Below are 57,671 nucleotides of genomic sequence, written 5' to 3'. Positions count from 1 at the left end.
TAGATTCTTAGTAACAAAAATACAAAAGAATTTTAACAATATAAATGTTATAGGTACTATATCTGCAATAAATATTAATGAAGAATATCTAAAAAAACAGAAAGTAGATTTAATAATATCAACAGTTAACCTAAATACAAATTTAGATTATATATGTGTTACTCCTTTTATGGGAGAGGAAGATAAAACATTAATACAGCAGACTATAAGGGCCATAGCCAAAAATAAGATGCGTAATATGGCAATAGAAAATGAAGAGCAAAATATTGATGTAACAAGCAATGAAGAAGATATTTTAGAAATAATGAATATGGGAAAAGACATATTAAGATTTATTGAAGAAATTAAGTTTATTAAGGATGATGAATGTAATCAATTAGAAGATTTAATAAATATATGCAGTAAACAGTTTTCTAATAATGAAGAAGGAGCTTTAGATATAGAAGAATCTTTAAAAAGAAGAATTAATATATCATCACCATATATAGAAGATATTGATATGCACTTGCTTCATTGTAGCTGTGAATCAATAAATGAAATAAAGTTAGCAGTAATAAGATTAAAAAATAAAGTAGTCATAGATTCTGAGGAAACATCAGAATACGGTGTATTAATGTTAATTCCATCAGAAGCGAGAAATTACCTTAGACAGATACTTAGTGAAATAAGCAGTAACTTAATAGAAGATGAAGAATTGGTAGAGATTATTAAAAGTTCATCTGAAGAAGACACTAAAAAGAAATTAGAAACTATAGTCTTAAACTTTTATACAAAAAAATTATTACAGGTAAGTAAAAAAATAGATCAATAACAAAGAAAAGGGAGAATAATTATGAGTTCATTAAATAAAGCAGTATTATGTGAGGAAAATGTATTTTTAGGATTAGGTAGCGTAAGTAAAGAAGAAGCTATAGTAATGGCAGGACAAAAGTTAGTTGAAAATGGATATGTTAAAGAAAGTTATATAGATGCAATGTTAGAAAGAGAAAAAATAATGACTACATTTATGGGTATGGGTGTTGCAATACCACATGGAGTAAATGAAGCTAAAAAAGAAATATTATCATCAGGTATAGTAATATTACAATTCCCAGAAGGTGTAGATTTTGATGGGGAAAAGGCTTATTTAATAATAGGTATAGCTGGAGTAGGAAATGAGCATTTAGAAATATTATCAAATATAGCAGTAGTTCTAGATGATGAGTTAACTGAAAGATTAAAGGATTCAAATTCTAAAGCAGAAATAATGGAAGCATTTGCTTGCTAAGGGGGACTAAACATGAAAAAAGCGATTCAGTTTGGAGCAGGAAACATAGGTAGAGGATTTATAGGAGCACTACTTGCAAATTCAGGGTATCATGTTGTATTTGCAGATGTAAATGAAGAAATACTATCAAGTATAAATAAAGACAAGCAATATACTATTTTTGTAAGAGATGTTGAATGTAGTGATATAGTAGTAAAAAATATAAGTGCAATTTCTTCTATGGATGAAAAACTGATAGATGAAATTGTTGAAGCTGAGATGATTACAACAGCTGTAGGACCTTTAATTTTAACTAGAATAGCACCAACAATAGCAAAAGGAATTAAATCTAGAAAAGAAAAAGGCATAGAAGCATACTTAAATATAATTGCATGTGAAAATGCGGTTTACGCAAGTAAGTTTTTAAAAGATGAGGTAGTAAAGTATTTAGAAGCTGATGAAGTAGAGTACTTAAATACTTATGTAGGATTCCCTAACTGTTCAGTAGACAGAATCGTACCACCTGTAAAAAATGACAATATATTAGATGTTACTGTAGAAAAGTTTTATGAGTGGAATGTTGAAAAAGAAGGATTTAAAGGCGAAATACCTGAAATAGAAGGTATGAACTTAGCAGATAACCTTATGGCTTATATAGAGCGTAAATTATTTACTTTAAATACAGGACATGCGATAACAGCATATTTAGGACACTTAAAAGGTCTTAATACTATAGAAGAAAGTATAAAAGATGATGAGATACGTGTTATAGTTAAGAAGGCTATGATAGAAAGTGGAGATGGACTAATAAATAAGTATGACTTTAATGCAGATAAGCATTATAAATATATAGACAAAATACTAAAGAGATTTGAAAATCCATACTTAAATGACGACGTAATAAGAGTTGGTAGAGAGCCATTAAGAAAGTTAAGTCCACAGGATAGATTAATAAAGCCTTTATTAAATTCTAAATCATTTGGATTACCAGTTGATAACTTAATAATAGGTGTAAGTGCAGCTCTTAGATATGAAAATGATGAAGATAAGCAAAGTATAGAGCTACAAGATATGATAAAAGATCAAGGTATAAAGAAGACTCTTGTTAATGTAGCTAACTTAGATGAAAAAGATAGTATATTAGAAGATATAGAAAATAAATATAATGAAATAGCTTATTTAGTAGAAGCTTAGTATATAATTAAAAAACCAATAAAGTATATCCTCCTTAAAATTGTCAATAATTTAAGTATAAACTGATAATTTCAAGGGGGATTTTTTATGAAAGCTATTAAGTGGGTTACAAGCTTTATAATATTGATATTAATAGGAGTAGTTATCTCCTACGCTGATATAAAATCAAATAATAATCAAGATAAATTCATAGAAACATTTAATAATACAGAGGCAGATTTTAAGTTCTACAGTATAAAAGCAAATGCGACAATAAACTACGATATATCAAAAGAAGAGACGATAGATATATTCATGGAAATAATTAACAACATGGGCTTAGAAGAGAGTGATATAAAGTGGGAAGAAAAATGGAACGATGATGAAAAGCAGGTATTTGCTCAAATAAAAACGGAAGAGAAAAGCATTTCCATAGCTGGAAATAAAAAAAATAATAATGAGTCTTACATAATGGTTGACATATTAGACAATAAAGTATATAAAAATATAGTGGATATTTATAATATAATTGAAAATACACTAAAAAAACACACTTCACAGCTAGAAATGTATACATGTATAGCTGGCGAATACACAAAAAAGTTACAAATAAATAAATATAATGATATTTTAGAAAAAATATTATATAATATGAGTGCTGAAGAAATAGACAGAGTACAAGAAGACAACTTTGTATCAGTAACAGCATATAGCAAATTATTAAACGGAAATTACTTAGAATACTTAGGAAATAAGATAAATTTAAATATAGGATTAAGGTATAGCGAAGATGAGGAGAAAACACTCATATATATGGCTACACCTATAATAAAGCTAGATTATTAATAATGAGGAGAGGCAAGCAATATGTCAAAAATAATTGTTAAAAAGAGTAACCCACTTAAAGGTAGTGTTAAAATAGATGGAGCAAAAAATGCAGTTTTACCAATAATAGCAGCAACATTATTAGGAAACGGAACATCAGTGATAAAAGGAGTTCCAAACTTAAGAGACGTACATGTAATATCAGACTTATTAAGACACTTAGGAGCAAAAGTTGAATATAACGACTGTACATTAACAGTTGATGCAAGTAATATAACAACATGTGAGGCTCCATATGAGCTTGTAAGAAAGATGAGAGCATCTTTCTTAGTAATGGGACCATTACTTGCTAGATTTAATAATACGAAGATATCTATGCCAGGAGGATGTGCTATAGGAACTAGACCTATAGATTTACATCTTAAAGGATTTAAATGTTTAGGTGCAAAAGTAGAAATGGATCATGGATTTGTTGAAGCTACAACTGAAAAGTTAGTTGGAGGAAAGTTATACTTAGATTTCCCATCTGTTGGAGCTACAGAAAACATAATGATGGCAGCTGCTCTTGCAGAAGGGACAACAATAATAGAAAATGCAGCAGAAGAACCAGAAATAGTAGACTTAGCAAACTTCTTAAATGAAATGGGAGCTAATGTTAAGGGAGCTGGAACTAACACTATAAAAATAAAAGGTGTTAAAGAATTAAAAGGTGCAGAGCATACTGTAATACCTGATAGAATAGAAGCAGCAACATACATGGTAGCAGCAGCTATGACTAAAGGTGATATAGTAGTAGAAAATGTAATGCTAGAGCATTTAAAGCCAGTAGTGGCTAAATTAAAAGAAGCTGGTTGTGAAATAATAGAGATGGACAATGCTGTAAGAGTAATTGGGCCAGAAGTTGTAAAGCCTATAGATATAAAGACTTTACCACACCCAGGATTCCCTACAGATGTTCAAGCTCAATTTATGGCTATGTTAACAATAGCAAATGGTACAGGTGTAGTAATAGAAACTGTATTTGAAAATAGATTTATGCATGTGGCTGAATTCAATAGAATGGGAGCTAACATAAAGATAGAAGGAAGAAGTGCTGTAGTAAATGGTGTAGAACAATTACACGGAGCGAAAGTAAATGCTACAGATTTAAGAGCAGGGGCTGCATTAATATTATGTGGTCTAATAGCTGAGGGAGAAACTCAAATAGGCGAAATATATCACATTCAAAGAGGATATGTTGATATAGATAAGAAAATAACTGCTTTAGGCGGTAATATAGAAATAATAGAAGACTAATATTAATGTAATAATATAACAGGGTTGTTCATATACTTTAAGGACAAGGTTGATACCAAGGAGGAAAATGTATATGAAGAACCCTTTAGTTGTTTTGGGAACCGTAGTATTATCCTGTATTGCTATACCTATATTAATAAGTGTAGTATCATACAGAAGTATTGAAGCAATAGATAAAGAAAAGACTACTTCTAATATAATAAAAAAGCCTACCAAAGAGGTTATAAACTACGATACTGTAGATAAAGAACCTCCAGTAATAAACATCTACAATGCTCAAACCAAGAAAGATATGGCTATGGATATAGAGACCTATTTATATGGTGTATTATCAGGGGAAATGCCATCTGAGTTTGATATAGAAGCATTAAAAGCACAAGCTGTTGCAGCTAGAACCTATGTAATGTATAAGCAAGCAAGTGGAAATCCAGCTAAACATAGTAATTCGGTTGTATGTACTGATTACACTCATTGTCAAGAATATAAAAGCTATGAGACTTTAGCAAAGTCTAAAGGTGAAGAGTGGATGAAAACTTCCTACGCTAAAATTAAGCAAGCAGTAGATGAAACAAAGGGTCAAATCACAACATATGAAGATAAGCCAATACTTCCTCTATACTTTTCAACATCATCAGGTAAAACAGAAAATAGTGAAGAGGTATTTTCTGATAAATATACATATTTACAATCTGTAGATAGTCCATATGATAAATACTCACCAAAGTATGTTTCAACACTTAAAATAAGCAATAAGGATTTTGTTAGTGCTCTTAAGAAAAGTTATGCAGGCATTACTATAGATGAAAATAATTTAAGTAGTCAAATTAGTATAACTGAAAATAGTACAGGTGGAGCAGTTGAAAAGATAAAGGTAGGCAATAAAGAGCTTACAGGAAGAGATATAAGAAGTCTTTTTAATTTGAATTCTGCGAATTTTGAAATAAGCTTTGAAAAGGATTACATAGATTTTGTTGTTAAAGGATATGGTCATGGTGTAGGGATGAGTCAATGGGGAGCAGAAGGTATGGCTCAAGATGGATATTTATATTATGAAATCTTAGGTCATTATTATACAGGAACTACAATTAAAGACTTATACTAGAACTTTATATAAAGAGCCTTTAGAGAATTTTAAAGGCTCTTTTTCTTGTATAAAAAAGAAGAGAATATCATTATTGAAGCAAATCAGATTTTTTATTAAAAATAACCAAATTATACATACAAAAATATACATAAAATGTATAAAAATAGAAATACGAGACAACAATACAAATACATAAATATATTTCGGAGGTGCTGTATGAAGAAAAAACTATTAGAAAAAGATGGTTTTTATTTGGCTTTATTTGTATGTGTTTGTTTAGTCGCTATAGGTGGAGTTTGGTTTACAAGCAAAAGAGTAGATAATTTAGCTTCAAACGATCTTACAAACAAAGATAAGGAAGATGAATTACATTTAATACAAGATGATAAAGATGGTGCAATTCCAACTGCAACAGAAACAGAAGAAAATTTAGAAAAAGCTAAGGAAAAATCAGCAAGTACAAATGATAAATCAAAATTAAGTTTTATAGGTAATAAGGTAACAAGAGAATACTCTGATAAAGAACCAAGTTATTCAAAAACTTTAGACGTATGGGAAGTACATAAAGGTTTAGATGTAAGTGCAGACAATGGACAAGAAATCAAATCATTATTTGATGGTACAGTTGTAGATGTATTTAATGATGATAAATATGGTATGTCAGTAAAAGTATCATATGATAATGATGTAGTTGTAATCTATTCAAACCTAGATAAAAATGTTTTAGTTAAGAAAGAGGATAAAGTAAAACAAGGACAAAGTTTAGGTAAAGTAGGTAACTCTTCCGCTGTAGAAAGTGAAGAAGAAGTACATGTTCATGTGCAAGCGTTTAAAGGCGCGGAGTCAATAGACCCAATGAGTTTAATTAAATAAAAAAAATATAACAGACTTAATCAATTTGATTAAGTCTGTTATATTTTTTTGCCAAATCACATATATATCATTAAGGCTAGTATGTGAGGGGGGGAAGTTTTGAGATCGCATATAGAAGAGAGAGCCATAGTTGTAGCAAAATATATTTTAGAAAAAAATACTACAGTAAGACAAACGGCTAAAACCTTTGGAGTTAGCAAAAGTACAATCCATAAAGATGTTACAGAACGATTAGAGGAAATAAATCCATCTCTTGCGAAAGAAGTTAAGATGGTTTTAGAAAAAAATAAATCCGAAAGACATATAAGGGGTGGCATGGCTACTAAGCTAAAATATGAAAAAGGAACTGAGGAAAATGTAGGTTAATACCTACATTTTTTTCTTGACTAAAATACTGTTTTTGTATATGTTGTATAATAGGAGTAATTAACTATATGTAATCGTTTAGATAAATTTTAATGCAAAAAGGAGTTGGAAAAATGGCTAGAGCTGACATAGGTATAGATTTAGGAACGGCTAATGTACTTGTATATGTTAACGGAAAAGGAATTGTATTAGAGGAACCATCTGTTGTAGCGATAGAGAAAAATACAAATTCTGTTCTGGCAGTAGGATCAGAAGCTAGAAAAATGATAGGAAGGACACCAGGAAACATAGTGGCAATAAGACCACTAAAAGATGGTGTGATTTCGGATTACGATGTAACAGAGAAGATGTTAAAGTACTTTATTGATAAAGTAGTAGATAAAAGAGGATTTGGAAGATTCTTCATGCCAAGAATAATGGTATGTGTACCTACAGGAGTTACTGAGGTAGAAAAAAGAGCAGTAGAAGAAGCTACAAGACAAGCTGGAGCTAGAGAAGTATATATTATTGAAGAACCTATAGCAGCGGCAATAGGGGCAGGAGTAGATATTTCTCAACCTAATGGTAGCATGGTAATAGATATAGGTGGAGGAACTGCCGATATAGCTGTAATATCTTTAGGAGGAGCTGTGGTAAGCGAATCAATAAAGATCGGTGGAGATAAATTTGACGAAGCTATAGTTAGATATATGAGAAAGCAACATAATCTACTTATAGGTGAAAGAAGTGCGGAAAAGATTAAGATAGAAATTGGAACGGCATTCAAAAGAGAAGAAGAAAAATATATGAAGGTAAGTGGTAGAAATTTAGTTACTGGATTACCTGAATCAATGACAGTAGGGTCATCGGAAATATTAGAAGCTTTAGAAGAATGTGTTCATCAAATAGTTTTATCAGCTCACACAGTGCTTGAAAAGACACCACCAGAATTAGCAGCAGATATTAGTGACACTGGTATAATAATGACAGGTGGAGGTTCTTTATTATACGGGTTAGATAAGAGAATAGAAGAAAGTACAGGAATCAAGGTTTTATTAGCTAATGAACCTTTATCTTGTGTTGCAAAAGGAACTGGAAGTGCATTAGGTTCTCTAGATCTACTTGAAACGGGTGGAACATTTAAAAGAAGAAGAAAATAATATAAAAAAAGTCCTATTTTTATAGGACTTTTTTTATATAATGAAGGAGAGTAAGTTAATAAATAGTCTGACATTGTATTTTGATTTAGAATCTTAAGTAGCAAGCAGTAAAGATAAGGCTATAGTTTCTGCTAATTCTAGAATGAAACTAAGTCTTACATTATTAAATGAAAATTTATTATTTTCATCAATCTTATCTACTATGCCTACAATTGAATAGTTACCTATTTGAGGGAGTTTCTTGCCCACACCTTTTCCAGGCAGAATAGGGCCTTTTCTTATTTGTATATTGCCTATATTATTTTTTGATCCTAAACAGGCATCTATAGCCAAGAAGTTACCATTAGTATGAGTGTCTTTAATATAGTCTATAGATTCATATATATTTAAAGCATGAATAGGGTTATCTAGTGTACCGTAAACAGGATATTTAAAATCACTATTTTTTAACATGGTCCCAACTAAAGGTCCTAGAGCATCACCTATAGCTCGATCTGTTCCTATACAAACAACTACAGTATTTTCATCGATTATATCTTTAAGTGTCAAGCTTAACGCTTGAACCACATTTTCTTTTTTATAATTTATCTTGGCTAAATACATAGGAACACCCCCTTCAAGAAAATATATGAAATCACAGTATAAAAAAGAACCATATTTAATATGCGTTAAAATAATACCTGTACTTAGATTTTAATTTTTATGATAATTAATATTTATGCTTAGTAAAAATGACTATTAAATTTAAATATATACATAAAAAATCAATAAAGCCTTACTGTAAAACTGAGAATTATATTTATATTTATGTAGGGTATACTCTTTATAGAACTTAAAGTATTGAATGATTTGAGGTATATATGTAATAAGAAATAAGAAAAATAAATAGGTATTGACATGTAAATAAAAAAATAGTAACATAGATTTTAGTGATAAACAAAATAGAATATAAATCTTGATTACCTTATCAAGAGTGGCGGAGGGACAGGCCCTGTGAAGCCCAGCAACCACCCATATTTGGGAAAAGGTGCTAAATCCTACAAGATGAAAATCTTGAGAGATGAGGTTAGTTAATTAATATAAATATACTATGCTAATTAACCTCTTCTTAAAGTAGAAGAGGTTTTTTTATTTGTATAAGAAAATTAAGTACTCTTAACATAAGGTAAAATATAGATTATTAAATTATTTATATATTTAGGAGGAAAATATTATGGCAAGACATTTATTTACGTCAGAATCAGTTACAGAAGGTCATCCAGATAAAATATGTGACCAAATATCAGATGCAATATTAGATGCATTATTAACAAACGATCCATCAGCAAGAGTTGCTTGCGAGACTACAGTTACTACAGGATTAGTACTTGTAGCAGGTGAAATAAGTACTAATACTTATGTAGATATACCAAAGTTAGTTAGAGAAACTGTAAGAGAGATAGGATATGATAGAGCGAAGTATGGATTTGACTGTGACACATGTGCAGTAATAACTTCTATAGATGAGCAATCTGGAGATATAGCAATGGGAGTTGACGAAGCTTTAGAAAATAGAAGCGGTGAACAAACAGAAGATGAAATAGAAAAAGTAGGAGCTGGAGACCAAGGTATAATGTTCGGATTCGCATGTAATGAAACTCCGGAATTAATGCCTCTTCCAATATCTTTAGCTCATAAATTAGCAAGAAGATTAACAGAAGTTAGAAAGAATGGAACGCTAGAATACTTAAGACCAGATGGAAAGACTCAAGTTACAGTTGAATACGATGGAAACAAAGTAGTTAGAGTTCATACAATACTTATATCAACTCAACACGGAGAAGAAGTTGATAATGAAACAATAAGAAGAGACTTAATAGAGCATGTAATAAAAGCTGTTATACCTTGCGAATTACTTGATGAAGAAACTATAATATACATCAACCCAACAGGAAGATTCGTTGTAGGTGGACCACAAGGAGATACAGGTCTTACTGGAAGAAAAATAATAATAGATACTTACGGAGGATACTCTAGACATGGTGGAGGAGCATTCTCAGGAAAAGATCCAACAAAGGTTGATAGATCAGCAGCTTACGCTGCAAGATATGTAGCGAAAAACATAGTTGCTGCAGGACTTGCAGATAAGTGTGAAATAGAATTAGCTTACGCAATAGGTGTAGCTAAGCCATTATCTATATTTATAGATACTTTTGGAACAGGAAAGGTTTCAGAAGAATTATTAGTAGAATTAGTAAATAAAAACTTTGATTTAAGACCAGGTGCAATAATAAGAGACTTAGACTTAAGAAAGCCTATGTACAAAAATGTTGCTGCTTACGGACACTTTGGAAGAACTGATATAGACTTACCATGGGAAAGAACTGATAAAGCAGAAACATTAAAAAAAGAAGCACTAGGACAATAATTTTTTAAGAGGCTGAATTTTTTCAGCCTCTTTATTTTATTGCTTATAAAATGTATAATAATTACAAATTAAGAGTAATAATATAGAAGCATTATTTGTTTGTAGGAGAATATATATGGAAAGAATTGAAGGAATGATAAGTGATATAGTATTTAAAAATGAAGATAACGGATATACTATAGCTCATTTAGCAAATTCTAAGGATGAAGTTGTCATTGTAGGATGTATGCCAACATTATCAGTAGGAGAAAGTATAGAGGTAGAAGGTAAATGGATAAACCATAAAGTTTATGGGACGCAGTTTGAAGTTAATAAATTCATGCCAGTAACGCCAACTTCATTAGAAGGAATTTATGTTTATTTATCATCTGGAATGATACATGGAATAGGCGAGAAAATGGCAAAGAGGATAGTAGATAAGTTTGGAGTAAATACCCTAGACATAATACAAAATCAGCCAGAAAGACTAGAAGAAGTTGAAGGTATAGGAAATAAGAAAGTAAAGCAAATTGTTAAGAGCTATGAAGAAAATAGGGAACTTAGGAATATAATTATTGAGCTATCACCATATGGTATAACTCCTAATTATTGTTTGAAAATATATAAAAAATATAAAAATAAAGCTATAGATGTAATAAGTAAAAACCCATATAAACTAGCAGAAGATATAAGGGGAATTGGTTTTAAAATAGCTGACAATATAGCAAATAAAATTGGAATAGATAAATATTCTAAAGACAGAATCTCGCAAGGTATTTTATTTACTTTAAGCCAATCTTTAAGCAATGGACACACATATTTACCTAAAAACATACTGATCCAAGACGCATCAAAATTATTAGAAGTAGAAGCTCCTATAATAGAAGAATGTATTATGGGATTAGCCTATGATCAAAAAATTCATATAGAAAAAAAAGGCAATGAAATACTAACATATTTATTACCGTATTATATGTCTGAGAATGGAGTTTGCAAACAAATAATTAAGTTGTCACAATGTGAAATAGATGATTTGAATATAGATATAGACGAAGAAATTAGAAGAGTTGAAAAAGAAGAAGATATTAAACTAGCACAAAATCAAGCTTTAGCTGTAAAGGAAGCTATAAATAGTGGTGTAGTAGTTATAACCGGTGGTCCTGGTACAGGTAAGACAACTACAATAAATACAATTATTAAGATTTTTGAAAATAATGATAAAGAGGTACTTTTAGCAGCTCCAACAGGAAGGGCGGCTAAAAGGATGAGTGAAACATCTCAAAAAGAAGCAAAAACTATACACAGACTTCTTGAGATGGGATATGCAACAGATAGTGAAGAATTGTCTTTTTTAAAGGATGAAGAAGATCCTATTAAAGCAGATGTAGTAATTGTAGATGAAGTATCTATGGTAGATATATTACTTATGTATAGTTTGCTGAGAGCTATAAAGCCTGGGACTAGGGTAATATTAGTTGGAGATAGTGATCAGCTTCCATCAGTAGGCGCAGGAAATGTACTTAAGGATATTATTGATTCAAATATAATAAAAGTAGTTAGGTTAAATGAGATATTCAGACAAGCTCAAGAGAGTATGATAGTTGTCAATGCACATAGAATTAATAGCGGTCAACCTCTTCATTTAAATACAAAGGGAAAAGATTTCTTCTTTATAAGAAAATCTACCAATGAAGAAATCATGGAGGAGATAATAGGATTAGTAAATGAAAGGCTACCTAAATTTTATAAAGTAGATAAGCTTAAAGATATTCAAATACTAGCTTCCATGAGAAAAGGAGATTTAGGTGTCACTAACTTAAATAATGAATTACAAAAGCATCTTAACCAACCTGGAAAATTTAAGGTAGAGGAAACTTTCGCAAAAAGAATATTTAGGGTTGGCGATAAGGTTATGCAAATAAAAAATAACTACACTAAAAAATGGGAAAATGAAGACAAGTCAGAAAGTGGAGAAGGTATATACAATGGTGATATTGGATATATCTATCATATAGACAAAGACAAGAGAACAGTGTATGTGCTATTTGATGGAACTAAAATAGTATCTTATGGGTATGATGAACTAGACGAATTAGATCATAGTTTTTGTACCACAATACACAAGAGCCAAGGTAGTGAGTTTCCTGTAGTTGTTATACCAATAACTTGGGCTCCACCAATGCTGTTAAGCCGTAATTTATTATATACAGCTGTAACAAGAGCAAAAAAACTAGTTGTACTAGTAGGAGATGTAAAGTACTTAGAGTATATGATTAAAAATAATAGAACAAATGACAGATATTCCAATTTAGCATATAAACTTAATAAATTTAAAGAGGAAGGATTGTTATTAAAATAAAAAAAGTCATTAGTGAACTTATAGATTTTATCTATCCCGAAAATATAAGCTGTATAATTTGTGATAAACCGATTAAAAAGATAAATACTTATTCTATGTGCAAAAGCTGTTTTGAGGAGTTACATTTTATTAAGGATGGTTGTGTTAAGTGCGGAAAGCCAATAATTAATAATATTTTAGAAGAACAGCATATAGAAGGATGTAATTATTGCTTAAAGAAAAACTTTTATTTTGATAAAGCTATATCTTGTATCGAATACAACGATATAAGTAAAAGGATAATATTAGGTTTAAAATATAATAATAAAACCTATATGAGTAGGTATATTGCATCTATAATATATGAAAAATTAAGCATAGAGTATATTAAATTTGATTATATATTATTTGTACCACTACATAAGAAAAGACTTAGAAAAAGAGGCTTTAATCAAGCACAAAAAATAGCTAGGTATTTGAGTGAATTAACAGATATAGAAGTTATTGATTGTATTAGTAGAAAAAAATATACTAGGATGCTTTATAGTTTAAATAAAGAACAAAGAACACAAGAATTGAAAAATGTATTCGAGGCAAATAAGAATATATATAACCTAGAAAATAAAAATGTATTATTAATAGATGATATATTTACTACAGGTTCAACGGTAAATGAAATATCAAAACTGTTAAAATTAAATGGTATAAACCAAGTATTTGTAATGACATTTTTGACTAAAAATAGTGATGCTACTTAATGCAATAAATTACTATTGACATATTTGCATTAAAATATTAGAATAGATAAGTAATATTTAGGTCTGTGGTTGAAAGTCCAAGCCAGTCGCAGGCAAAGGGATCCACGTAAGTTAACGCTAAAAATTGAGTTAATGATCATGGTGCGGCTTAGAAGTAAGACCTACCGATACAAAATCGAGAGAGTTAGTAGTGCGGCGAACCCAAGCGAACCCTCCAGTAGGCGAGTGTGGGGTCAAAAACCAGGTCAGCTAGATATTATAAAAGTACCTAATAGGTGCTTTTTTTTTACAAAAAAATATTAAATTATGACATAAATACACAAATTAATAACAATGTATGGTGATATTTGTGGATAGTGTAAAGTTTATAAATGGCTAAAAATACAGTGTATATATACTTATTAACAATTTTATCCACATTATCCACAGGCTATTGTGTTAATATTAATCCACATATTATGAATAAATAGTAAGAAATAAAGAAAAAATAAACTTCTTTTAGTTGAATATAATGATTTATAAAAGTAAACAATAAAATTAAAGGATTTGATGATAGAACGAAGAATATATTTATAAAGTATAAACTTCTTTATACTGGTATAACTGAAGGGAGATGTTCTTATGAAAATAATAATATCTGGAAAGCAATTAGATTTAACAGATGGAATAAAAAATGCTATAGAAGAAAAGATAGGTAGATTAGATTATTACATTCATCCAGAAACAGAAGTAAAAGTTACAGTGAGTGCAAAAAAATCTAGACAAAAAGTAGAAGTCACAATAATACCTATAAGTGGACCTATAGTAAGAGCAGAAGATAGTGAAGAAAATCTATATGCTGCTATAGATGTTGTATATGATAAATTAAATAAGCAATTAAGAAAATATAAAAATAGATTACAAGATAGACATCAAGGTAATGAAAGCATTAGATTTAATGATGCTGAATCATTAGATCATAATGTGGAAGATTACGATGATAACGATCAAGAAATAGTAATAGAAAGACGTAAGAAGTTTGATATGAAACCTATGAGTCCAGAAGAAGCAGTGCTACAAATGGAACTTATAGAACATGACTTCTATATGTTTAGAAATATAGATACTGATGAAATATCTATAGTTTATAAAAGAGAAAATGGTGGCTATGGAATAATAGAACACGAATAGAAATTTGAATATTAAAATAACAAAGCTATTGATATTTAAATATATCAGTAGCTTTTTAAGTTGGAAGCAATAATACATATAATTATACTTTAGTATAAAATATAGTAATAATGATGTAGTCTTTTTAAATAATTAATCATACTTGTGAGTAATAGGTATGAAAATAGTAAAATAATACCATTATATTAACCATAATAAAGTTTATTTGAGGTGGATATAATGGAAAACTTACAAAAAAGATGCAGTATATATAATGGATTTTTAATACTTATATTTTTAAACATATTTGATGGTATCGCAACATACATAGGGTTAAAAAATGGATTTTATATAGAAGAAAATATTATATTAGATTATATATATCAATATAGTAGTATTATGTTTATTGTGATTAAAATTGTATTACCTACTATAATTTTATCAATTTTGATGGTTATTGTAGGAGAGAAAGTTAGTAACCTAATTAAGGGTATGCTTTATTTTAGCAACACCATATATTTGTTTCTGTTTATTTACCATATAGCTTTATTTAATATAGCTATCAACCTAGCGAAGGCTTAATATTGCCTAGGGATTGCTATATTCTTTTATTGTATTAAATGTAGCATATTTATGGTAAAATGTATAATAGTATAATAATTGCGCGAGGAGAGATGTTGAACATGGGTTTTCTAGATAATTTATTTAACATGGCAGATAAAAAAGAATTAAAAAAGTTCAATAAAATCGTTGATAGTATAGATTCATTAGAACCTAAATTTGAGGCGATGAATGATGCTGAACTTAAAAATATGACTAACATTTTTAAAGAAAGATTAAACAACGGTGAGACTTTAGATGATATATTACCAGAGGCTTTTGCAGTAGTTAGAGAAGCATCTAGAAGAACATTAGGTATGAGACAGTATAGAGTTCAGCTAATAGGGGGGATTGTTCTTCATCAAGGTAGAATAGCAGAGATGAAGACTGGTGAAGGTAAAACATTAGTTGCAACAGCACCGGTATATTTAAATGCTCTTACAGGTAAAGGGGTACATGTAGTTACAGTAAATGATTACTTAGCAAAGCGTGATAAAGAGCAAATGGCTAAACTTTATGAATTCTTAGGAATGACTATAGGGGTAATTGTTCATGGACAAAATCCTAAAGTAAGACGTGAGCAATATGCATGTGACATAACTTATGGTACAAATAATGAATATGGGTTTGATTACCTAAAAGATAACATGGTTATACATAAAGAACAAATGGTTCAAAGAGAACTAAATTATGCAATAGTGGATGAGGTCGATTCTATATTAGTAGATGAAGCTAGAACTCCTCTTATAATATCAGGACCTGGAGATAAATCAACTCATCTATATGCAGATGCTAATACATTTGCATTAACTTTAAAGCCAGATAACTTTGAGATAGATGAAAAACAAAAGTCGGTTTCATTAACTGAATCAGGTATACAAAAAGCAGAAGTTTATTTCAATGTTGAAAATATAACAGATGTAGTACATATGGAGCTATACCACCATATAAATCAAGCATTAAAAGCTCATAAGATAATGAAGAGAGATGTTGATTACGTTGATAAAGATGGAGAAATAGTAATAGTAGATGAATTTACAGGAAGACTTATGTTTGGTAGAAGATACTCAGAAGGTCTACATCAAGCAATAGAAGCTAAAGAAGGATTAAGAATACAAAGAGAATCTAAGACCCTAGCAACAGTAACATTCCAAAATTACTTCAGAATGTACAATAAACTTTCGGGTATGACAGGTACTGCTAAAACAGAAGAAGAAGAATTTAAAGCAATATATAGAATGGATGTTGTACAAATTCCTACTAACAAACCAATTTTAAGAGAAGACTTGGCTGATGCAGTTTATAAAAATGAAATGGGTAAATTCAACGCTGTTGTTGAAGATATCGTAGAGAGAAGTAAGGTTAAGCAACCAGTACTAGTAGGTACAGTATCAATAGAAAAATCTGAATTATTATCAGCTTTATTAAAAAGAAAAGGAATAAAGCATGAAGTATTAAATGCAAAGCATCATGATAAAGAAGCAGATATAATAGCACAAGCTGGTAGATTAGGAGCAGTTACAATAGCGACTAACATGGCAGGTCGTGGTACAGATATCGTTCTAGGAGGAAATCCTACTTTCTTAACTAAGAAAGAAATGAAGAGATTAGGTTATGATGAAGCTGTAATAAATAGAGTAGATTCACCATTAGAAGGTCTAGAACAAGAAGGAAATGAAGAGATATTTGCAGCTAGAGCTGAATACGAAAAATTATATAGCAAATTCAAAGCACAAACAGAAGAAGAACAAGAGCAAGTAAGAAATGCAGGTGGTTTAGCTATTATAGGTACAGAAAGACATGAGTCTCGTAGAATAGATAACCAGTTAAGAGGACGTGCTGGTCGTCAAGGAGACCCAGGTAGCTCAAGATTCTACATAGGATTAGATGATGATCTTATGAGATTATTCGGTAGTGAAAGAATTTCTGGAGTAGTAGAAAAAATAGGTTTAGAAGATGATATGCCAATAGAGCATAAGATATTAAGTAAATCTATAGAAGGTGCACAAAAGAAAGTAGAAGGTAAAAACTTCGGTATAAGAAAGCATGTACTTCAATACGATGATGTAATGAATAAGCAAAGAGAAATAATATATGCTGAGAGAAGACGTGTTCTAGAAGGTGAAAACCTACAAGAGCAAGTAGAAAATATGATTCATGCATTAATAGAAGGTGCAGCTAGTGTTTATACTGATGAAAACTCTGTAGTAGACATAGATGGATTCAAAGGATATCTATATGGATTATTCTTACCAAAAGGAAGCATAGAAATCCCTGATATGGAAAAACTTAGTACATCAGAAATAATTGAAAAAACTTATGAAGTAGCAATGAAGATATACAAGGCTAAAGAAGAAGGTATAGGATCTGATAGAATGAGAGAAGTAGAAAGAGTTATACTTCTTCAATCTGTTGATAGCCATTGGATAGATCATATAGATGCGATGGATCAATTACGTCAAGGTATTGGTCTTAGAGCGATAGGTCAACAAGACCCAGTTGTAGCATACAAAATGGAAGGTTTTGATATGTTCGACGAAATGACAAAACATATTCAAGAAGATACAGTAAGATATCTATTTAACATAACAATAGAACAACCTGTAGAAAGAAAACAGGTTATAGATGTAGAACATCTATCTTCTAACTCAGAAAATGAGCCTGCTAACAAGACTGTTAAGAAGGATGATCAAATAGGAAGAAATGATGATTGTCCATGTGGAAGTGGGAAGAAGTATAAGAAGTGTTGTGGTAAATAGTTTGGAGGTTTAAATGTTAAACATACAAGAGTATAGAAACAGCATGGAGACAATGTCTTCAAATATAGAAGAATTGAGGGTTTCTCTTTGACATAGCTTCATTATTACAAAAAATAGATGAATATGAAGAGAAAATGAGTAAACAAGATTTCTGGAATGATAATGAAGCTGCACAAAAAGTGCTTCAAGAAAATAAATCATTAAAAGAAATAGTAGAAGAATATGAAAAGTTAAAAGAAGCCTTAGAAGAAATCGAGATTCTAATAGAAATTGGATTAGAAGAAAATGACGATTCTATGGAGAAAGAAATAGAAAATTCTATAAGCAAGCTTGAAAAAGATATTGATAACATGAGAATTAAAACTCTTTTAAGCGGAGAGTATGATAAAAATAATGCTATATTATCAATAAATGCAGGAACCGGTGGTTTAGATGCTCAGGATTGGGCTCAAATGCTTCTTAGAATGTATATAAGATGGGGCGAAGGTAAAGGATATAAAGTTAAACTTTTAGATATTATATCGGACCCTGAAGCTGGAATAAAAAGTGCGACTATTCTTATCGAAGGATTAAATGCTTATGGATACCTAAAAAGTGAAAAAGGAGTACACCGTATGGTTAGAATATCTCCTTTTGATCCATCAGGAAAAAGACATACGTCTTTTGCATCTATAGATATTACTCCAGAATTAGATGATAGTATAGAAGTAGAAATAAACCCATCAGACTTAAAGATAGACACTTATAGAGCATCTGGAGCAGGTGGCCAGCACGTAAATACAACTGATTCAGCTGTAAGAATAACTCATATTCCTACAGGAGTTGTGGTACAGTGCCAAAATGAAAGATCTCAACATATGAACAAAGATAGAGCTATGAGAATGCTTATGGCAAAACTTATAGAGCTAAAAGAATTGGAACAAAAAGAGAAGATTGAGGATTTACAAGGTAAATATTCTCAAATAACTTGGGGTAGCCAAATAAGATCATATGTATTCCAACCATATAAGCTAGTTAAAGATCACAGAACTAATGCTGAGATTGGTAATGTGGATAGTGTAATGGATGGAAATATAGATTTATTCATAAATGAGTATTTAAAAATGAATAAGGCAAAAATGTAGATACAATAGGGCTTGAGAATTTATTCTTAAGCCTTATTTTGAGCAAATACACAAAACTAATTTGAAGAGGTAGATTATGAATATAAATGAGATTTTAAAAAATGAATTTAACCTTAGAGATAGCCAGATAGAAAATACTATCAAACTTATAGATGAAGGTAATACAATACCTTTTATAGCTAGATATAGAAAAGAAGCTACAGGTGAAATGAGTGACGTAACTTTAAGAGAGTTCTACGATAAACTTATATATTTAAGAAACCTACAAAGTAGAAAAGAAGACGTATTAAGAATTATTGAAGAGCAAGGAAAGCTTACAGAGGAAATAACTAAAAGTGTAGAAAAGGCAAAAACACTTCAAGAAGTTGAAGATATTTATGCACCATATAAACAAAAGAAAAGAACAAGAGCAACTATTGCAAAGGAAAAAGGATTAGAAAATTTAGCATTATCAATACTTAAGGAAAATATAGCAAGTATAGAAGTGGAAGCAAGCAACTACATAAATGAAGAAAAAGAAGTGAATTCTGTAGAAGATGCTTTAAAAGGGGCAAAAGATATTATAGCTGAAATTGTTTCTGATGATGCTAAAATAAGAAAATACATTAGAGATATTGCCTTAAGAGAAGGTGTTATTGTTACTAAAAATACTAAAGATGAAAAATCAGTATACGATATGTATTATGAATATAGTGAAGGTGTAAAAAGTATAGCACCTCATAGAGTACTAGCAATAAACAGAGGAGAAAAAGAAGATTTCTTAAGAGTTAAGCTAGAAATAAACAACGATAAAGTAATAAATCACATAGTAAATGAATATGTAAATAACAGTAACTTTAAAAATAAAGAAGAAATAGTTAATGCAATAGATGATTCTTATAAAAGATTAATATTCCCTTCGATTGAAAGAGAAATAAGAAATCACCTTACAGAAATAGCCCAAGAACGTGCTATAAGTGTATTTGGACAAAATATAAAGAGTTTATTACTTCAACCACCAGTAAAAGATAAGGTTGTTATGGGATTTGACCCTGCATTTAGAACAGGGTGTAAAATTGCTGTAGTTGATAAAAATGGTAAGTTATTAGATTATACTACTGTTTATCCAACTGAGCCTCAAAACAATGTAGAAGGTACAAAAAAGACGTTAAAAGAGCTAATAGAAAAGCATAATGTAGATATCATAGCAATAGGAAATGGTACAGGTTCAAGAGAATCAGAAAAGATAGTTTCAGATATGATAAAAGAAATAGATAGACCAGTTCAATATATAATTGTAAATGAAGCTGGAGCATCTGTTTATTCTGCATCTGAGCTTGCTAACGAAGAACACCCAGATATAAATGTTTCAATAAGAGGTGCCATATCTATAGGTAGAAGATTACAAGATCCACTTGCAGAGTTAGTGAAGATAGATCCTAAGAGTATAGGGGTAGGACAATATCAACATGACTTAAATAAAAAGAGATTAGAAGATGTTTTAAATGGAGTGGTTGAAGACTCAGTAAATAGCGTTGGAGTAGACTTAAATACTTCATCATATTCTCTTTTAGAGCATATAGCAGGTATAAGTAAAACTATCGCTAAAAACATAGTAGCTTATAGAGAAGAAAATGGAGATTTTACTTCAAGAGCTCAATTAAAGAAAGTAAAAAGATTAGGACCTCAAGCCTTCACACAATGTGCAGGATTTATGAGAATTCTTGATGGCAAAAATCCACTAGATAACACTGGTGTTCACCCTGAAAGTTATGACATATGCAAAAATATGTTAGAAATTCTAGGATATACTTTAGATGATATTAAAAATAAAAATATAAACGATATAGATGAAAAAGTTGCTCAAATAGGACTTAAAACTTTAAGTGAAAAACTAGAGGTTGGTCAAGTAACATTAAAAGATATAATATCAGAAATTAAAAAGCCAGGTAGAGACCCAAGAGAAGAGGGTATAAAACCAATATTAAGAACGGATGTATTGAAGATAGAAGATATTCAAGAAGGTATGGTACTAAAAGGTACTGTAAGAAACGTAGTAGACTTTGGTGCTTTTGTTGATATCGGAATAAAAAATGATGGTTTAGTTCATAAGTCACAAATGAGTAAGACATTTGTTAAGGATCCAATGAGTATAGTTACTGTAGGGGATGTAGTAGATGTTAAAGTAATTAGTGTAGATATGAACAAACAAAGAGTAGCTCTATCTATGAAGATATAATGAGCTAATCAGGAGGAGATTAAATGTTATTTATAAAAAATGGAACTGTAAATACAATAACTAATGGAGTAATTAAAAGTGATATTCTAATAGAAAATGGAAAAATAATAGAAATAGGAGATAATATAGTAGCTCCTTTAGACGTAGAAATAATAGATGTTGAGGGTAAATATGTATACCCTGGATTTATAGATGCACATACGCATTTAGGTCTTTGGGAAGATGGAATGGGATTTGAAGGTGCAGATGGTAATGAAGAAACTGACCCTATAACTCCACACTTAAATCCTATAGATGGTATTAACCCTATGGATAATACTTTTTTAGAAGCTAGACAAGGTGGAATAACATCAGTTTGTACTACACCAGGTAGCGCAAATGTTATGGGCGGACAATGTGTAGCTATCAAAACTGTAGGAAAAAGAATTGATAAAATGGTAATAAAAAATCCTGTTGCTTCTAAAATAGCTTTTGGAGAAAATCCAAAAAGTTGTTATGGTAGAGACGAAAAAATGCCTCAAACAAGAATGGCAATAGCTGCTCTTCTTAGAGAAAATCTAAAAAAAGCAGAAGAATATTTAGATGAAATAGAGTTATATGAGGAACATGAAGATCATGATAAGCCAGAGTATGATATAAAAATGGAAAGCTTAATACCAGTATTAAGACAAGAAATACCTTTTAAAGTTCATGCTCATAGAGCAGATGATATGTTTACAGCTATAAGAATAGCCAAAGAGTTTGATTTAAAACTTACTTTAGATCATTGTACTGAAGGTCACCTTATTGCTGATGAGTTAGCAGAAGAAGGATACCCTGTAATAGTAGGTCCATCACTATCTGAAAGATCAAAAATTGAGCTTAGGAATTTAACTTTTGATACAGCAGGAATATTATCAAATGCAGGATTAGAGGTATCTATAATGACTGACCATCCTGTAATTCCAGTTCAATATCTTCCTATGTGTGCAGGAATTGCTGTTAAACATGGTATGGACAAAGAAAAAGCATTAGAAGCCATAACAATAAATCCAGCAAAAGCACTTGGGATTGAAGATAAAGTAGGTTCTATAGAAATAGGTAAAGATGCAGATATAGTAATATGGGATAATAGTCCTTTAGAATTACAAAGTAATGTGTTATATACTATAATTGACGGTAAAGTTGTTTATTCAAAATAAAGATTGATATAAATTAATTTAATACAGTAAGAAAAATTTTTATGGTAGATTTAGTTGACAATATATTCGGAATTTAATAATATATAATTGTAAAAGGAAAACTAAATAGCTAACGAAGATCTTCGGGGCAGGGTGAAATTCCCTACCGGCGGTATAGCCCGCGAACTGCTTAGGCAGTATGACTTGGTGAAATTCCAAGGCCGACAGTAAAGTCTGGATGAGAGAAGAGAGTTATGGATTTATTTTAACGTTTGGAATTTTTTATAGTTATAAAACTATATCCATATATAAGCTCGAAGATGAAGTCTTCGAGCTTTTTGTTTTTCCTAATATTTATAAAAATTAGGAGGATGCAAATTATGCAACAAAGTATTAAAAGTAATAAGGTGTTTACAACATCAACACTAGTAAAGGTAGGGATATTATCAGCTATAGGATATATACTAATGTTTATATCTATTCCGCTACCTACGTTATTTCCAGGATTCTTAAAAATAGATGTATCAGATTTACCTGCATTATTAGGTGGAATGGGATTAGGACCATGGGCTGGACTTACAATAGCATTTATTAAAAACTTACTTCAAGTTGTTACAGGAATGTCTACAACAGGAGGAGTTGGTGAGTTTGCAAACTTCTTAATAGGTGGATCTTTTGTGCTTACAGTTTCAGTTATGTATAGAAGTAAAAGAGAGTTATCTTCAGTAATAAAAGGTCTTTTATTAGGTATAGTAGTAATGACTATAGCAGGATGTTTATCTAACTACTTTATAATATTACCAGCTTATGAGATGGTAGGATGGTCAACAGAAGCAGTAGTTTCAATGGGAGCAGCTATTAACCCTGCAATATCTGATAAGATGTCATTCATAGTATGGATGATAGCACCATTTAATGTGCTGAAGGCAACGTTAATGGCATTATTAACAGTACCGCTATACAAAAAAACAGAAAAAGTGTTGAATAAGTAAGAACTGGAAAATTTTGAGATGGATTGGCGCTCCGGGTAATATATAATAGTTCTATGCCATGCAAGCTGAGAAACGTGCTTGCAAATGGCATTTGAACTATTATATATTACCCTTCGCTAAATCCATCTCAAAATTTTTTTAGTTTCACTGTGGAAATGGAGAAGAAAAATAAAAAAATTTTACTCCGTAGAGTAAAATTTTTATTTTTAAAATAATCTATTTTTTTAACTATATATTTGATATAGAATAAGTTCTATTAAATAGCGTTAGTTATCTATATACAAAATATAGGCAGTCATTTTCGAATTCATCTAAGCATTCGAAGTTGTGTGATTTTAAATCTTTAATAAGTTGTGAGTTAGAGCAAGTTAGACAGATGTCTATTTCATTGCACTTGTATTTTAAAAGGCAATAGTCTGTTATAGTGTTTATGCTATCTATGTTTTCGTCTAGGCACATTATTGATACGAAATCTGATTTAGATTTAAGGATAGCTTTATAGCCATTAACACTGATTAGGCTATTGTTAGTTACTAAGTCATTGTACACGTCTTTGCATAGGTCTATATATGTAAATCCATGTACTATTTTATTGTTGAAGTTTTTAAAATAATCTAGTTCTATTAAGTCTTCGTAAGATATGTCCCAAGTTTTTGCATCAAAGTTTTCAAGGGATAGGTTATTGTTTATGTTATTTATATTTTTAAAAACAAGCATGCAACTTTGTTCTAAGTTGAAGCCTCGGTTAGTCATCATATGTATGCTGGCAGTGGTGTCTTTGTGAGTACACATTCCAATGTTAGTGATTATGTTGTTTTTTAAATCTTCTTTAGCTATGTTTAATAATTTATCAGAGATTAAGTTAGCATAGCCCTTACCTCTAGAATCTGGATGAATGCGTAAGCCTTCTAACCATCCTTGTCTATCTATTAGAACTGTGTATTTGCCTAAACCAACAAGTTTATCACCTTCAAATAGCCCCATGAAGCACCCTTCTTTTTCAGCTACCCATTTGTGAAATATATCAGGAACATAGTCGTTACCATCCCAAATATTCTCACATAATTTTTTTACATCATTATAATTTTCATTTGTTAAAACTTTAAAATTCTCCATATCAATACCTCCTCAAGTAATAGTAGCATAGAATAAGATTTAGCGATGTATTATTTTTTGCAGAAATGTAATTGAATATATTAAAAAGTCAACAATATTAGATAAGATTATAATTACAAAGACTTTATAATAGGTGAGGGTTGTAATATAATAATATCTAGCGGATAAAAATTAATGGAGATGAAAATATGATTAAAATATATTTAGACGGAGAAGAACAAACTAAGGAAATTGGATATAAGCTAGGAACTTTATTAACTCCAGGTAGTGTTATATGTTTAGTAGGTGATTTAGGTGCGGGAAAAACTACTATGACACAAAGCTTAGCACAAGCTTTAGAAGTTGATGATTATATAACTAGCCCAACATTTACGATTGTAAATGAGTATGAAGGTAAGATGCCATTATATCATTTTGATGTTTATAGAATCGGAAGTAGTGATGAAATGTATGATATTGGATACGATGAGTATATAAATGGTGAAGGTGTATGTATAATAGAATGGGCAAATTTAATAGAAGATATATTACCAGATGAATATTTACACATAGAATTAAGATATAAAGATATGGGAAGAGAAATGATATTAAACCCAGTTGGAGAAAAATACGAAAGAATAGTTGAGGAGCTGACAAAATAATGAAAGTATTAGGAATAGACACTTCTTCGTTAGCTGCAAGTGTAGCTGTAGTAGAAGATAATAAATTAATTTGTGAGTACACAATAAATACTAAAAAGACTCACTCTCAAAAGCTTATGTTAATGATAGAAAATATGCTTAAGATAAGTGATATAAATATTAATGAAATGGACATGATTGCTATTTGTGAAGGACCAGGTTCGTTTACGGGTCTTAGAATAGGTATGTCTACTGCGAAAGCTATATCTCATGTTAACAAATTACCTATAGTAGGAGTAAACTCATTAGAGTTATTAGCAGGTAATATGAATTTATGTGAGAAGAAAATATGCGCTATATTAGATGCTCAAAAAACTCAGGTTTATATGGGACAATATAAATATGAAAATGGACAATTAGTTGAGCTAAAGAGCATAGATGTTGTAGAAATAGATGATTTAATAGAAGAGCTAAAAGCTACTAATGAAGAATGGATAGTAGTTGGAGAAGCTGTATATAAATACGAAGATAAATTAAATGAAGTTGATAATATACACATACCTGCATCATCTCATAATGTAAGCAAGGCAAGTAGTTTATGTGTTGTAGCAATGGATAAATATAAAAATAATATAAATACTCATGACTGCTACAGTATAAATCCAGTTTATATTAGAAAATCTCAAGCAGAAGTTCAATATGATGAAAAGATGAAGAGGTTACAAGATGGAAAATAATTTAGTTATAGAAAGAATGACATCAAAAGATATTGATGGAGTTTTTGAAGTTGAGAAAAACTGTTTTGAGCATCACTGGTCAAAGGATGCTTTTGCAAAAGAATTAAAAAATGATGTTGCAAGATACTTAGTAGCAAAAATAGATGGAAAAGTAGTTGGTTATGTAGGCATATGGTTTGTTGTGGATGAAGGTCATATAACAAATGTAGCTGTTCATAGTGATTATAGAGGTAAAAAAATAGGTGATGAGCTAGTAAAAGCACTTGTAGAGCTTTGTAGAGAAAATAATATTGTATCAATGACATTAGAAGTAAGAGTATCTAATGTTGTAGCTCAAAATTTATATAAAAAATATGGATTTAAATTGGCTGGTATAAGAAAAGAATATTATAGTGATAACAAAGAAGATGCTATGATAATGTGGAATGATGTAAAGGCGGTGTAGGCATGAAGGATATAATAACTTTAGCTATAGAAAGTAGCTGTGATGAAACAGCTGTAGCAGTATTAAAAAATGGTAGAGAAGTATTATCTAATATCATAAATACTCAAATGGATCTACATAAAAAGTTCGGAGGGGTAGTTCCAGAAGTAGCATCTAGAAAACATATAGAGAATATAGATAGCGTATTAGAAGAAGCTTTAGAAAAAGCTGATATTACATTAAATGATATAGATCATATTGCAGTAACATATGGTCCGGGTTTAGTAGGAGCATTATTAGTAGGGTTATCTCATGCTAAGGCTCTTGCTTATACATTAAATAAACCTTTAGTAGGTGTAAATCATATAGAGGGTCATGTAAGTGCAAACTATATTGAACATAAAGATTTAAAACCACCATTTATAACTTTAATAGTTTCTGGTGGACACACTCACTTAGTAGAAGTAAAAGATTATGGAGAGTACGAAATATTAGGTAGAACAAGAGATGATGCATCAGGAGAAGCCTTTGATAAAATAGCTAGAGCTATGGGACTTGGATATCCAGGTGGACCAATAGTAGATAGATTAGCTAAAGAAGGAAACAAAAAAGCTATAGATTTCCCAAGAGCTTTCAAAGATGAAGGATACGACTTTAGTTTTAGTGGATTAAAATCAGCAGCACTAAACTACCTAAATGCTAAGAAAATGAAAAATGAAGAAATAATAGTAGAAGATGTATGTGCATCATTCCAAGAAGCTATAGTAGATGTTTTATCTAGTAAAGCTATAAAAGCAGCAAAAGAAAAAGGATACAACACAGTAACTCTAGCAGGAGGAGTTGCATGCAACTCAGCACTAAGAGAAAAAATAACAGAACTAGGGAAAGCGAACAATGTAGATGTTAAATATCCACCATTAGTACTATGTACAGACAACGCAGCAATGATAGGATGTGCAGGATACTACAACTACATTAAAGGAAGAAGAGACGACATGAGTCTTAACGCAGTACCAAACCTGAAAATAAACGAAAAATAAATAACAAAGGACGATACTGAGCAAAAAGTCCCCTCTATAATAGACGATTAAAAAAGTCTATTATAGAGGGGACTTTTATGCATACTAAAATAAATATACTATAGTCCACAAAATTATATGAGCAAAAACTATTTGCATTACCACTTACATTTAAAATTGTTAGTTTATGAAAATGATAGATTTTTTAGTGTTTTCTATTTTATTTTTATTTTAAACTCTGTCACATCCGAAGTAGACTGATTATTAAAATCACTGAATTTAACAATTACATAATCATTAGAATTAGGATTTCCTATACCATATACATTATCATTAACCACACTATCATAAACAACGCCTCTCTTTACTCGGTATGTATTCTCATCTAACAACTCATCATAAACTTTAGAAGGAAGACTACCTATATATTTGGAAGATAATGTTATAGAAGGTTTTTTACCATTAGTATTAGATATTAAAGACTCAGGAAACTCTACATTAACACTTGTACTATAAGGTGTTATTTCTAATGACTTTATTGTAAGTCCATCTTTTGTTTCATTAACATCTATAACCGTAGCAGGCACGTTAGGTTTTAACTTAAATTTAAAGTCAAAAGTTTCATTTACAGATTTTTCAATGTTACCAGAATCAGAATATGTAAAAATCTTATTTAAAACAAAATCCACTTTAAGTTCTTTAGGAGCTTTTCTACCTTTGTAATTTATATTATAAGATTGCATAAAAGTGTACGTATATTCATCTACATACTCACCTCCTACAGTATGACCTTTAACTACAGTAGCATTACGTACAGTTAATATTTCATCTGTAAATAATTTATCCTTATAAAAACCACTGTTTTGATGAAGGAGTTTATTCTGAGATTTTATAGTGTATGTAAGGTTTATTTGATGGCCATCATAAACAACATCATCAATTGTAAATGTAACCCCATTAATAGTTTTAGATAGACCCATATTTTCAGAATAAGTAGAGTAATTTTTAGGATGATTGATTACAAAATCAAGTTTTTCAAATAAATCATTAACAAATAGTGTACTATTTGCCGACGAATAACTTAAAGTTCCAATACATATAGTTGCTGAAAAAATAAATATAGATGCAATCTTAACATATTTAAACTTATGTTTTTTCTTTATAAGTTTTCCTTTTTGAATTGTTTTATTAGTTTCTAATTTTATATTCTCAGGAATTTTGATATCATCAAACTTAGACATGGTAATCCCCCCTTAAAATATCATACATTTTTATTTTTCCTCTCCTTATATTTGTTTTTATAGTGCTTTCGTTTGTACTTGTTATTTCTGAAATCTGTTTAATAGTTAAATCATAAAAATATTGCAATATAATGGGCGTTCTATATTTTTCTTCTAAGATATCAATTGCATCATATAAATCCAACTTTTCTTCTATATCAATATAAGAGCATTCGGTAATAATATTTTCATTAAAGTCATATTCAACTAAATTAAAGTTCTTGTAAATTGAATGAATATTATTTATTAGTATTTTAGTTATCCAAGATTTAAAATAGTTAATATTTTTTAACTTAGATATATTCAAATATGCTTTTAATACAGTTTCTTGATAAATATCTAAAGCATCTTGCGTATTTTTAGTATATAAAAAAGCCATTTTGTAAAGATATTCTTCATAAGAATCTATTAGTTTTTCAAAAGCAAAATCATCTCCATGTTGAGATTTAATTATTAATAATTCTTCATTAGAGTAATGTTTAGAATTGTTAAAAATATTAACTTTTGGTATAAATTTATTTTTTATCATAACAATCTCCTTAACAAAAGTTTCATATATAAGACTACTTATATATGGAAAAAGTTTCAAGGAATTTACATATTTTTATCAAGTAGCGTAGTATATATATTTTTTTAAAAGAAATTTAATTTTATATATTAGACAAACTGGACTTTTTTAGTTTATCGACAACTATGATATATCTATAGTTAGGGGCAGGGGATAAATAAAGGTAAAATAGCAACACCAAAGTATTGTACAATATCGAGTGAAATCAGTGGAATAAAAATAAGATGACTCCTGTTAAATACAGAAATCATCTTATTGATAGCTAGTTATTTTTATGTACCTTGCAAAGGATACATTTTGCTTTTTTATTTTACTATACCATAAAACATTCATGCACTAAGATGTCAATTAATCTAGCGGAGGGTTGATGATATAAGTTCTACTGACATTTGCAGGCGGCTTCATGCCTGCATGGAAGAGAACTAATATACCAACCCGGAGCGGTAATTACATGACCAATCTGTGCATGAATATTTTTTTATCCCATTTCTTTGACTAAGTTTACTGCCCATTTTTTTGATAGTGCTCTAGGAACACCAAATATAAACTTAACTAATTCTTCACTATAAGACAACAATACTAAAATATAAATAGGAGTACCGTAATAAGCTGCTATAAACGTAAGAGGTAAAGAAACTAACCACATACATCCTAACTCTAAGAATAGCGCATACTTTGTATCTCCGCCACTTCTTAAAACACCTATTATTATCAACGTATTAAATGATCTAAGAGCAAGAACTGCACCCATTATAACGAAGATTTTGCTAATATCAGCTACTAAGTGTGGTTGAACATTAAATATCTTTAATAAAAGAGGAATATTTACTATCAGTAATCCTCCAAATACTAAGCCAACTAAGAAAACTAAAGCAGAGAATTTTTTAGCATATACAATAGCTCTATCTATTCTGTCTGCACCAAGTTCATTACCTAGCATTATTGATCCACCAATAGCTATACATACAGCTGTCATAATAAAGAAGTTACCTGTACTTGTAGCTATCTGACTTGCAGCTATAGCTGAAGTACCAGCTTTAGAATAAGCAACAGAGTATAACACAGTACCAATTGCCCATGTAGTATCATTTACGAATATAGGTAAACCCTTAGATAAAAATGAATTAACAAATGACATATCTAAAGCTTTTACATCCTTTAATGTAAACTTTAAGACATAATCTTTTTTAACTATATACACATATCCAAGTATTAAGCATAATTCTATAATTCTTGCTAATACCGTTGCTATTGCAGCACCTTGTACTCCTAATTTAGGAAGTCCAAAATTACCGAATATTAATCCGTAATTTAATACTAGGTTTGTAAGTAAAGCTATTGCACTACAAAACATACCTAATTTAGGATTTCTTATACTTCTTGAACCCATACTAAACACAGTACTTACAGCTATTAGAGGATAACAGAACCCTATAACCATAAAGTATTCGATACATAGTTTTACAACCTCTGGGTCTTGAGAGAATACATTTACTATAACTTTAGGTAAAAATAAAGCTGGTATAAAAAAGAAACAACTTAATATAAGAGCTAATATAGTATTTAATCCTGTAACCTTTCTTATATTTTTAATATCTTTTTTTCCATAGAATTGAGAAATAAATACACCTGCACCACCTGTAATTCCAGTTAATGACATGTTGAATAAGAAGAAAAATTGATTTGCTATACCAATAGCTGCAACAGAAGCTTCCCCTAAACTACTAATCATTACAGTGTCTATTATATTAACAGAAGTGGATATTAGGTTTTGTACAATTATAGGAATGCATAAAGATATAAGCATTTTGTAAAATACTTTGTTCTCATCATTTCGAGAAAATAAATCTCGCACAAAATCACCACCCAATATACAAAATTATAGATATACATAATATCATAACAAAAATACTATGTATATCTATATAAACTTTCCAATATTACATTAGTTCTTCCCATTCTTCATATAGAGAAGATAACTTATTTTCTAGATTTGTTTTTTCTTGACTGACTTCTTTAGCTTTTTCAGGATTTGAGTAAACCTCTTCTTTGCATAAAAGTACATCTAATTCTTCTATACCTTGTTCTGTTTGCTCGATTTCCTTTTCAAGCTTTTGAATTTTTACTCTATTTTTCTTTTCTAATTCTCTTTGTTCTCTTTCTTTCCTTTTTTCTTCTTTAACTTGAGTCTTAGTTTTCTCTTCTTGTACTTCTACAATACTCATTTCTTGTGCTTGTCTTTTCTTTTCTATGTAGTAATCGTAGTTTCCAAGATACTCTGTAACCCCTGAATTATCTAATACTAAGATTTTATCAACTACAGTGTTAAGGAAATATCTATCATGAGATATAGTAAATATAGTTCCTGTATAGCTTAATAAAGCTTCTTCAAGAACTTCTTTAGAGTCTATATCTAAGTGGTTAGTAGGTTCATCTAATAATAAGAAATTAGATTTAGATAAAATAAGCTTTAATATTGCAACTCTAGCTCTCTCTCCACCACTTAATGTAGATATTTTTTTGAAGACTTCTTCATCTTCAAATAAGAATGCTCCTAGCATACTTCTTATCTGTGTTTGTGTTAAGTACTTATTATCATCCCAAATTTCATCTATAATAGTATTTTCTAAGTTTAGAGTTTTTTGTTCCTGGTGGAAATAAGAAACATGCACGTTTGTACCAAATTTAATATCACCAGATAAAGGTGCAAGTTCATCTGTTAAAATTTTGAATAATGTAGATTTACCAATACCATTAGGTCCGATTAGAGCGACTTTTTCACCACGATATATATTTAAGTCTAGATCTTTGAATAATATTCTCTCTCCATATCCCATAGAGACATTACTAACTTGTAGTACGTCATTTCCACTGGTAACAGATGGATTAAACTCTATCCTAGCTCTTTTTCTATCGCCATCAGGCTTGTCTAAAACATCTACCTTAGAAAGCATTTTTTCCTTACTTCTGGCTCTTTTAAGATGTTTTTCTCTACCATAGGCCTTTAATCTTTCTATAGATTCTTCTTGTTTTTTTATGTCCTTTTGTTGATCTTCATACTGTTTTTGTTCAATTTCTTTTTCTATAGCAGAAGAAACTATAAAATTAGAATAATTTCCGTTATAAGCTTTTAATCTTCTATTATGAATTTCAAATATTCTATTTACAGTTTGGTCTAAGAAGTATCTATCATGTGAAATCAAAATAACAGTACCTCTATACTGTTTTAAGAAGACTTCTAACCATTCTATTGCATCAGAGTCTAAATGGTTAGTAGGCTCATCCAATAATAATAGAGTAGGCTTCTTTAATAGAAGTTTACCTAAAAGAACTCTAGTTTTTTCACCACCAGATAAAATACTTATAGGTTTAGTCATATCATCATCACTAAAACCAAGACCTTTTAGTACACCCTTTGCTTCAGATTTATAGCCATAACCATTCATATCTGAAAATAATTCTAATTTGTGAGCATACTCATCCATAAGTTTATTAAGGTCTTTTGAATCTGAATTAGTACTTTCCTTAGAAATCTTTATTTCTAATTCTCTTAGGTAAGCTTCCATATCAATTAAGTCTCTAAATACTTCTAAAACTTCATCTAATATATTTTTATCAGAGTGGAAGTTAGTATTTTGCTCCAAATATCCTATTTCACAATCTTTAGAAGTGTATATATCTCCACTATCGTATCCATAAATACCAGATATTATTTTAAATAAGGTAGTTTTACCAGTACCATTAACACCGATAATACCTATTTTATCTCCTTCATTTACTGTAAAACTAACATTTTCTAATATAGAATCTATTCCAAAACTTTTATTTAAGTTATTACACGACAAAACAATCATAAATTTCTACCTCCTTGAACTATCTAAAATTATAATGTTTTGATATAATATAATCAAGGATATATGTATTATGTTTGACAAATTAAAAAATACTAATTAAATAGAACTGAAATCATGGAGGTGAGAATATGGCAAGCAAAAACATATCAATGGCGGTTATAAGAAGACTACCAAAATATCATAGATATCTTGGAGATTTATTGGATAGAGATATACAAAGAATATCATCTAAAGAATTAAGTGATATTATAGGTTTTACAGCTTCTCAAATTAGACAAGATTTAAACAACTTTGGGGGATTCGGTCAACAAGGATATGGATATAATGTAGAGGCCTTATACAATGAAATAGGAAAGATATTAGGATTAGATAGAACTTATAAAGCAATACTAGTAGGAGCTGGGAACCTAGGACAAGCTATTGCAAACTATTCAGGGTTTAGAAAAGCTGGATTCGAGATAAAGGCACTATTTGATGCTAATCCTAGAATGATAGGTTTAAAAATAAGGGAATTCGAGATATTAGATTCGGAAAAAATCGAAGAATTTATAAAAGAGAATGAAATTGATATAGCTATATTATGTATACCTAAAAATGGTGCACAAGAGCTAGTAAATAGAATCGTGGAAGCTGGTGTTAAAGGAGTATGGAACTTTGCTCCATTAGACCTAGAAGTTCCGTCTGATGTAATAGTAGAGAATGTTAACTTAACAGAAAGTTTATTTACTCTATCATATTTAATGAAAGAATCAGAGTAATAGAAATATATAAAAAGTCATAAAACTCGTGTTTTATGACTTTTTTATTTGAAATTAAAAAAAACTGATATAGTAGATTAAATCTACCATATCAGTTTTTTATACAAAATTATTCTGGTTGTGGAGCGTCAACTGGACAAACTCCAGCACAAGAACCACAGTCTATACAAGCATCTCCGTTTATAACGTATGCGTCATCTCCAGCAGATATACAGCTAACTGGACATTCAGCTTCACAAGCACCACAGCTTATGCAAGCATCATTTATTATGTAAGCCATCTCAAAATCCTCCCTTTATGATTAAATTTGTTCAGTAACATTATAACAAAATTTGTAAAAGATAACAATTAATTTATAATTATAACGCTTTATATTTTTCGACAAAAATTACTATATAATTATAGCCTTAACAATAAGCCAAAATATAAGAAATAAAATAAAGTAAATATGAAATACTTTGTTATTAAATATAGTTATTAATAGATATAATAATAATTTAAATTATAGCAGATATAAAATGCATAACTATTTAATATTATGCAATAAAAATTATGATATTTATAAATGAAAAAAAATATATAACTTTAAAAGTAACAACTTTAAAAAATATAAATGGAGGTTTGTTTTTTGCGATTTGACTTAACAAAAATAACAAAAATAACCAAAGTGCTTAGTAAAACAATAAACATTTTTTTAACAACACAAATGCGAAATAAGTGTGCTATAATCATGGTGTAAGCTAAGAAAAAAACATTTTCCTTAGCGAGGGGTGTAGAATAGAGTATTTTATTAAGGGGGCTTTTAAAATGGCAGAAAAAACTTTAAATGTATTTGAAATTGCAAGATCTCAAATAAAAAATGCATGTGATAAACTAGGAACAGATCCAGCAGTATATGAGATATTAAAAAATCCAATGAGAGTTATGGAAGTATCATTCCCTGTAAAAATGGATGATGGATCAACAAAATCATTTACTGGATACAGATCTCAACATAATAATGCATGTGGACCTTTCAAAGGTGGTTTAAGATTCCATCCAGATGTAAATATAGATGAGGTAAAAGCATTATCTATGTGGATGACATTTAAATGCTCAGTAGTAGGAATACCTTATGGTGGAGGTAAAGGTGGTATGGCCATCGATCCTAATGAATATTCTCAAGGGGAATTAGAAAGAATATCAAGAGGATTTGCTAAGTCTATAGCTCCAATAATAGGAGAAAAAGAAGATATACCTGCTCCAGATGTTAATACAAATGGACAAATAATGTCTTGGATGTTAGATGAATATTCTGAAGTAACAGGACAATTCTCTCCAGGAACATTTACTGGTAAGCCAGTAGATTTCTATGGTTCTTTAGCTAGAACTGAAGCTACAGGATTTGGTGTAGCAACAATGGCTTTAGAAGCAGCTAAGAAATTAGGAATAGATGTAAATGATGTTACTGTAGGGCTTCAAGGATGCGGAAACGTTGGAAGCTTTGCTGGTATGTATATAGAAGAGTTTGGAGCTAAGGTGGTTGCAGTAGGTGACCATACTGGTGATATATATAATGAAAATGGAATAGATATGAAGGCTTTAATGGAATACGTTAAGAGAACTAGAGGAGTTAAAGGATTCCCTGGTGCAGAGCCAACTGATATAAATGTATTAGATAGAGAAGTAGATATATTAATGCCATGTGCATTAGAAAACCAATTAACTTCTAAAAATGCAGCTAATGTAAAAGCTAAGATAATAGCTGAAGGAGCAAATGGACCAACTACTCCAGAAGCTGATGCTATATTCTTTGAAAGAGGATTAACTGTAGTACCTGATATATTAGCTAACAGTGGTGGAGTTACAGTATCTTACTTCGAATGGGTACAAAACTTAATGAGATATACTTGGACATTTGAAGAAGTTCAAGAAAAACAACAAAAAGTAATGATTAAAGCTTTCGAAGAAATATGGGCTTTATCTAAAGAATACAATGTAGACATGAGAACAGCAGCATACATGATGTCTATAAAGAGAGTATCAGATGCTATGAAGTTAAGAGGATGGTATACTGATACACCTGAAAGTGTATTAGCTAAAAATGAAAATGAAGAAGTAGCTATGGCTTAATAATAAAAAGGTATGAAAATATTTATTTTCATACCTTTTTTACGTATAAGAAATTTATGATAGTTCAAAGTCTGTGAATAATTCATGTAAGCAAGTGATACCAATGCACTAATCTTAAGTAAAATAAAATCGCAGACGTAGTCGCTTAAAAAAGCTTTTGAGAAACGGACGGAGTCGTTGGCGACATGAGCGAAGCGAATTTTTTATGTATAAACTATTTTTAATAAATCATGATCTATATATTATCTAAAAAATATGACCAAATTGTAACGAATTTATATAATTAGATACTATATTAAATGTTTTTTATTAATTTATAAAAATAAACAAAAAATGGAAAACGATATTTAAGGGCATAAAAAAAACGCATAATATGCGTAAATTGCCTGAAATCACCACGAATAAACCACAAAAACCTTTACAATAACCCAATTTAAGGGTATAATTATAAAAAAAGGTATATTTAGGTGACGAATTGGATATAATAATTAATTTGATTAATTATTTAAATGTTTTTATACAAGATGTAAATTTAAACACCTTTTCTTAATATAAGATTACTACAAAAAAGGTATGAATAGATTACAAATAAGTTACAAAAGAATTTACAAAAATCTTGTGTATTAGTATTTTATCCTAACTGAGTTTAACCTGTAAAATAGCACGTAAGAAAACTTATGGTGAATTTTTAGGAGGAAATATCGTGAAGAGAAAAATATTAGTACCGATGTTTGCGTCGGTTGTAGCATTATCTATGGGCTCGATCGCAAATGCAGATGAAGTTAATAATGAACAAGTTGAAAATAATGATACTAAATCAAATGATATATTAGATTTAGGAGAATATACAGAAACTACATATAAAAAAGCTGTTGTAAAAGACGGTGTAGGTGTAAAAATAAGAGAACAAGGTAGTGTTCAAACTGTTGCTTACTCAGGAGAAGAGTTTTCAGTTATAGGAACTCAAGGGGAATGGGTTAAAGTTAAAATAGGAGATTCAGAAGGTTGGTTACCATCTAGATACGTAGATGTAACAGAATCTACTGGATTTACTAGTCATGACAGAGTAAACTTCAGAAAAGAAGCTAACACAGATTCTGAGATAATAGAAGAATTAACAGTAGGAACATCATTCAAGGTATTAGAAGCTAATGGAGAATGGTTAAAAGTTAAAAAGGGAGAAACAGAAGGATATGTAAGTTCATTATACGTATCTGATAAAGCTCCAGTAATAGAGAAAGTTGAAGAAGAAGTTCAAGCAACTTCAAATGAAACTCAATCGAATACTCAAAATACTACAAGTAGACCAAGCAACAATACTTCAAATAATAATTCAAGCAACAATAGCTCAAGCAACAACAATACGAGTTCAAAGCCGTCTCAAGATAATAATGGGTCATACAACCCACCATCATCTAATACGTCATTAGCTCAAGCAGTTGTTAACCTAGCTTATTCAAAAATAGGATCTCCATATGTTTGGGGAGCTGAAGGTCCAAATGCGTTTGACTGTTCAGGTCTTACATCATATGTTTACAGAAATGCAGCAGGAATATCTTTACCAAGAACATCTTCTGCACAAGCTGGATACGGTAAAACTGTAAGCAAAGCAAACTTACAACCAGGAGACTTAGTATTCTTCACTACAAATGGTACAGGTGGAGTTAGCCACGTTGGTATATATGTAGGTGGAGGAAACATGGTACATTCACCAGCTCCAGGACAAACTGTTCATGTAGCAAACATAAACAACTCTTACTACGGACCAAGATTCGTAACGGCTAAGAGAGTTTTATAATAGACGATAATAAGACTGTTTCGTATGGATTACATATTCATTATGAACCAGTCTTTTTTGTATATTAATTTACTAAATAACGTTATTTTAGAGTTAAGTTTAATTTGTTAAATTAGATTCAATAAATTGGTATAATCTATTGACATAAAATAGCAAAGATGATAAGCTACTACAAAGAATAAAAATACTTTTAAATTTAGTCCAGAGAGGCTAAAAAAGGAGGAAAATAATATGTTAAATTCAAGAAATTTAATCCAACCAGAAGACTTTTCTGTTAAAGAAATAGATGAAATATTAGAATTAGCTCAAAATATAATTGACAATCCGTCGAAATATTCCCGTATATGTGAAGGTAAATTACTGGCTACGTTATTTTACGAGCCATCAACAAGAACAAGATTAAGCTTTGAAGCTGCAATGAACAGACTAGGTGGAAGAGTAATTGGTTTCTCAGAACCAGGTTCATCATCTGTATCAAAAGGAGAATCATTAGGTGATACAATAAGAACAGTATCAAATTATGCTGATGTAATAGCTATGAGACATCCTAAGGCAGGAGCCGCAGCAGAAGCAATAAAATATACGGAAGTACCATTTATAAACGCAGGGGATGGCGGAAATCAACACCCAACTCAAACACTTACAGATCTATTAACTATAAAAACCCTAAAAGGAAATTTAGAAAATCACACAATAGGAATATGTGGAGATTTAAAATATGGAAGAACAGTACATTCCTTAGTAAAAGCAATGGCAAGATATAAAAATACTAAGTTTGTATTTATAGCTCCAGAAGAATTAAAGATGCCTGATTATATAAAAGAAGCAATACAAGGTCATGCATATTATGAAACTACAAACCTAGAAGAAGTAATAGGTAGCTTAGATGTTTTATATATGACAAGAGTTCAAAAAGAAAGATTTGACGATGAAGAAGAATATGAAAGACTAAAGGACTATTATATATTAAATAAATCTAAGATGGAAAATGCTAATAAAGATATGATAGTTATGCATCCATTACCAAGAGTAAATGAAATTGATGTAGATATGGATGATGATGAAAGAGCAGTATACTTCAAACAAGCTAAGTATGGAATGTTTGTAAGAATGGCATTAATAACTAAACTTCTAGGGGTGGACATAAATGAATAATATACTGATTAGAAATGTAAGAGTCGTAGATGCAAATCAAGACACGATAAAAGATGTGTTATTATCTGAAGGAAAAATAACTAAAATAGATGATTGTATAACAATAGATAATATAACTGAAGAAGTTAAAATAAATGAAAATATAGAACCTGAGAATATAAGTATAGAAATTATAAATGGGGAAGGTTATACACTTATGCCATCATTTATAGACCTACATACACACTTAAGAGATCCAGGATTAACACATAAAGAAGACTTAGAAACAGGTCAAAAGGCAGCTTTAAAAGGTGGATTTACAGTACTTTGCCCTATGGCAAATACTAAGCCTGTTTGTGATAATAAAGAAGTAATGGAATATGTACTTAAGAAAGCTGAAAAATTAGACCTATGTGATATTAAGCAAGTATGTGCTATAACTAAAAATCTAGATGGTGAAGAGATGATAGATATACCTTATATGAGAAAGTATACAGACTTATTCTCAGATGATGGATATACATTATTCAACGAAGAAATAATGAAAGACGCTTTAAAATTATCTAAAGAACTAGATTTTAAAGTGTTAACTCACTGCCAACCTGAATTTATGATAGTAGAAAGAGATTTAAAACTTCTTAAAGAAGTTGGTGGAAACTTACACATATGCCATATAAGCTTAGAAGATACTCTTGAAGAAATAAAGAAATATAAAAAAGAAGGATATAACTTTACTTGTGAAGTAGGTCCACACCATATATATGGATATGGGCTAGAATATAGAGTAAACCCATCCTTTGCAGAAGAAGAAGATATGAAAGTTTTAATACAAGGAATTAAAGATGGATATATAGATATGATAGGAACTGACCATGCACCGCATACAAGTGAGGACAAGGAAAAAGGAGCTCCTGGAATATCAAATATAGAAGTAGCATTCCAAATGGTAAATAAGGTATTTAAAGAAAATAACATCTCCCTTAAAAAATTAAGTGAGATGATGAGTGCTAATCCAGCAAAACTTCTTAAATTAAACCAAGGATTAATAGAAGAAGGCTTAAGAGCAGATTTAGTAATAATAGATGAACATGCAGAAGATGTAATAGATACGGCTACATTTGTATCGAAAGGTAAAAATAATCCATTTGATGGGCAAAAAGTTATAGGTAAAGTATTATTAACAATAAGAGACGGAAAAGTAGTTTACAGAGCAGAGGGGGATATGTAAATGTATAAAATTCTAGAAAATAGATACGTAGGGGAAGATATGTATCTAATGAGAGTAGAAGGTAAATTTGACGGTAAAATGGGACAATTTTATATGTTAAGAGCATGGGATACATACCCACTATTATCAAGACCAATAAGTATACATGATATAGATGAAAATAGCATCAGCTTCTTATACAAAGTTATGGGAGAAGGAACTCAGATACTAAGTAAGCTAAAAGAAGATGATACTATAAAGTTAGAAGGACCATACGGTAATGGATACGAAAAAGTAGAAGGAAAAATAGCTTTAGTAGGTGGAGGAATAGGTGTAGCACCGTTATACTTAGTTGCTAAAAATTTAGAAAACTGTGATGCTTATTTAGGATTTAGAAACGAAGCGATATTAGAAAAAGAATATCAAGAAGTTTGTAATGAGGTTCATGTTGCAATAGGAAATACTTTTGTAACAGACATATTAGATGTAGAAAAATACGATTATATATTAACTTGTGGACCAACACCAATGATGGAGAAGTTAGTTAAGATGGTAGAAGGCACAAGCACTAAAATAATGGTATCTTTAGAAAATCACATGGCTTGCGGCGTAGGAGCTTGTTTAGTATGTACTTGTAAGACACAATTTGGAAATAAAAAGACTTGTAAAGATGGACCAGTGTTCTGGGGAGAGGACGTGATTTTCTAATGGCTAATTTAAATGTGAAATTCGGAAATATAGATTTTAAAAATCCAGTAGTAATGGCATCGGGAACATTTGGATTTGGAAAAGAATACAATGAAGTTTATGATATACAAAAGTTAGGTGGAGTAAGTAGTAAAGGACTTACATTAAATGCTAGACCAGGTAACGATGGTATGAGAGTGTGTGAAACTCCATCTGGAATGATGAACAGTGTAGGGCTAGAAAACCCTGGTGTACAAGGTTTTATAGATAATGAATTACAATTCTTCAAAAACTTAGACTTCGTTAGAATAGCTAATGTAGGTGGTGGAACATTAGAAGATTATATAGAAGGTGTTAAATTACTAAACGACCAACCAGTAGATATGATAGAACTTAATATATCTTGTCCAAATGTAAAAGCTGGGGGAATGGCTTTTGGTATAAAAAATGAAGTTGCAAGAGAAGTAGTAAGAGCTGTAAGACAAGTTACAGATTTACCATTAGTAGTAAAGTTATCACCAAATGCTGAAGATATAGTTGGAATGGCAAAGGTATGTGAAGAAGAAGGTGCAGATGGTATCTCTTTAGTAAATACTTTTAAAGCTATGGTTATAGATATAAATAAAAGAAAGCCTGTATTTGAAAATATATATGCAGGATTATCAGGACCAGCTATAAAGCCAATAGCCCTTAGAATGGTTCATGAGGTATGTAAAGCTGTAAATATACCTGTAATGGGAATGGGTGGAATAACAACTTGGCAAGATGCTATAGAGTTTATAATGGCTGGTGCTACATGTATCCAAGTTGGAACTGCAAACTTTATTAATCCTAAGATAGGACTTGATATAATAGCTGGAATAGAAAGCTATATGGAAAGAGAAGGAATAGAAAGCTTAGATGAAATAAGAGGAATATTATAAGCAGTTATATTAGTAAAAATAAAATAGTTAAAATATTAAGTTTAAAATAAATTAAAAAATAAGAAAAGGTATATGAATATCAAAATTAAGATATATACATAAAATTTGGAGGACATTATTATGAGTAAAGTAGATGTAGTAGATATATTAAAGAAAAGTGAAGCATTATTAGAAGGACACTTCTTATTATCTTCAGGAAAGCACAGTAACAGATATGTACAATGTGCAAAGGTGTTAAGATTCCCTCAATATGCAGAAGCAGTACTTAGCACAGTAGTTGATCAAATAAAAGACTTAGATATAGATTTAGTAGTTGGACCAGCAATGGGTGGAGTAATAGTTTCTTATGAATTAGGAAGACAATTAAACAAAGAAACAGTATTCACTGAAAGAAAAGATGGAGTAATGGAGTTAAGAAGAGGTTTCGAAGTTAAACCAGGAGCTAGAATAATAATAGCAGAAGACGTTGTTACAACTGGTAAATCAACAATAGAAACTAAGAAAGCTTTAGAAGCTTTAGGTGGAGAAGTTATAGGTGTTGCTTGTATAGCTAACAGAACAAATGATGATATAGGAATGCCTATATACAGCGCTATAAAGCTTGAAATACAAGTACATGATGCTGACAATTGTCCTTTATGTAATGAAGGTAAAATAGAATTAGTTAAGCCGGGAAGTAGAGAATTCAAAGAAATCGGAATGTAATGAGTTTTTCTGGGTAAACGGCGCTTCGGGGAGGGTATATTAGCTCTTTGTCATGCAGGCCAAGTTCGGGCCTGCAAATGACAAGGGAGCTGATATATCCTCCCCTTCGCTTGGTTTTATCGCGAAATTGGGAGTATGGGGAAAAAGAAAAAAGAAATAATAGAAAAAGCCATAATAAAATTAATTTGTTAATTAGTTTTATTATGGCTTTTTTACGTATCATAAAATTATGATAGATCATAGGCCGTTATATTTATTAGCAACACTAAGATTAGTTAGTTTTTAGGTTACTTGTATAATTTTTTAGTTCTTCTAAAAAGACTTCAGATGCTTTTGACATTGTTATGCTTTTAGGAAGTATGTATGAAAAATGTCTAGTGTATGATTCGTCTAATTCTATGATAGACAATTCGTTGATTTTGCACGCTGGTGTTGTTACTAAATCTGAGATTATTGTTATTCCTAGATTGTGTTTAACGGCTTCTTTAACTGCGTAGTTACTTCCTAATATCATTATTCCGTTTGGTATTATTTCGTTTGTACTTAAGAACATATTTAAAAAGTCGCGAGTTCCAGAACCTTCTTCACGAGCTATCCATTTTTGATTTTGAAGTTTTTCTAAAGAGAATGACTCTGAAGTTAGCTCAGATTTATAAGGAAGTGCTAATACCATCTTATCTTTTAAGAAATATTCTTGAATAAAGTTAGATGATGTTGCAGTTCCTTCAATAAGTCCTATATCTAATGTTAGGTCGTTTAAGTCTGAACAGATACAACTTGTATTAGCGATTATGACATCTACGTTAATATCTGGGTAAATCTTATCAAAATGTGATAAGAACTCTGGTAATATGTACTCTCCTATTGTGAAACTAGCCCCAACCTTTATGTGGCCTTTAATAGAATTTGAACAGCTTTTAACTTCCATTGAGGTAATATCTAATAAATTTATAATTTCTTTGGCTCTCTTATATAGTGTGTAACCATTTTCTGTTATAAAAATATTTTTTTGCTTAACAGATCTATTTATTAGTGTTACTCCAAAGGTATTTTCAAGGTTTTTAATATGTGTACTTACACTTGGTTGAGATAGATTAAGATGTTCACCAGCTCTAGTAAAATTTTTAAATTCTACTACGGCTACAAATGTTTTTAACTCTTCTAACATGACATATTCTCCTTACTAAATTTTTTGTATAAGAATATTATACACTTAATCATTAAAAATAATAATGATAAATATATTATTTATTTATTTTACTTATGGTTGATTAAATTGTATACTTTGTTCATAAGGTTGAACCGGAAATTAGATAATTGATTATTGTATATAAAATATTTAATAGAAAGGGAGTCGTGTTTTATGAATATAACTAAGAGTAGTTCGGATAATAGTAAATTTATATATAACATAAAGAAGATAATACCAGGATTAATAGTAAGTGTAAGTGTAGGTGTAGTAAGTATTTTACTTTCAACTCTAGTACCGAAGTTAGGGGCTGCAACTATAGCTATATTTTTAGGTATGTTAGTAGGTAACTTATTTTTAGGACAAGAAAAATTTCAAGAAGGATATAGATTCTCAGAAAGTGATTTATTATCATATTCTATAGTTCTATTAGGAGCAACATTAAATATTACAACTCTAATGGAGTTAGGTGTTGGAGGTATATTATTTATTGTTTTACAGATGACTATAACTATAGTGGGAGCACTATTTATAGGTAAAAAATTAGGGTTTGAAGATAACTTTAAATATCTTATGGCAAGTGGTAATGCAGTATGTGGTTCTTCTGCAATAGCAGCAACAGCTCCAGTAATAGATGCAGATGATAAAGATAAGGGTATAGCTATAACAATAGTAAATGTAACAGGTATATTCTTAATGTTTATATTACCTGTATTAACGCAAAAAATATATAACCATGAATTAGTTCAAACTTCAGCAATGATAGGTGGTACATTACAATCTGTAGGTCAAGTTGTTGCAAGTGGTGCTATGGTAAGCGAAAATGTAAAGGACTTATCGACTATATTTAAAATAGTAAGGGTTATATTATTAGTAGTAGTTGTATTTGTTTTCGGGCATTTAAAGAATAAATCAAATGTAGAAATACTAGAAGAGGAAATACAAGATACTAAATATAAAAAAATTAAAGCGCCTTGGTATGTTATAGGATTCTTTATCACTTGTGCTTTATTCTCAGCTAATATAATATCTCCACAAGTTTCAGAAATGTGTAAAATGATGAGTAATAAATTAGAGATAATAGCATTAGCAGCTATAGGTCTAAGGGTTAATATAAAAGACTTAATCAAACAAGGTAAGAAAGTTTCGTTATATGGATTATTTGTAGGTATCTTACAAATAGTAGCGGCTATAACATTAATAGGTATATTATTATAGGAATGTCCATTTGGGCATTCTTTTTTTACTAGCAAGAAAGCTATAAGGTTAGTATTTAATTGAATATAAATAATAGTGAATAACTTTTAGAAATATTTTATAAAACATATAAAAAGGGAATGTAGATAATCTACATTCCAAGTATTCCCTTTATTTCATCACATAACATGTCAAGATGTTCTGGATTTTGGATTAAATCAACTTCGTTTATATTTACATATAAAACTGGAGATTGATTATATTCACTGATCCATCTTTCGTATCTGTTGTGAAGATTTTTCCAGTAATCTAAATCAACAGCCTTTTCCATTTCACGACCTCTTAAGTTTATTCTATCAACTATTGTGTCTATAGAACCATCTAAGTATATCATTAAGTCAGGTCTTCTTAAATATGGTACCATATCATTGAATAAATCTCTGTAAGTTATATAGTCTCTCTTAGTCATTTTTTTGTTATCAAATAAGTTTCTAGCGAAGATTTCAACATCTTCATATATACTTCTATCTTGTATATTATTTAATCCGTTACTATCTATTTCTTTTTGTTGCTTAAACCTTTGAGCTAAGAAGTATAATTGTAAGTGGAATCCCCATTTTTCTTGATCTAAATAAAAATCTTCTAAATATGGATTACCATCTACCTTCTCATAGTGAGCTTCAAAACCAAGTTTTTCTGCAACTAATCTTGTTAAAGTTGATTTACCCGCACCAACATTTCCAGCAACGGTAATGAATAAGTCTCTATTTAATGGCTTATCGCATTGGTTTACTAATTTAAACATTATAACTGTCCTCCTAAGCTTTTTATGGCTTCTTCTATTTTGTCTATTATAAACTTTCTATCTTGTTCGTTGTTTAAGAAATCTAAGTTTGAATTATCAACTTCAATAATGATTGGCTCTGTACCCATAAAATTGTGTTTTATAGATAATGGATTAAAATAATATTTATATTCGTTGCTAAGTTCATGAATATAATTTTTATCCATTTGTCTTTCAAAACTTCTGTCCCTCATGGCAATTCGTTTCATTAAAACATCCGTACTTGAATTTAGATATATGATTATATCTGGTTGAGGTAGATCATTTACAAAAGTGTTATACACTTGCTTATATCTGTGAAATTGCATTTTATCAAGAGTTAACCCAGCGAATATTAAGTTTTTTATTATATGATAATCGCTGACAACGCCTTGACCTTTGCTAAGTACATCTCTTTCTACATCTTCTAATTGCTTTACCCTATTAAATAGAAAAAATGCTTCTGTTTGTAAAGCATATCCCTTAATATCTGTATAAAATTTTGATAAAAAAGGATTCTCTTCAACTATTTCTCTAAGTAGGGTATAGTTAAAGTGTTGGTTAAGTATAGTTGCTAGAGTAGTTTTACCTACCCCAATAGGTCCTTCCACTGCTATGAATACGCCTCTATCGTTCATAAAAATCACCTTCTAAATATAATGTCTTATGTATTTTATCAAAAAAGTTTATTTATTTCTACTCTAGACTTTTAAAATTAGTTTTGTATATACAAAATTGTTTAGTTAATTTATGAAAAATATGGGTAAATTAAATTTATTAATATTATTATCTTCAAAAGGAGTATTTACGTATGAAAATTTATGAAAATGAAAATAGTGTAATTTTAGAAGGGGTAACAGATTTTGACCCTAAACATATATTTGAATGTGGGCAGTGTTTTAGATGGCACAAACAAGAAGACGATTCTTATACAGGTGTAGCTTATGGAAAAGTAATAAATGTTAAGAGGGACGGAGAGAAAGTTTATTTAAATAATACTAATTTAAAGGATTTTGAGGACATTTGGTCTAATTACTTTGATTTAGGGACGGATTATTCTAAAATAAAAACTACATTAAGACAGATGGATGAGTATTTAGATAAAGCTTGTGATTTCGGATGGGGAATCAGAATATTAAAGCAAGATGGATGGGAAATGCTTATCTCATTTATTATATCTGCAAATAATAGAATACCAATGATACAAAGGGCTATAGAAAATTTATCTAAGACATATGGTACATTTATTCAGGTTTATGAAGGGAAAGAATATTATGCATTCCCAACGCCAGAACAGCTTAGTGTGGCTTCTCAGGAGGACATTAGAGCTTGTCAAACTGGATTTAGAGATAAATATATAAAGAGCACAGTAGATAGAATAATAGAAGACAAAGAAAATGTAACAGGATACAAAGAACTTGAAACTCAAATGTGCTTAAAGGCATTATCTAAATATAATGGAGTTGGACCTAAAGTAGCTGACTGTATTGCTTTATTTGGTATGGAAAAATTAGATACATTCCCAGTGGATGTATGGGTTAAAAGAGTAATGCAAGAATTTTATGTAAATGATGATATGAGTTTACATAAAATTAGACAGTATGCGGTAGATAAATTCGGTGATTTATCAGGATATGCACAACAATATCTATTCTATTATGCAAGGGAGCTAGGAATAGGTAAATAATAGAAGGGGGAGAAAATATGAACCCGATAGACATATTGTTTATAGGATATATGGTAATATCATATGTACTTGGAGCTATATTATCTATGTCGATTATACTTGAAAATAGAGACCCAGCAAAAACAATGACTTGGTTATTAATATTTATATTACTTCCGGGGATTGGGTTAGTTATTTATGGTGTGTTTGGAAGAAATATTAGAAAGATTAAGATATTTAAAACCCAAAAATTAGCTAATAATATAAAAGAAGAAAAGTTATTTGAGAATTTAGATGAAATAGAAGATCTAGTTAAGTTAGAAATGGAATCTATAAGACATGACAAACTGCTAGATGATGAAGACGATATAGCTAAGAAGAGAGTAATAAGTTTATTACTTAATACAGGTAAGTTTCCATTTACAGTAAACAATAAAGTAGATGTATTTGAAAATGGTAGCAAAAAATTTGATAGTCTTATTGAAGATATAAAAAATGCAAAAGAACATATCCATTTAGAGTATTTTATAATAAAAGATAGTGAAATCGGGCATAAGATTAAAGATGAACTTATAAAAAAAGCCCAAGAAGGTGTCCAGATTAGAATTCTATATGATGATGTTGGGTGTTGGAGATTTTGGTTCCATAGAGATTTCTTCAATGAAATGAAAAGAAAAGGTATAAAGATAGAACCTTTTTTACCAGCTAAGTTTCCTGTTATAGGTGGAAAGTTAAATTATAGAAATCATAGAAAAATAGTAGTGATTGACGGAACTATTGGATATACAGGGGGTATAAATATTGGTGATGAATATGTAGGCAAAAATAAAAAATTTGGATATTGGAGAGATACACATATAAGAGTAGAAGGTACGTCTGTGTATATGCTTCAAATGATATTCTTAATAGATTGGTATTATACAACAAGAGAAGTTATAATAACAAAAAAATACTTCCCAGATATAGAGTATAAAGGCGATAGCATGATTCAGGTTGTGGCGAGTGGTCCAGATAGTGATTGGGAAGCTATTCATTATGCATATTTCTCGGCTATATGCCAAGCTAAAAAAAGTGTATATATTGAAACTCCATATTTTATTCCAGATGAAAGTATATTGAGAGCGTTAAAAAGTGCGGCGCTAAGTGGAGTTGATGTAAGAATTATATTCCCTAAAATAGCAGACCACAAAATAGTAAATAGTGCTTCTTATTCATATTTTGAAGATATATTAAAATCTGGTGGTAAAGTGTATCTATATACAAAAGGATTTATGCATTCTAAAGTAGTAATAATAGATGATAAAATTGCTTCCACAGGCTCAGCTAATATGGATTTAAGAAGCTTTATGCTTAATTTTGAGATAAATGCTTTTATATATGATAAAGAAATAATCAAAATAATGACTAAAGATTTCTTTAGGGATATTGAAGATAGTGAGCCGTTAGATAGAGAGAGATTTGAAAAGCGAAGTATAATTATGAAAACTAAGCAATCAATAGCAAGATTATTCTCTCCAATATTATAGAAATAAACTTAAGAAAAATTGGCTATTTTGACGAAAATATACGAATGAAAAATAGCCTTTTTTTGCTCTAATCTATTGAAAATTATGGGTAAATAGTATATTATAATAATTGTTAGCACTCTACTTAATAGAGTGATAAAAATGTATAAAATATTTCTACATATATAATCATTTAGGAGGGATAGAAGATGAAAATAAGACCATTAGCTGACAGAGTAGTTATTAAAAAAGTAGAGGCAGAGGAAAAAACTGCAAGTGGAATAGTTTTACCAGGAGCGGCTAAAGAACAACCTCAAATGGCTGAAGTTGTAGAAGTCGGACCAGGTGGAATAGTTGATGGAAAAGAAATAACAATGGAATTAAAAGTTGGAGACAGAGTAATATTCCAAAAGTACGCAGGTACAGAAGTTAAAATAGATGGACAAGAGTTCACTATATTAAGACAAAGTGAAATCTTAGCAGTAGTTGAATAATACTTATTAGGAGGGGATAATAATGGCTAAAGAAATTAAGTTTGCTGAAGATACAAGAAAAGCATTAGAAAATGGTGTAAATAAATTAGCTAATACTGTAAAGGTAACATTAGGACCTAAAGGTAGAAATGTAATATTAGATAAAAAATTTGGTTCACCTTTAATAACTAATGATGGTGTTACAATAGCGAAAGAAATAGAATTAGAAGATAGATTTGAAAATATGGGAGCACAATTAGTTAAGGAAGTTGCTACTAAAACTAATGATGTTGCTGGAGATGGTACTACAACAGCTACAGTTCTTGCTCAAGCTATAATAAGAGAAGGACTAAAAAATGTAACAGCTGGAGCTAACCCTGTTTTAATAAGAAAGGGTATACAAAAAGCAGTTGATGTTGCTGTAGAAGAATTAAAATCTCAATCAAGAACTATAGAAACAAAAGAATCTATATCTCAAGTTGCTTCTATATCTGCTGGAGATGAAGAAGTAGGTAAGTTAATAGCTGAAGCTATGGAGATAGTAGGAAAAGATGGAGTTATAACTGTTGAAGAATCTAAAACTATGCATACAGAGCTAGATGCTGTTGAGGGTATGCAATTTGATAGAGGATTTGTATCTGCATACATGGTTACGGATGTAGATAAGATGGAAGCAGTATTAAACGATCCATATATATTAATAACAGATAGAAAAATATCAAATATTCAAGATATATTACCAGTGCTTGAGCAAATAGTTCAACAAGGTAAAAAATTATTAATAATAGCTGAAGATGTTGATGGTGAAGCATTATCTACATTAGTTGTTAATAAATTAAGAGGAACATTTGAAGTTGTAGCTGTTAAAGCTCCTGGATTTGGAGATAGAAGAAAAGCAATGCTTGAAGATATAGCTACACTTACAGGTGGGGTAGTAATATCTGAAGAGTTAGGATATGAATTAAAAGAAGCTAATATTACTATGTTAGGTAGAGCATCTTCAGTAAAGGTTACAAAAGATAGCACTACAATAGTAGATGGAGCTGGAGATAAGGCTGCTATAGAAAATAGAGTTAATCAAATAAAACATCAAGTAGAAGAAACTACTTCTGAATTTGATAAAGAAAAATTAATGGAAAGATTAGCTAAACTTGCTGGTGGAGTTGCTGTTGTTAAGGTAGGAGCTGCTACAGAAGTTGAAATGAAAGAAAGAAAGCTAAGAATAGAGGATGCACTTAATGCTACAAGAGCAGCTGTTGAAGAAGGTATAGTTGCTGGTGGAGGTACTGCATTAGTAAGTGTAATACCTGCTATAGAGAAGTTAATAGAGACTCTTGATGGAGAAATGAAATTAGGTGCTCAAATAATAAGAAAAGCATTAGAAGAACCATTAAGACAAATAGCAATAAATGCAGGTCTTGAAGGAGCTGTAATAGTTCAAACTGTTAAGAATGAAGATCCTGAAATAGGATTTGATGCACTAAATGAAAGATATGTAAATATGGTAGAGACAGGGATAGTTGACCCAACTAAGGTTACTAGAAGTGCTCTTCAAAATGCAGCATCGATAGCTGGTGTGTTCTTAACTACTGAAGCTGCTGTTGCTGATATACCTAGTGAAGATCCAATGCCAATGGGCGGCGGAATGCCAGGAATGATGTAGTAAGTGTTGCTGCTAAACTGAAAATTTGGAGATGGATTGGCGCTCCGGGGTGGATATATTAGTTTTATGTCATGCAGACTAAGATCGTGTCTGCAAATGACATTTAAACTAATATATCCATCCCTACGCTGAATCCCACTCCAAATTTTTTTTTATTTTACAATAATAATTGGAGTGGATATATAAAGACACTAAAAAGACATTTGCTTAAATAGTAAATCTAGATTTTTAGATTTATAATTTACTTATAAATGATATAAGTGCGAGGTGGATTTATGGAGAGAATAATTTATACATTATTAATAGGAGCTGTTGGTGGATATTTGGGTATTAAGCTTAAGATACCTGCTGGGGCTATGATAGGTTCTATGGTTTTTGTTGCTGTGTTTAATGTGTTCACTGGTAAAGGTGATATACCGCCTAATTTTAAGGTGGTGGCTCAAATTGTTATTGGTGCCATGATAGGCTTGAACTTTACTATGGAATCTATAAAAGGTTTGAAAGATTTGATATTACCGGCTATTGTTTTGGTTATTGGCTTAACTGCATTAAGTATATGCTTGGGATTGATTATACATAAGGTTACGGGTCTTGATTTGCCGACTGCCTTATTTAGTGCGGCTCCAGGTGGGATAGCTGATATGACTATAATGTCCGAATCTTTTGGTGCGCAGACTCATATTGTGGCATTGCTTCATTTGGTAAGGCTTACTACGGTGTTGACTATACTTCCTATTGTTATAAAAGTACTAACTTCTAAGGTTGTAGAGGTTCTTCAATAAAATATAATAACTACTATAAAACTATCTTTGGCTGTTTTGTTTGAGGTAGTTTTTTTATATGGAATAAAACTGTTATTATGATTCTAATAAAATAGTTAATATGTTAGTGTTTAGAAACGTAGAATATGCTAATAAATTTATATATAAGACTTTTTGATAATGTGGAAAATATAACCTATAAAGGGTATAATTCAATTATATGAAAAATAACTACACTATAATAGTAAAGAGGTATTGATATGGATTTGAGAGATTTACTACAGGAAGTTAAAAGTAATAACATGGATATAGATGAAGCTTTGAATAAGTTAAAAAACCTTCCTTATGAAGATCTTGGATATGCAAATATTGATCATCATAGGGAAATAAGAAATGGATACCCTGAGGTGATTTATTGTGAGGGGAAAAGTGATGAGCATATATTAGGTATAGTTGGCAAGATGTATGAAAAAAAATCTAATATACTGGGGACTAGATGTAGAAAAGAAACTTATGAAAAACTAAAAGAGATTTACCCTAATTGTGAATATGAGGAACTATCTAAAATACTAAAAATACAAAACCATTATATAACTAACAATGGTAAAGGTAAGATTTTAGTATTAACAGGAGGTACTTCTGACATTCCAGTAGCAGATGAAGCTTATTATACTGCGAAGTTTTTAGGGAATGATGTAGATAGAATTTATGATGTGGGTGTAGCTGGAATACATAGGTTATTAGACCGTAAACATATTTTAGATGAAGCTAGGGTAATAATTGCTGTGGCTGGTATGGAAGGAGCTCTTCCTAGTGTTGTAGGAGGTCTTGTGGATGTACCTGTAATAGCTGTGCCTACATCGGTAGGATATGGTGCTAATTTTGGTGGACTATCGGCTCTTTTAACAATGTTAAACAGTTGTGCATCTGGAATATCTGTTGTAAATATAGACAATGGATTTGGAGCAGGATACTTGGCATCCATGATAAATAAACTAAAATAATAAGTATACACTTAAGGAGAATATATATGGACCAAAGAATACTTTATTTTGACATAGTAAATGGAATATCAGGAGATATGACACTGGCAAGTTTATTGGATTTAGGAGTACCAAAGGAGATATTTCTGGAGGAAATAGAAAAACTAAATCTAAAAGGGGAATTTGAAATAAAAGTAAGTAAGAAAAATGAAAGTGGAATAGTAGGGACTAATGTAGAGGTAATTGCAAGAGAAACTCATGCTCATAGGCATTTAATAGATATATTTGATATCATTGATAATAGTGAATTAAATGAAGCTGTTAAGGATATGTCTAAAAAAATATTCATGACTATAGGTGAAGCTGAGGCGAAGGTTCATGGAACTACTATAGATAAAATACATTTCCATGAGGTGGGGGCTATAGATTCTATAGTAGACATAGTTGGATCAGCTATATTAATTGACTTACTTAATATAGATAAGATATGCACTAATTCAGTTCCTGTAGGATCTGGGTTTGTAAAGTGTGATCATGGTATTATGCCTGTTCCGGCTCCAGCTACAATAGAGATACTAAAAGATGTACCGATAAAGATGAACACAGTAAAAGGAGAGTGTACTACTCCAACAGGTGCAGCTATTATAAAAACACTATGTAATGAGTTCGTAGATGTAATAGAGTTTGAGCCGAAGCAAATAGGCTATGGTATAGGACATAAGAAATTTGAAATACCTAATATGTTAAGAACAATACTTGGTGAAAAAAAAAAGAAGAAGTAGTATATGAAATATGCGCAAATATAGATGATATGTCTTCTGAGATATATTCGTACTTATACGAAGTAATATTAGAAAAAGGCGCACTAGATATTTATACAGAAAATATCTATATGAAGAAGAATAGACCTGCTACAAAGTTGTCTATATTATGCGAGGAAGAAAAATTGCAAGAGTTTATAGAGTTATTACTTATTGAGACTAGTACCTTTGGTGTTAGATACAATAAGTTCTATAGGCAAAAGCTAGATAGAAAGTTTAAGATAATAGAGACACCTTATGGTAAAGTTAAAGTGAAAATTGGTTACTATAAAGGTAAAATAATTAAGGTGACTCCGGAGTATGAGGACTGTAAATTAATATCAAATGATAAACAAATACCATTATATAAAGTGTTCAATGAAATAAACTATACAATAAAAGAAAAAATAGGCCTAAAGTTATTGACATAAGGAATATTTTTTGATAAATTAATATACAACTTAAAGAAATAAATACATATAAATAAAATTATTATCACTCGTATATACTCAGAAATAAGGTCTGAGAGTTTCTACCGAGATACCGTAAATATCTCGACTATGAGTGAAATTATTATATCAGAATATCATCTTAAGTAAACTTGCAAGCCGATAACAAATCCTTGTAGGTTAGCTACAAAAGATATTTTGGAAGCCTGTATAGTAATTTCACTTTTATGAGCATTAATTATGGAAGTTACTATACAGGTTTTTTTGTACACAAAATAAAGACGAACTAAAAACAATAAAATCAATAAAAAATTCGTATATTATAAATTAAAATGGAAGGAGAACTACTATGGCAACGATACTAAAAGAAGGATTAACTTTTGATGATGTTTTATTAGTACCTAAGAAATCGGAGGTATTACCACACCAAGTAAACATAGGAACTAATTTAACTAAAAAGATAAAATTAAACATTCCTCTATTAAGTGCAGGTATGGATACAGTTACAGAATCTAAAATGGCTATATCTATGGCAAGACAAGGTGGTATGGGTATAATACACAAGAACATGTCAATAGAAGAACAAGCATTAGAGGTTGATAAAGTAAAGAGAAGTGAAAGTGGAGTTATAGTAGATCCATTCTATTTATCTAAAGATCACACTATACAAGATGCTGACGATATAATGGGAAGATACAAAATATCAGGTGTACCTATAGTTGATGAAGATAACAAGTTAATAGGGATAATAACTAACAGAGATATAAAATTCGAAGATGATATGACTAAGAGCATTGAAGAAGCTATGACTAAGGAAAACTTAGTAACTGCTAAAGAAGGAGTAACTTTAGAAGAGGCTCAACAAATACTTAAGAAAAATAAAATAGAAAAATTACCTATAGTAGATGACCAAGGTCACTTAAAAGGTTTAATAACAATAAAAGATATAGAAAAGAAAATACAATATCCAAATTCAGCTAAAGATGCTCAAGGTAGATTATTATGTGGGGCAGCTGTAGGAATAAGTGCAGACTTAATGGATAGAGTAGACGCATTAGTTAAAGCTAATGTAGACGTTATAGTGTTAGATAGTGCACACGGACATTCTAAAGGGGTTATGGATGCTGTAGGTAAAGTAAAATCAGCTTATCCAGAACTTCAAGTAATAGCTGGTAACGTAGCTACACCAGAAGCAACAGAAGACTTAATAAAAGCTGGAGCTGACTGTGTTAAGATAGGTATAGGACCAGGTTCTATATGTACTACAAGAGTAGTTGCAGGTATAGGAGTACCTCAAGTAACAGCTGTTATGGACTGTGCTGAAGTTGGTCATAAGTATGGAGTACCAGTTATAGCAGATGGTGGTATAAAGTTCTCTGGAGATGTTGTAAAAGCAATAGCTGCTGGAGCTTCAGCTTGTATGATGGGATCATTATTCGCAGGTACAGAAGAAAGTCCAGGGGAAATAGTTTTATACAGAGGTAGATCTTATAAGACATACAGAGGTATGGGATCTATAGGAGCAATGGAAAAAGGTTCGAAAGATAGATACTTCCAAAGTGATGCAAAGAAACTTGTTCCAGAAGGTGTTGAAGGAATGGTTGCATACAAAGGTAAAGCAGAAGAGATAGTGTTCCAAATGTTAGGTGGATTAAGAGCTGGTATGGGATACTGTGGAGCTCCTAGCATAAAGGATTTAATGGAAACAGCTACATTTATGAAAATAACAGCGGCATCTTTAAAAGAAAGTCATCCGCATGACATAACAATAACTAAAGAAGCGCCAAACTATAGTGTACAAGGAGAGATATAGTATGAAACATGAATTAGTACTTGTAGTAGATTTTGGGGGACAATATAACCAATTAATCGCAAGAAGAGTTAGAGAAAACAACGTATACTGTGAAATAATACCGTATACTACTGATATAGAAAAAATAAAAGAAATGAATCCAAAAGGGATAATATTCACAGGTGGGCCAAACAGTGCTTACTTAGAAAATTCTCCTAAAATAGCTAAAGAAATATTCGAAATAGGAGTACCTATACTAGGAATATGCTACGGTATACAAGTAATGAGTCATATACTTGGGGGAACTGTAAGAAAAGGTAGTAACGCAGAAAAAGAATATGGAAAAACTGAAATAACTTACAATGAATCTAAAATATTTGAAGGAATATCTTCAAACATAGTATGGATGAGTCATACAGATTTAATAGTTGAACTTCCAGAAGGATTTAAATCGGTAGCTCAAACTAAGGATTGTCCAGTTGCAGCTATGGAATGTGCAGAAAAGAAATTATACGGAGTACAATTCCACCCAGAAGTTGAACACTGTCAAGAAGGAGATAAGGTACTTAGAAACTTCTTATACAATGTTTGTGAAGTAAGTGGAGATTGGACTACAGATTCATTCATAAATGATAAGATAAAAGAATTAAAAGAAAAAATAGGAGACAAAAAAGTACTTTGTGCTTTAAGTGGTGGAGTTGATTCATCAGTTGCAGCGGTACTTGTACACAGAGCTATAGGAGATAACTTAACTTGTGTATTTGTTGACCACGGATTACTTAGAAAAAATGAAGGTGACGATGTAGAAAGAATATTCAGAGATACATTCGACATGAACTTAATAAGAGTAAACTGTGAAGATAGGTTTTTATCTAAGCTAAAGGGAGTAACTGAGCCTGAAGCGAAGAGAAAGATAATCGGGGAAGAATTTATAAGAGTATTCGAAGAAGAATCAAATAAATTAGGGAAGATGGACTTCTTAGTTCAAGGAACTATATACCCAGACGTAGTAGAAAGTGGACATGGTGAAGCTGCTACTATAAAATCTCACCACAATGTTGGTGGAATACCTGAAGATATAGAATTTGAAATAGTTGAACCATTAAGAGAATTATTCAAAGACGAAGTTAGAAAAATAGGATTAGAGCTTGGAATAGAAGAAGGTTTAATCTTCAGACATCCATTCCCAGGTCCAGGTCTTGGAATAAGAGTAATAGGTGAAGTAACTAAAGAAAAATGTGATATCTTAAGAGAAGCTGATGCAATCTACATGGATATATTAAAAGAACATGGATTATATAGAGAAATATGGCAAGCATTTGCTACATTACCAGATGTAAAAACTGTTGGAGTTATGGGAGATGAAAGAACTTATGCTTACTTAGTAGGAATAAGAGCAGTAACATCTTCTGATGGTATGACTTCAGACTGGTACAAGATGCCATATGATGTATTAGAAAAGATATCTAATAGAATAGTAAATGAAGTTGATGGAGCTAACAGAGTAGTTTATGATATAACTTCTAAACCACCAGGAACAATAGAGTGGGAATAATAAGTAATCACATATATTTAATATATATTAACACTTTACAGGGATAAAACAGGGGATGCTTACAAATTTAAACTAGATTATAGGTAAATATATTTAGATATTAATGTCTTAATATATTACTATATGATGGTTTGATTTGAGAGCATCCCTTTATTTTACCCCAAAAGAAATTTGAAAACTTATGGGAGGAATATTATGCAAGTTACTCAAACAAAACAAAACAATAAAAATAACATTTTAGAAAAAATATTTAAGCTATCAGAAAACAATACAACTGTAAAAAAAGAAGTTATTGCAGGTATAACAACATTTATGACGATGGCTTATATACTTGTAGTAAACCCATCTATACTTAGTGAAGCGGGTATGGATAAAGGAGCAGTTTTT

Annotated in this window: 51 protein-coding genes, 1 pseudogene and 3 riboswitches (2 of these 55 cut by a window edge); of the genes and pseudogenes, 42 read left to right on the top strand and 10 right to left on the bottom strand. The window is 30.5% G+C overall.

Going from position 1 to position 57,671, the window contains the following annotated elements; all coding sequences use genetic code 11:
- From ACI48P_RS19440 to mreB, 9 genes are all read left to right on the top strand, one after another.
- A protein-coding gene (locus tag ACI48P_RS19440; protein WP_475218796.1) for a BglG family transcription antiterminator crosses the window boundary here: on the top strand, positions 1–811 show its 3' end. The gene continues 1,334 nt to the left of window position 1, outside the view; 811 of the gene's 2,145 nt are visible here — the last part of the coding sequence; its start codon lies off the left edge, out of view; its stop codon occupies positions 809–811.
- Between the two features lie 21 nt (positions 812–832).
- A complete protein-coding gene (locus tag ACI48P_RS19435; RefSeq protein ID WP_475218794.1) occupies positions 833–1,267 on the top strand; it encodes a PTS mannitol transporter subunit IIA in 435 nt (144 codons plus the stop codon).
- 12 nt (positions 1,268–1,279) lie between these two features.
- Positions 1,280–2,440, top strand: a complete 1,161-nt coding sequence (locus ACI48P_RS19430; RefSeq protein WP_475218792.1) for a mannitol-1-phosphate 5-dehydrogenase — start codon at positions 1,280–1,282, stop codon at positions 2,438–2,440.
- Between the two features lie 87 nt (positions 2,441–2,527).
- On the top strand, positions 2,528–3,265 hold the full coding sequence (locus ACI48P_RS19425) for a YwmB family TATA-box binding protein (RefSeq protein WP_475218790.1): 738 nt from the start codon (positions 2,528–2,530) through the stop codon (positions 3,263–3,265).
- A 21-nt stretch (positions 3,266–3,286) separates the two neighbouring features.
- Positions 3,287–4,540 (top strand): UDP-N-acetylglucosamine 1-carboxyvinyltransferase, encoded by a 1,254-nt coding sequence (gene murA / locus ACI48P_RS19420; RefSeq protein ID WP_475218788.1) that lies wholly within the window; start codon positions 3,287–3,289, stop codon positions 4,538–4,540.
- Positions 4,541–4,613: 73 nt separating this feature from the next.
- A complete protein-coding gene (gene spoIID, locus ACI48P_RS19415; protein ID WP_475218786.1) occupies positions 4,614–5,642 on the top strand; it encodes a stage II sporulation protein D in 1,029 nt (342 codons plus the stop codon).
- Positions 5,643–5,840: 198 nt separating this feature from the next.
- Positions 5,841–6,497 carry a peptidoglycan DD-metalloendopeptidase family protein gene (locus ACI48P_RS19410; protein WP_475218784.1) on the top strand — a complete coding sequence of 219 codons (657 nt, stop codon included), beginning with the start codon at positions 5,841–5,843 and terminating at the stop codon, positions 6,495–6,497.
- Positions 6,498–6,596: 99 nt separating this feature from the next.
- Complete coding sequence (gene spoIIID / locus ACI48P_RS19405) at positions 6,597–6,863, top strand: sporulation transcriptional regulator SpoIIID (RefSeq protein WP_475218782.1); 267 nt, start codon at positions 6,597–6,599, stop codon at positions 6,861–6,863.
- 113 nt (positions 6,864–6,976) lie between these two features.
- Positions 6,977–8,002, top strand: a complete 1,026-nt coding sequence (gene mreB / locus ACI48P_RS19400) for a rod shape-determining protein MreB (RefSeq protein WP_475218781.1) — start codon at positions 6,977–6,979, stop codon at positions 8,000–8,002.
- 93 nt (positions 8,003–8,095) lie between these two features.
- On the opposite strand, the gene yyaC is transcribed toward mreB, so the two are convergent.
- On the bottom strand, positions 8,096–8,605 hold the full coding sequence (yyaC, locus tag ACI48P_RS19395; protein WP_475218779.1) for a spore protease YyaC: 510 nt from the start codon (positions 8,603–8,605) through the stop codon (positions 8,096–8,098).
- 358 nt (positions 8,606–8,963) lie between these two features.
- Positions 8,964–9,069: riboswitch (SAM riboswitch) on the top strand.
- Between the two features lie 146 nt (positions 9,070–9,215).
- Here yyaC and metK point away from each other — a divergent pair.
- The 10 genes from metK (at position 9,216) to ACI48P_RS19345 (ending at position 23,486) form a co-directional block, all read left to right on the top strand.
- The gene (gene metK, locus ACI48P_RS19390; RefSeq protein ID WP_475218777.1) at positions 9,216–10,409 is read left to right on the top strand and encodes a methionine adenosyltransferase; all 1,194 of its coding nucleotides are present in this window, start codon (positions 9,216–9,218) and stop codon (positions 10,407–10,409) included.
- Between the two features lie 115 nt (positions 10,410–10,524).
- The gene (gene recD2 / locus ACI48P_RS19385; RefSeq protein ID WP_475218775.1) at positions 10,525–12,747 is read left to right on the top strand and encodes an SF1B family DNA helicase RecD2; all 2,223 of its coding nucleotides are present in this window, start codon (positions 10,525–10,527) and stop codon (positions 12,745–12,747) included.
- Positions 12,732–13,484 (top strand): ComF family protein, encoded by a 753-nt coding sequence (locus ACI48P_RS19380; protein WP_475218821.1) that lies wholly within the window; start codon positions 12,732–12,734, stop codon positions 13,482–13,484. Before recD2 ends, ACI48P_RS19380 begins: the two co-directional genes overlap by 16 nt.
- Before the next feature lie 621 nt (positions 13,485–14,105).
- Complete coding sequence (gene hpf / locus ACI48P_RS19375) at positions 14,106–14,654, top strand: ribosome hibernation-promoting factor, HPF/YfiA family (protein WP_475218773.1); 549 nt, start codon at positions 14,106–14,108, stop codon at positions 14,652–14,654.
- Positions 14,655–14,873: 219 nt separating this feature from the next.
- Positions 14,874–15,215: a DUF5658 family protein gene (locus ACI48P_RS19370; protein WP_475218771.1), complete on the top strand. Its 342-nt coding sequence runs from the start codon at positions 14,874–14,876 to the stop codon at positions 15,213–15,215.
- 101 nt (positions 15,216–15,316) lie between these two features.
- Positions 15,317–17,992 (top strand): preprotein translocase subunit SecA, encoded by a 2,676-nt coding sequence (gene secA / locus ACI48P_RS19365; protein ID WP_475218769.1) that lies wholly within the window; start codon positions 15,317–15,319, stop codon positions 17,990–17,992.
- A gap of 13 nt (positions 17,993–18,005) precedes the next feature.
- Positions 18,006–19,116 (top strand): peptide chain release factor 2 gene (prfB, locus tag ACI48P_RS19360; RefSeq protein ID WP_475218767.1). Its coding sequence is split into 2 segments (ribosomal slippage): positions 18,006–18,080 and positions 18,082–19,116, totalling 1,110 coding nucleotides; the frame shifts between segments, so codons are not numbered across the junction.
- 76 nt (positions 19,117–19,192) lie between these two features.
- Positions 19,193–21,334 (top strand): Tex family protein, encoded by a 2,142-nt coding sequence (locus tag ACI48P_RS19355; protein WP_475218765.1) that lies wholly within the window; start codon positions 19,193–19,195, stop codon positions 21,332–21,334.
- Between the two features lie 23 nt (positions 21,335–21,357).
- The gene (locus ACI48P_RS19350) at positions 21,358–22,515 is read left to right on the top strand and encodes an amidohydrolase (protein ID WP_475218763.1); all 1,158 of its coding nucleotides are present in this window, start codon (positions 21,358–21,360) and stop codon (positions 22,513–22,515) included.
- Positions 22,516–22,629: 114 nt separating this feature from the next.
- A riboswitch (FMN riboswitch) is annotated at positions 22,630–22,748 on the top strand.
- Positions 22,749–22,874: 126 nt separating this feature from the next.
- On the top strand, positions 22,875–23,486 hold the full coding sequence (locus ACI48P_RS19345) for an ECF transporter S component (RefSeq protein ID WP_475218762.1): 612 nt from the start codon (positions 22,875–22,877) through the stop codon (positions 23,484–23,486).
- 270 nt (positions 23,487–23,756) lie between these two features.
- Here ACI48P_RS19345 and ACI48P_RS19340 read toward each other — a convergent pair whose 3' ends face one another.
- Positions 23,757–24,602 carry a GNAT family N-acetyltransferase gene (locus tag ACI48P_RS19340; protein ID WP_475218760.1) on the bottom strand — a complete coding sequence of 282 codons (846 nt, stop codon included), beginning with the start codon at positions 24,600–24,602 and terminating at the stop codon, positions 23,757–23,759.
- 188 nt (positions 24,603–24,790) lie between these two features.
- Here ACI48P_RS19340 and tsaE point away from each other — a divergent pair, with 188 nt between their 5' ends.
- From tsaE to tsaD, 4 genes are read left to right on the top strand one after another with little or no spacing between them, the layout of a single operon-like run.
- A complete protein-coding gene (tsaE, locus tag ACI48P_RS19335; RefSeq protein WP_475218758.1) occupies positions 24,791–25,243 on the top strand; it encodes a tRNA (adenosine(37)-N6)-threonylcarbamoyltransferase complex ATPase subunit type 1 TsaE in 453 nt (150 codons plus the stop codon).
- On the top strand, positions 25,243–25,959 hold the full coding sequence (gene tsaB / locus ACI48P_RS19330; protein ID WP_475218756.1) for a tRNA (adenosine(37)-N6)-threonylcarbamoyltransferase complex dimerization subunit type 1 TsaB: 717 nt from the start codon (positions 25,243–25,245) through the stop codon (positions 25,957–25,959). The genes tsaE and tsaB overlap by 1 nt, the downstream gene beginning before the upstream one ends.
- The gene (gene rimI / locus ACI48P_RS19325; protein ID WP_475218754.1) at positions 25,949–26,404 is read left to right on the top strand and encodes a ribosomal protein S18-alanine N-acetyltransferase; all 456 of its coding nucleotides are present in this window, start codon (positions 25,949–25,951) and stop codon (positions 26,402–26,404) included. The genes tsaB and rimI overlap by 11 nt, the downstream gene beginning before the upstream one ends.
- A gap of 2 nt (positions 26,405–26,406) precedes the next feature.
- Positions 26,407–27,423 carry a tRNA (adenosine(37)-N6)-threonylcarbamoyltransferase complex transferase subunit TsaD gene (tsaD, locus tag ACI48P_RS19320; RefSeq protein WP_475218752.1) on the top strand — a complete coding sequence of 339 codons (1,017 nt, stop codon included), beginning with the start codon at positions 26,407–26,409 and terminating at the stop codon, positions 27,421–27,423.
- Positions 27,424–27,617: 194 nt separating this feature from the next.
- Here the strand turns inward: tsaD and ACI48P_RS19315 are convergent, their stop codons facing one another.
- The 4 genes from ACI48P_RS19315 to ACI48P_RS19300 form a co-directional block, all read right to left on the bottom strand.
- Positions 27,618–28,643, bottom strand: coding sequence for a DUF4179 domain-containing protein (locus ACI48P_RS19315; RefSeq protein ID WP_475218750.1), 1,026 nt, complete (start codon positions 28,641–28,643; stop codon positions 27,618–27,620).
- A complete protein-coding gene (locus ACI48P_RS19310; RefSeq protein WP_475218748.1) occupies positions 28,636–29,211 on the bottom strand; it encodes a sigma-70 family RNA polymerase sigma factor in 576 nt (191 codons plus the stop codon). Before ACI48P_RS19310 ends, ACI48P_RS19315 begins: the two co-directional genes overlap by 8 nt.
- A gap of 517 nt (positions 29,212–29,728) precedes the next feature.
- Positions 29,729–31,105 (bottom strand): MATE family efflux transporter, encoded by a 1,377-nt coding sequence (locus ACI48P_RS19305; protein WP_475218747.1) that lies wholly within the window; start codon positions 31,103–31,105, stop codon positions 29,729–29,731.
- 85 nt (positions 31,106–31,190) lie between these two features.
- The gene (locus ACI48P_RS19300) at positions 31,191–33,104 is read right to left on the bottom strand and encodes an ABC-F family ATP-binding cassette domain-containing protein (RefSeq protein ID WP_475218745.1); all 1,914 of its coding nucleotides are present in this window, start codon (positions 33,102–33,104) and stop codon (positions 31,191–31,193) included.
- Between the two features lie 128 nt (positions 33,105–33,232).
- On the opposite strand from ACI48P_RS19300, the gene ACI48P_RS19295 reads away from it, so the two are divergent.
- Positions 33,233–33,862, top strand: coding sequence for a redox-sensing transcriptional repressor Rex (locus ACI48P_RS19295; RefSeq protein WP_475218744.1), 630 nt, complete (start codon positions 33,233–33,235; stop codon positions 33,860–33,862).
- Positions 33,863–33,971: 109 nt separating this feature from the next.
- Here the strand turns inward: ACI48P_RS19295 and ACI48P_RS19290 are convergent, their stop codons facing one another.
- Positions 33,972–34,142, bottom strand: a complete 171-nt coding sequence (locus ACI48P_RS19290) for a DUF362 domain-containing protein (protein WP_475218742.1) — start codon at positions 34,140–34,142, stop codon at positions 33,972–33,974.
- A gap of 527 nt (positions 34,143–34,669) precedes the next feature.
- Between ACI48P_RS19290 and ACI48P_RS19285 the strand changes: the two genes are divergently transcribed.
- The 7 genes from ACI48P_RS19285 to pyrE all read left to right on the top strand — a co-directional run bounded on the left by ACI48P_RS19285 (position 34,670) and on the right by pyrE (position 42,428).
- Positions 34,670–35,974, top strand: a complete 1,305-nt coding sequence (locus ACI48P_RS19285) for a Glu/Leu/Phe/Val family dehydrogenase (RefSeq protein WP_475218740.1) — start codon at positions 34,670–34,672, stop codon at positions 35,972–35,974.
- 703 nt (positions 35,975–36,677) lie between these two features.
- Positions 36,678–37,772 (top strand): C40 family peptidase, encoded by a 1,095-nt coding sequence (locus ACI48P_RS19280; RefSeq protein WP_475218738.1) that lies wholly within the window; start codon positions 36,678–36,680, stop codon positions 37,770–37,772.
- A gap of 231 nt (positions 37,773–38,003) precedes the next feature.
- On the top strand, positions 38,004–38,927 hold the full coding sequence (gene pyrB, locus ACI48P_RS19275) for an aspartate carbamoyltransferase (protein WP_475218737.1): 924 nt from the start codon (positions 38,004–38,006) through the stop codon (positions 38,925–38,927).
- The gene (locus tag ACI48P_RS19270) at positions 38,920–40,134 is read left to right on the top strand and encodes a dihydroorotase (RefSeq protein WP_475218735.1); all 1,215 of its coding nucleotides are present in this window, start codon (positions 38,920–38,922) and stop codon (positions 40,132–40,134) included. The genes pyrB and ACI48P_RS19270 overlap by 8 nt, the downstream gene beginning before the upstream one ends.
- Entirely contained in the window at positions 40,135–40,821 is a 687-nt protein-coding gene (locus tag ACI48P_RS19265) for a dihydroorotate dehydrogenase electron transfer subunit (protein WP_475218733.1), read from the top strand.
- The gene (locus ACI48P_RS19260) at positions 40,821–41,723 is read left to right on the top strand and encodes a dihydroorotate dehydrogenase (protein ID WP_475218731.1); all 903 of its coding nucleotides are present in this window, start codon (positions 40,821–40,823) and stop codon (positions 41,721–41,723) included. Before ACI48P_RS19265 ends, ACI48P_RS19260 begins: the two co-directional genes overlap by 1 nt.
- A gap of 120 nt (positions 41,724–41,843) precedes the next feature.
- Positions 41,844–42,428 (top strand): orotate phosphoribosyltransferase, encoded by a 585-nt coding sequence (gene pyrE, locus ACI48P_RS19255; RefSeq protein WP_475218729.1) that lies wholly within the window; start codon positions 41,844–41,846, stop codon positions 42,426–42,428.
- A gap of 271 nt (positions 42,429–42,699) precedes the next feature.
- On the opposite strand, the gene ACI48P_RS19250 is transcribed toward pyrE, so the two are convergent.
- Positions 42,700–43,596, bottom strand: a complete 897-nt coding sequence (locus ACI48P_RS19250) for a LysR family transcriptional regulator (RefSeq protein ID WP_475218727.1) — start codon at positions 43,594–43,596, stop codon at positions 42,700–42,702.
- A gap of 195 nt (positions 43,597–43,791) precedes the next feature.
- Here ACI48P_RS19250 and ACI48P_RS19245 point away from each other — a divergent pair, with 195 nt between their 5' ends.
- The gene (locus tag ACI48P_RS19245) at positions 43,792–44,835 is read left to right on the top strand and encodes a YeiH family protein (RefSeq protein WP_475218725.1); all 1,044 of its coding nucleotides are present in this window, start codon (positions 43,792–43,794) and stop codon (positions 44,833–44,835) included.
- A 130-nt stretch (positions 44,836–44,965) separates the two neighbouring features.
- Here the strand turns inward: ACI48P_RS19245 and ACI48P_RS19240 are convergent, their stop codons facing one another.
- Together ACI48P_RS19240 and ACI48P_RS19235 are read right to left on the bottom strand one after the other, a co-directional pair.
- The gene (locus ACI48P_RS19240; RefSeq protein WP_475218724.1) at positions 44,966–45,619 is read right to left on the bottom strand and encodes a deoxynucleoside kinase; all 654 of its coding nucleotides are present in this window, start codon (positions 45,617–45,619) and stop codon (positions 44,966–44,968) included.
- On the bottom strand, positions 45,619–46,275 hold the full coding sequence (locus ACI48P_RS19235) for a deoxynucleoside kinase (RefSeq protein ID WP_475218722.1): 657 nt from the start codon (positions 46,273–46,275) through the stop codon (positions 45,619–45,621). The genes ACI48P_RS19240 and ACI48P_RS19235 overlap by 1 nt, the downstream gene beginning before the upstream one ends.
- A 173-nt stretch (positions 46,276–46,448) precedes the next feature.
- Between ACI48P_RS19235 and ACI48P_RS19230 the strand changes: the two genes are divergently transcribed.
- The 10 genes and pseudogenes from ACI48P_RS19230 to ACI48P_RS19185 all read left to right on the top strand — a co-directional run.
- Positions 46,449–47,324, top strand: a complete 876-nt coding sequence (locus ACI48P_RS19230) for a DNA-3-methyladenine glycosylase family protein (protein WP_475218720.1) — start codon at positions 46,449–46,451, stop codon at positions 47,322–47,324.
- A gap of 17 nt (positions 47,325–47,341) precedes the next feature.
- Positions 47,342–48,829 carry a cardiolipin synthase gene (gene cls / locus ACI48P_RS19225; protein WP_475218718.1) on the top strand — a complete coding sequence of 496 codons (1,488 nt, stop codon included), beginning with the start codon at positions 47,342–47,344 and terminating at the stop codon, positions 48,827–48,829.
- A 188-nt stretch (positions 48,830–49,017) separates the two neighbouring features.
- A complete protein-coding gene (locus ACI48P_RS19220) occupies positions 49,018–49,302 on the top strand; it encodes a co-chaperone GroES (RefSeq protein ID WP_475218716.1) in 285 nt (94 codons plus the stop codon).
- Positions 49,303–49,324: 22 nt separating this feature from the next.
- Positions 49,325–50,944, top strand: a complete 1,620-nt coding sequence (gene groL / locus ACI48P_RS19215) for a chaperonin GroEL (RefSeq protein WP_475218714.1) — start codon at positions 49,325–49,327, stop codon at positions 50,942–50,944.
- Between the two features lie 275 nt (positions 50,945–51,219).
- The gene (locus ACI48P_RS19210; protein WP_475218712.1) at positions 51,220–51,726 is read left to right on the top strand and encodes an AbrB family transcriptional regulator; all 507 of its coding nucleotides are present in this window, start codon (positions 51,220–51,222) and stop codon (positions 51,724–51,726) included.
- A gap of 239 nt (positions 51,727–51,965) precedes the next feature.
- Entirely contained in the window at positions 51,966–52,709 is a 744-nt protein-coding gene (larB, locus tag ACI48P_RS19205) for a nickel pincer cofactor biosynthesis protein LarB (RefSeq protein ID WP_475218710.1), read from the top strand.
- Positions 52,710–52,735: 26 nt separating this feature from the next.
- A pseudogene (larC, locus tag ACI48P_RS19200) lies at positions 52,736–53,919 on the top strand (nickel pincer cofactor biosynthesis protein LarC).
- Between the two features lie 48 nt (positions 53,920–53,967).
- A riboswitch (purine riboswitch) is annotated at positions 53,968–54,069 on the top strand.
- Positions 54,070–54,286: 217 nt separating this feature from the next.
- Positions 54,287–55,750 carry an IMP dehydrogenase gene (guaB, locus tag ACI48P_RS19195; protein WP_475218708.1) on the top strand — a complete coding sequence of 488 codons (1,464 nt, stop codon included), beginning with the start codon at positions 54,287–54,289 and terminating at the stop codon, positions 55,748–55,750.
- A 1-nt stretch (position 55,751) separates the two neighbouring features.
- Positions 55,752–57,284: a glutamine-hydrolyzing GMP synthase gene (guaA, locus tag ACI48P_RS19190; protein ID WP_475218706.1), complete on the top strand. Its 1,533-nt coding sequence runs from the start codon at positions 55,752–55,754 to the stop codon at positions 57,282–57,284.
- A gap of 195 nt (positions 57,285–57,479) precedes the next feature.
- Positions 57,480–57,671, top strand: partial view of an NCS2 family permease gene (locus ACI48P_RS19185; RefSeq protein ID WP_475218704.1) — the start only. Its footprint extends 1,146 nt past the window's final position; 192 of the gene's 1,338 nt are visible here — the first part of the coding sequence; it begins with the start codon at positions 57,480–57,482; its stop codon lies beyond the right edge, outside the window.

The sequence above is a fragment of the Romboutsia sp. LXY-2 genome (assembly GCF_056171995.1).
Note: the sequence above shows the minus strand (reverse complement) of the source record. Positions and strands in the feature narration are given on the sequence as shown.

Bases quoted from the DNA above. Each gene is read 5' to 3' on its own strand.
- ACI48P_RS19435 (WP_475218794.1), top strand. From the start codon at position 833: ATGAGTTCATTAAATAAAGCAGTATTATGTGAGGAAAATGTATTTTTA.
- ACI48P_RS19430 (WP_475218792.1), top strand. From the start codon at position 1,280: ATGAAAAAAGCGATTCAGTTTGGAGCAGGAAACATAGGTAGAGGATTT.
- ACI48P_RS19425 (WP_475218790.1), top strand. From the start codon at position 2,528: ATGAAAGCTATTAAGTGGGTTACAAGCTTTATAATATTGATATTAATA.
- murA (WP_475218788.1), top strand. From the start codon at position 3,287: ATGTCAAAAATAATTGTTAAAAAGAGTAACCCACTTAAAGGTAGTGTT.
- spoIID (WP_475218786.1), top strand. From the start codon at position 4,614: ATGAAGAACCCTTTAGTTGTTTTGGGAACCGTAGTATTATCCTGTATT.
- ACI48P_RS19410 (WP_475218784.1), top strand. From the start codon at position 5,841: ATGAAGAAAAAACTATTAGAAAAAGATGGTTTTTATTTGGCTTTATTT.
- mreB (WP_475218781.1), top strand. From the start codon at position 6,977: ATGGCTAGAGCTGACATAGGTATAGATTTAGGAACGGCTAATGTACTT.
- yyaC (WP_475218779.1), bottom strand. From the start codon at position 8,605: ATGTATTTAGCCAAGATAAATTATAAAAAAGAAAATGTGGTTCAAGCG.
- metK (WP_475218777.1), top strand. From the start codon at position 9,216: ATGGCAAGACATTTATTTACGTCAGAATCAGTTACAGAAGGTCATCCA.
- recD2 (WP_475218775.1), top strand. From the start codon at position 10,525: ATGGAAAGAATTGAAGGAATGATAAGTGATATAGTATTTAAAAATGAA.
- hpf (WP_475218773.1), top strand. From the start codon at position 14,106: ATGAAAATAATAATATCTGGAAAGCAATTAGATTTAACAGATGGAATA.
- ACI48P_RS19370 (WP_475218771.1), top strand. From the start codon at position 14,874: ATGGAAAACTTACAAAAAAGATGCAGTATATATAATGGATTTTTAATA.
- secA (WP_475218769.1), top strand. From the start codon at position 15,317: ATGGGTTTTCTAGATAATTTATTTAACATGGCAGATAAAAAAGAATTA.
- ACI48P_RS19355 (WP_475218765.1), top strand. From the start codon at position 19,193: ATGAATATAAATGAGATTTTAAAAAATGAATTTAACCTTAGAGATAGC.
- ACI48P_RS19350 (WP_475218763.1), top strand. From the start codon at position 21,358: ATGTTATTTATAAAAAATGGAACTGTAAATACAATAACTAATGGAGTA.
- ACI48P_RS19345 (WP_475218762.1), top strand. From the start codon at position 22,875: ATGCAACAAAGTATTAAAAGTAATAAGGTGTTTACAACATCAACACTA.
- ACI48P_RS19340 (WP_475218760.1), bottom strand. From the start codon at position 24,602: ATGGAGAATTTTAAAGTTTTAACAAATGAAAATTATAATGATGTAAAA.
- tsaE (WP_475218758.1), top strand. From the start codon at position 24,791: ATGATTAAAATATATTTAGACGGAGAAGAACAAACTAAGGAAATTGGA.
- tsaB (WP_475218756.1), top strand. From the start codon at position 25,243: ATGAAAGTATTAGGAATAGACACTTCTTCGTTAGCTGCAAGTGTAGCT.
- rimI (WP_475218754.1), top strand. From the start codon at position 25,949: ATGGAAAATAATTTAGTTATAGAAAGAATGACATCAAAAGATATTGAT.
- tsaD (WP_475218752.1), top strand. From the start codon at position 26,407: ATGAAGGATATAATAACTTTAGCTATAGAAAGTAGCTGTGATGAAACA.
- ACI48P_RS19315 (WP_475218750.1), bottom strand. From the start codon at position 28,643: ATGTCTAAGTTTGATGATATCAAAATTCCTGAGAATATAAAATTAGAA.
- ACI48P_RS19310 (WP_475218748.1), bottom strand. From the start codon at position 29,211: ATGATAAAAAATAAATTTATACCAAAAGTTAATATTTTTAACAATTCT.
- ACI48P_RS19300 (WP_475218745.1), bottom strand. From the start codon at position 33,104: ATGATTGTTTTGTCGTGTAATAACTTAAATAAAAGTTTTGGAATAGAT.
- ACI48P_RS19295 (WP_475218744.1), top strand. From the start codon at position 33,233: ATGGCAAGCAAAAACATATCAATGGCGGTTATAAGAAGACTACCAAAA.
- ACI48P_RS19290 (WP_475218742.1), bottom strand. From the start codon at position 34,142: ATGGCTTACATAATAAATGATGCTTGCATAAGCTGTGGTGCTTGTGAA.
- ACI48P_RS19285 (WP_475218740.1), top strand. From the start codon at position 34,670: ATGGCAGAAAAAACTTTAAATGTATTTGAAATTGCAAGATCTCAAATA.
- pyrB (WP_475218737.1), top strand. From the start codon at position 38,004: ATGTTAAATTCAAGAAATTTAATCCAACCAGAAGACTTTTCTGTTAAA.
- ACI48P_RS19270 (WP_475218735.1), top strand. From the start codon at position 38,920: ATGAATAATATACTGATTAGAAATGTAAGAGTCGTAGATGCAAATCAA.
- ACI48P_RS19265 (WP_475218733.1), top strand. From the start codon at position 40,135: ATGTATAAAATTCTAGAAAATAGATACGTAGGGGAAGATATGTATCTA.
- ACI48P_RS19260 (WP_475218731.1), top strand. From the start codon at position 40,821: ATGGCTAATTTAAATGTGAAATTCGGAAATATAGATTTTAAAAATCCA.
- pyrE (WP_475218729.1), top strand. From the start codon at position 41,844: ATGAGTAAAGTAGATGTAGTAGATATATTAAAGAAAAGTGAAGCATTA.
- ACI48P_RS19250 (WP_475218727.1), bottom strand. From the start codon at position 43,596: ATGTTAGAAGAGTTAAAAACATTTGTAGCCGTAGTAGAATTTAAAAAT.
- ACI48P_RS19245 (WP_475218725.1), top strand. From the start codon at position 43,792: ATGAATATAACTAAGAGTAGTTCGGATAATAGTAAATTTATATATAAC.
- ACI48P_RS19240 (WP_475218724.1), bottom strand. From the start codon at position 45,619: ATGTTTAAATTAGTAAACCAATGCGATAAGCCATTAAATAGAGACTTA.
- ACI48P_RS19235 (WP_475218722.1), bottom strand. From the start codon at position 46,275: ATGAACGATAGAGGCGTATTCATAGCAGTGGAAGGACCTATTGGGGTA.
- ACI48P_RS19230 (WP_475218720.1), top strand. From the start codon at position 46,449: ATGAAAATTTATGAAAATGAAAATAGTGTAATTTTAGAAGGGGTAACA.
- cls (WP_475218718.1), top strand. From the start codon at position 47,342: ATGAACCCGATAGACATATTGTTTATAGGATATATGGTAATATCATAT.
- ACI48P_RS19220 (WP_475218716.1), top strand. From the start codon at position 49,018: ATGAAAATAAGACCATTAGCTGACAGAGTAGTTATTAAAAAAGTAGAG.
- groL (WP_475218714.1), top strand. From the start codon at position 49,325: ATGGCTAAAGAAATTAAGTTTGCTGAAGATACAAGAAAAGCATTAGAA.
- ACI48P_RS19210 (WP_475218712.1), top strand. From the start codon at position 51,220: ATGGAGAGAATAATTTATACATTATTAATAGGAGCTGTTGGTGGATAT.
- larB (WP_475218710.1), top strand. From the start codon at position 51,966: ATGGATTTGAGAGATTTACTACAGGAAGTTAAAAGTAATAACATGGAT.
- guaB (WP_475218708.1), top strand. From the start codon at position 54,287: ATGGCAACGATACTAAAAGAAGGATTAACTTTTGATGATGTTTTATTA.
- guaA (WP_475218706.1), top strand. From the start codon at position 55,752: ATGAAACATGAATTAGTACTTGTAGTAGATTTTGGGGGACAATATAAC.